Raw genomic sequence first — 57671 nt, forward strand, 5'->3', positions numbered from 1 at the left:
TCATACTTTAACCAGCACGCACGTTCCGCAAGTCCGGCAATCGCCACTCGTGAGAAGACATCAGGTGGAATCGACAATTCCCCGCCTTCCTCTTGAATCAAATATTGCTTGCTTAGGAGCGATTGTTTGGCTTTTTCCCATTCAACCGCGATTTCTTCGGTTAAGTATCCTACGAAAGGATCTTCTACACCAAGTAATCGGTCCGATCCGATAATTCCAGCCAAGAAGAAAAATTCCTTGTCGTTCAGTGTGATCGTTTCTTGTTTGGAAGCATGAATTGTCAACATTATGAGCCACCTCCCCTCAAACTACAACATGCCATCGGTCGCGAATTTCTGTGACCCATCTCTGGGCATTCCATTCGTCATCGAACGGAACTGCGCCTTTTATTCTGGAAAATTTTCGTTTTACGTAGTACCCTTGTCCCGGCGGAAGAATTTTTAGTCCTCCAGGACTATTCGAAGACTCGGAAAAAGGAATTCTGAAGAACGATAAATCGTTTGAATCCAAAGTCCCGAATAAAAATCCGTTCTGTGCAGCCTTAATATCCGTAAACCAGTCCACGCCATACGTCGGGAAGTCGGCCGGAACGCCAGCAACAACGACATGAACCCGGCGGTCTCTTCCCTGTCTTACGATGGCAGACAATTGGTCCTTCAAGGTGAAATCAGAGAGCTGCTTGCTCAGAACATCAGCATCATCAATCATAAGCAGGATAGCCGGGTCTTCCCCGTCCTTCGATCGGGTCGTGAACCCGTTCATGAAGGCCCGAAATGAGCGGTGCCAGATCCTCCTCATTCTCCGCATGTCCTCTGACATGCGGAAGATGGTTCATCCGGCTTAGCCCGCTGCTGCCATAGCGCGTGTCTACCGTATAGATTTCCAGCTCATCCGGTGACGTATAATACGCAAGCGATAGCATCCAGCTAAGAAGGAATGACGTCTTGCCGCCTTCCATTGGACTTGCAACGATAAAATGCGGCCCATCCTCAAGATTGATCGCAAAAGGCGTCAAATCATCCGTCGTCACGCCGACAGGAACCTGATATTTCTCCATGCCTGCACTTTCATAAGGATGTTGAACTTTAAGCAACTGGTGAAGCGGAATTCTGTCAGGCAGCGATTCAATATGCGGCGCATATTCCCCTTGCCACGATTCATGATGAGCACGAATGCTATCGCGAAGCGCTGCGGAACGGCGTCCTTCGTCCTGACCTGAAGCCGGCAGTGCCGTTTGGAATTCAAGCGGCGGCACTTGTCCTTTAACCAGGCCTCTCCCGGGAGGAAGCTGGCTTGGAGCTCGTGCAGGACGTCCTACCGCATAATAATAATCAGCCGGGTCGGCGAGTTCATACGATACCGCCTGCGAAATATTACTCCGGACTTTCTCAAACATATCCGATATCCGATTGGCGGTTATCACGAATGTGATTCCCAAACTTCCACCCTCACGCAGCAAATATTCCAGCATATCATTCTCATCGGGATATGAGTTCCGGAAGTTTAGATACCCATCAATAATCACGACTATTTGAGGAACTGCGATTGCATTCGACCGGCGATATGACGCAACGGTTTTCACTCCCGCATCAGCGATCATATCCTTCCGCAGGGCCGCGGTTTTCGCGAGAAAACGGAACAAACGCTTGATCCGATCCTCCTCTTCTGCGGTCATGACCGCTCCGATATGAGGCAGTCCTGCAAAGTCCCGCATCATCCGACCCATATCCACGATATAGCCGTGCCAAAAGTCCGGGTTGTACCGATGGGCAAGGGACATCAGCATCGTCTGGATGAAGGTGGTCTTTCCGAGGCCCGGCATTCCGTAGACTGCCCAGTGCCCTTGTTCCAAGTTTAAGACCAGCGGCTTTTGACACTGATTAGGCAGGTCATCAACTATCCCCACATAAGATGTAAGGGTCCATTCACAGAATGGATCCTTCTTTTCAAATTCCATACCGGACTCAATCGCATCCAAATCCAGACTTTCGGGAAGCGGAGGCAGCCATGGTCCCTGAAGTCGGGCTATCCCTTGTTGTCTTGCTACCTCAGCCACATGATCGATAAACACTTGCAGCTGTTTAGGCACTTCAAGATGGGCTCCTATCGAGGGATTCGAAGCAAGCAGGGGTTCTGTCCTGCCGTTGATCCTCACCTCGCGTATTACCACAGCGCCAGGTGTATCCTTCTCTTCAATATAAGGAGCACCGCTCCAGGCATACTGCATTTCCTCAAACACTTCGTCGCTGCCGACTTGGAAATAACCTCTTCCCGGCTTGTTGATCCAGGCTGCGTTCGGAATCTTCAACATGTCCCGGCTGTCTCCCTCGCTTTGCACTCGAAGACAGATCCGAAAGCGCGAATTACTCCAAATTTTATCATCTACAACCCCAGCCGGTTTTTGTGTTGCAAGAATAAGATGGACACCGAGCGTTCGCCCGATCGCCGCAATGCTGATTAATTCATCCATGAATTCCGGTTGATCTTTCTTCAGCTGAGCAAACTCATCAATAATAATAACGAGATGGGGCAGCGGTTCGCCGTGGCGGCTGCGCAGCAATTTGTAATACTCGTCAATATGCTGCAAATTGCCCGCATCATTCAGGATTTTCTGTCGGCGGACAAGCTCGGCCTTAAGCGAAACCTTTGCCCGTTCGATCAGATTGTTATCCAGATTGGTAATCGTACCTACAACATGCGGCAAGTTTACAAACGTATTGGACATGCCGCCGCCTTTATAGTCAATAAGCATAAATGCTAGGTCATGTGGATGGAATTCGGATGCCAGTGAAGCAACAATCGATTGAATGACCTCACTTTTGCCAGAACCCGTCGTCCCTGCAATGAGACCATGCGGTCCATGTCCTTGACGTTCTATTTTATCATGAAGATTCAAATTAATCTTCTTTCCGCCCGCGCGGACACCCATGGGAACGGGCAATGAGTCCGGATAACGGTTCTGCTGCCATCGTCTGTGCACATCCAGATCGTTGATTCTCTGAATATCCATCATTTCAAAGAGAGGCAGAACGCTAGGGATATCGGATGCAGAGGATCGTTTCAACCGGATCGGCGCCATATAACGGGCCAAGGCTTCAATCTGGTCTTTGCTGATCTGATGTGACTGGAACGATTGCCTGGAGACGGTGCCATCCTGTTTCTTAATGGTATAAGCTGCCTGCTCACGCTCTACCTCCACAATAAGCTGGCAGTGCATCGGCAGGCTTTCCTTCCGGTCAGACAAAACGATCGTGACCACATCAGCTGCATCACCGTCTTCCAGCAACAGAGGAAGCAGCGGTTCTTCCTCGATTAATTGGGCAGCGGATAAAATTACAACGTATGCAGGTGTCTCGATCGATTTCTTGCCATGCTCGGAGCGATTGTTCTTACGACGGTATAAATGCGTAAACAGCTCATCTGCAAGCTGATGCGCATTACTGCGCCGATCAGCAAGATAGCGGCTGGAGCGGTCATCATCCCATGTGTGCGGAAGCCATCGCAGCCAACTGCCACTCACTCGCCTACTTTCTCCTCATAGAACGCGGCAATCTTCACTTCGTCAGGCGAGTAGTCTTACAGCGGTTTGGGCCATCATGACACGAAGCATATTCAGTACCCGATCTCTTCCGCCAACAATCCCTATCACTTTGGATTCGAACAGGGGCAGAGCAATCGATGCCTCGTCAACCGTCTGAAACTCCGCAGACAGCAATTCAGCCGCCTCAATCAACGGGTCTTTGTCATATCCATCCGCACGGGGAGGCTTGACCTGAATGTAAAAAGACACCTCCCCCTTGCCGACGCAAATCTCCAGGAAGTCCGTATCCTCCGGTGAACGCTCCCACAAGCTGCTGCTGCGGTTCTTTGCTACGTTATAACACACGTCCGGATCGCCATGGATGTCAAACAGGATATGAACCTGGTCCTCCTGCTTCTCCTTAAGCTCGTCTCGGTGCAGATCAAGCTGTGCGCGATATTTCTGGTCTCGTTCCTTCAGCTTGATCTGGTAGGTCTTCTTGTTGCTTAAATACATGAAAAACGGCAGTGTATAGGATGTCAGCATCATAAAGATGGACAACATCTGAAACATCATGTAGTTGGGGTTGGACATTTTGCCGCTCATGCTCATATAGACATAGAAGCCTACCGTCACGGCAGTCATAATAATCGGGATAATGATGGCAATCATCGAGAATGACGGTTTGCTAGGCTCCGACGGAGGTCTCAGAATCTCCATTTCCTCATTCGGTAAGGCCGGTCTAATACGCGGCGAACGTTGATATAACACGTTCATATGTTCACTTCCTCCTAATCCAGAGAGCATCTGAAAAGTACATTATGTAGGTTGTTGTTTCAGTCAAAACCAATGGGTTACTTACCCAATTCTAACTTTCTTGAAACAACGATCTTCTGCCATAGACAGGAGCTTCCTCGGTTGTTGTGGAGAATGCCCGCTGTAAACGTATATAAGAGCCTTCTCTCAATCCAGCCTCAACAAGGCTTGAATGGCCCCCTACCGTAAACCACAAGCCTTCTGGAAATTTTGCTTCTAATATATATTGAATTCCTTCACTGGAGGGTTCATGAAAGAGACGCAGTCCCAGCAGCTCATTCAACCGTCCAATCGAGCATTCATCGGGTACGTCGATATCAAACCAATCATCTTCATTACGCCCGCTGATCACGGTGAGTATCATCTGGTTAACCTGCCTTCCCAAAAATGTTAATTCTATATGTTTATTCCATACTCCATGTCCAAACACCTATTTTAATAGGCACAAAAAATAGTTACATTATTGTAACTATATCATTACAGGATCTGTTCTGTCAATTTGTGTCATATTTCCTTTTTCCTATTTCGGCTGTGAAAACGTTGGTTCAGAAGAACTATTTATGTACTGATTATAGGCCAAATCGAGGCTTTTCGTTGTTAAAAAGCCACTGTTCACAAAAATGTCACGCTCACAAAAATGATTCTGATTAATTATACGAATTTAAGGTTATTTTAAGATTGGCAATTTATAATGCAATTATCATGAAAAAACTTTCGTGAGGTGATTGATATGAAAACACTTATTATGTTCCAAAACAAGCCGGTTCCCGTGTACTTTACAACGGACAGCAAGCAGCCGGTACAGAAGGTACTAAAACTGCTGACCAGCGCGCTTGACCATAAAATTCAAACCGGCAAAAAGGCGCTGCAAAAATGCCTCAACTCCCTCATCAGTATTGAAATCGAGGGATCCGAGGCAATTCTTCACAGCAAAAGTGAAAACGACTCTCTTGCGCTATCTCTCTTTTAAAAAGAGGGGTAGCCCTTTTTTTGTTTAGCTTCATTATAACCCGTAATGGCGCTCCTCGGCTATCTGTGCTCTCTGAATTCGAATCTGAAACAATTTCACGAGATTTCTCCGTGTCGTTAACTCCTGGCAATGGTTGAGCTTTTTTAATATAAACCGATCGATAGACATACAATTCATCCCTCCACTTCCTCACTTAGGAAAAACGACCCTATGTTCTGATAACTTCTATTAACCGTGCTTTTCCGAGATTAAACGAAACTCCCTTCCTTATACAAAGCTTCTAATGAATCGACTTTTTTTTTCGAAACAGTCAAACTGCAGCCCATTTATAGTCAGTACCTTGCATTAATCAGTACTAAGTGATATCTTGTTGTAGACACTACTGAATATTAATTACTACCTCATGATGACAACACGAACAAGGATTTATGAAAGGAGGTATCGGCATGGATGTCAGTATTCAATTTAAAAAAGGTGTTCTTGAAATTTGCGTGCTTGTGCTTATCCATCGCAGGGACCAATATGGCTATGAGCTGGCCCAAGCGGTATCTCGGCATATTGAGGTCGCGGAAGGAGCTTTATACCCCCTTCTTCGCCGGCTTGTGAATGAAGGCTACTGCACAACATACCTGCAGGAATCAAGCGAGGGGCCACCCCGTAAATATTATAAGCTGACCCCAAGCGGTGTGATCTATATGAGGGCGATGGTAAAGGAATGGAAGACTTTTGTTAGCAATGTGACCAATCTGATAGAGGAAGGAAATGGGTATGACTAAAAAACAGTTTATTTCGATTTTGGAATCGCGTCTGGCTGCGCTTCCTCCCCATGAGCGCCGGGAATTCATCGAGGACGTGGTGTCCCATTTTGACATCGGCATGCAGAACGGACGGTCCGAGCAGGAAATCGCCCGTGAGCTGGGAGATCCCTTTGAAATGGCAAAGGAAGCATTAGGCGACCGTTATGTAGACATGGAAATCCCGGTCCCTGCAAGTTCGGGAAAACCTTCTTCGTTCGGCAAAATCGCCATGGGAACGGGTTTATTCTTCTGCGCTATGGTCATGATTCCTTTCCTTGCGGCATTATGGTCCGGGGGAGTTGCCATTGCAGCTGGCTCGCTCGCCACCCTGCTCAGCCCGGTGCTTGTCCTGCTTGATTATATGGTGAACGGGACGTTTTATCCCGCCAAACTGTTCTTGTCCGTTTCATTCGTGGGAATCGGCATTCTTCTTGGTTATCTAACCCGCTCCATTATATCGGGATTGTTATCGATAACCCTCGGCTACTCCAGATGGAATACTCGCATGATGAAAGGTCGTGACGCAAAGTGAACAAGAAATGGTTGTTCAGTACAGCTATTGCACTTATATTGGTTGGCATCGTCGGTATGGCTGCGTATCAATTTAAATTTGGGGAGGAGCTTATCAGCTATCAGAACAAATGGGAGCTGCAGGATGCGGAAAATCTGAAAAAACTGAGGATTTCCAGCAACATCGAAATTGACTTTGCCTTCGAAGATAGCGGAGATTCGGGAGGATACATCGCTTTTGACGGTAAATTAAGACCCGAATATATCGACATCCTCCAATCTTTTCATCCATCTGGTTCGGAAATCGAACTGGATCTGACCCCATCCTACAAGATTCAGTTTATGAGTGTGGACTTCCATTCACCCAAAGGAAAACTGACCGTTGTTCTGCCATCAAGCACAAAACTCGATGATCTGGAATTGTCAACGTTCTCCGATAACATCCACGTCAAAGGTGCATCATCCAAAACGGTGGACATTTCCGTGAAATCAGGCAACATTAACATGAGTGAGATACGTGCCGAGCAACTAAACGTGGAAAATATTTCGGGGAATATTCGCGGCTTCGATATTCAGGCATCCACGCAGCTTGTCAATCATTCCGGCAATGTCGTGTTGAAAGATCTGGAAGGCCCCGTAGACATCGAAGTTTCTTCAGGAAATGTGAACCTGGGCCTGGTTGGTGTTTCGCCCGTCCAAATTTTATGCAGATCCGGTGATGTGAAAGTGCAGCCCGATCCGTCATTCCGCGGATTCTATGATCTCAAGTCGCTGTCGGGATCCGTGAAGGCACCGGAAGCAATGGAGGAAACAACCGATACTATCCAAATACAAACCTACTCCGGCAACATTGATATTGTTCACTAGGATGTCATTGACAAACCATACAAATGAAATATACTATAATTTATAAAGTAAACCATACAACAAGGAGAGTTTTCATACATGTCTAATGTTCTATTCATCAAAGCAAACAACAGAGCCATTGAGCAATCGGTAAGTGTAAAAATGTATCACGAGTTTCTGGAGTCTTTCAAAGCAAGCCACCCGGAAGATCAAATCACGGAGCTTGACCTCTTCGCAGAGAACCTACCTTATTATGACGGTGTTGCCATTAACGGAATGTTCAAAGCCTCCAAAGGCTTCGAAGCAACACCGGAAGAGCAAACTGCTGCAGCGAATGTCAGCAAATATATTGACCAGTTTCTTGCTGCCGACAAAATCGTTTTTGCCTTCCCATTGTGGAACATGACGGTACCTGCCGTACTGCACACCTATATCGACTACCTCAACCAAGCAGGAAAAACCTTTAAATATACGCCTCAAGGCGTTGTAGGTCTCGTGACCGGCAAGAAAGTTGTGATCTTGAATGCACGCGGCGGCAACTATTCCGAAGGACCTATGGCAGCAGCAGAGATGGCTGTAAACTTCGTGATGGGTAATCTCCGTCAATGGGGCGTACAAGACATCGAGACGTTGATCATCGAAGGTCATAATCAATTCCCGGATGAGGCTGAACTGATCGTCCAAAACGGTCTTGAGCTTGTTAAAAAGGCTGCTGCTGGATTCTAATAGAGAACTTATACTAACTTAAATTTGTATATTTAACACACGAAAACCACCGTTCCATTGAACTCCATCCCAATGGTTAGACACCATCTAACATTGGAGGTGCAGTTCAAATGAGGGTGGTTTTTTGTTTTGTGTATTGGCGGCTTGTTAAGATTTAGATCTTGTCCCATTGAATCCATAAATCACGCGGATTTCGTACATAGACCCCGTTATCCCGGCTCATATACTTATGAATGATAAATTCCCGCCGGATGGTTGCGTAATCCGCATGATATTGCTTAATAAACTCGTTGATCTCCTTCTCAGGGTATTCCCGCCCCATTTCAAGCTGTTCCACCAGGTGCTCCATAATCACCAGCTTCTTCTTGTACTGTGCCGGAATTTGCCGCAGGCTTCCATCCTCAGCCATAAAATTTCTTAGTACGGAGGCTTTATACGCCTCACTTGCTGTCAATTCCATCATGATCAACCCTCCAAAAAACAAATTTTATAAGCATCTAATTTAATAAATATCTAATTAGAAGATAATCTAATTTCTAATGATTGTCAATCCCTCCCCCCACTCATGTGAAAAACCGTACTGCGTCAACGGGAAATCTGGATTTATCGTTTTATTTGCTGTAGGATTATAATGCTGATCCATAGCGTAAGGTTAAATACATAAGGAGGTTCACCATGCTCGACGTCTTAATTATCGGCGCAGGCCCATGCGGTCTCGCAGCTGCCATTGAGTGCGGCCGCCAGGGCCTCAGCAGCGTGATCATCGATAAACACAATGTAGTCCATTCCATTTATCTTTATCCGACGCATATGCAGTTTTTCAGTACAGCTGAAATGCTCGAAATCGGCGATGTTCCATTTGCCATATCGAATGACAAACCGTTCCGGCACGAGGCGCTGGCCTATTACCGCAGAGTTGCCAAGCATTTTAATCTTAACATTTTCCCATATGAGGAAGCCCTCACGATAACGAAGCAGCCGGACGGCAGCTTTCAAGTGAAAACGCAGAAGCGCGGCGGTGAGAAATCCATTCGACAAGCCAAACACGTAGTCATCGCTACGGGTTATTTTGACCATCCGAATTATATCGGCATTCCTGGTGAAGACTTGGAGAAAGTAACGCACTATTTCCGTGAAGCTCATCCTTATGCCGGCATGAAAACCGTTGTCATCGGAGGCAGTAACTCCGCTGTCGATGCAGCCATGGAGCTCATCCGCGTTGGAGCAGAGGTCACGATGGTGTACAGGGGCGAAGAAGTGTCCCAGAATATCAAGCCATGGGTACGTCCTCTGTTCGACGGCATGGTTCAGAAGGGACATTTACAGCTTCACCTGAACTCCCGTGTCGTTCAAATCGCGGAATCCTGGGTAACCATTCTTTCGAATCAAGGTCAGGAAACGATCATTGAGAATGATTTTGTCTTGGCATTGACCGGCTTTCGCCCTGACCGCAAGCTGCTCGCCTCCTCTGGCGTCGAACTGAATGAGGACATGGAGAAACCGCTCTATAATCCGGATACGATGGAGACCAACGTTCCAGGACTTTATGTGGCTGGCGTCATCGCATCGGGCCGTAACGCTAATGAGGTCTTCATTGAAACGGGCAGATTTCACGGGCGCTTGATCGCACAGCACATGGTCTCGAATGTTTAACAAAAGGAGGGATCTCCCATGGACGTAACTTCACTCATCCTGCTGGCCATGGCCGGACTTGGCATTATCAGCAGCAACTCTGCTGTGACCATTGCGATGCTGACTTTGCTAATGCTCCGCGTAACCGGCTTTCAGCAGGCCTTCCCATGGCTGGAGAAATACGGACTGACCCTCGGTATCATCATCCTCACCATAGGGGTGATGTCGCCGCTGGCCAGCGGTAAGATGAGCCTGCAAACCATCGGCGAGTCCTTCCTCCATTGGAAATCACTGCTCGCCATTGCCGTCGGCATGCTTGTCGCTTATCTGGGAGGACGCGGAGCTACCCTGATGGGAAGCAACCCGACCGTGGTTGCCGGGCTCCTCGTTGGCACCGTCCTCGGTGTTGCTCTATTCCGCGGCGTTCCCGTGGGGCCGCTGATTGCCGCCGGTCTGCTCTCCCTGCTTATCGGCAAATCTTGAGGAAGGCTTGTTTGCCTTCACCTGCCATGCAAACAAGTAATAACACGTTGAATGATGGCCTCCCTGCTGGTTCAAGGACCCTTGGGGAGGTTTATTTTTTCTGTAGTGCGGCAACAGCTTGTTCACTCATCATTACCATATATAGTCTATTCTATGGTATGATAGCTATCGTATTTCAGCTCTTCTTCCCTACATCCCAGTGAAACATGATTGATCAGGAGGTTACATCAATTGTCATCCACAAATACGAATTCAGCGGCTGCCCCATTGAGGCAGCTTCCTGTGCTGCTCTTTAGGCAGCTTAGACCGAAGCAATGGACCAAAAATCTGCTTATTTTTGCCGCCCCCCTCGTTCTCGTTCGAAACGATAAATCCTGGATCGCTCCTCGATACGCTGATCGGTTTTCTTCTCTTGTCCTTCGTATCCGGCTGCGTCTATATCGTGAACGACTATGCGGATCGCGAAGCCGATCGCAACCATCCGGTGAAGAAGTACCGTCCGATGGCATCCGGTGCACTTCCGCCCAAGCTGGCGCTTGTGTTTGGTGCGTTGTTGTTAGCAGCTTCTCTAGCGGTATCTTATGTTCTTAATCCGTTGTTTACCGGCTTGCTGCTGCTCTACTTCGCAATGAATGTTGCTTACTCGTTCCGGCTGAAGCACGTTGTCATCATCGACATCATGATTATTGCGGCAGGGTTTGTACTGCGGGCCATTGCAGGCGGTCTGGTGATTCATGTGCCCTTCACGCCGTGGTTCCTGCTGTGCACCATGCTGTTGTCGCTCTTTCTTGCTATCGGCAAGAGACGGCATGAGCTTCATCTGCTGCAAAATGACAAGGGCTCTCACCGCAAGGTGCTGGATCAATATTCATTTGATCTGCTGGACCAGATGAGCAGCATTGTCACAACGGCAACCATCATCAGTTATTCGCTGTTTACCTTTACATCGGGCAGAACCGTTCACCTCATGTGGACCATTCCGCTTGTCATCTACGGCATGTTCCGCTATCTTTATCTGATACATATCGAGAAGAAAGGCGGTGCGCCTGACCGGGTGCTCCTGGAGGACACTCACATCCTGGTTACCGTCATTCTCTATGTAATAAGCGTTGTCGGAATTTTGGTGTACTTTGAATAATACAGAATTGGTAATAGAGGGATCCCATATGAACCAGAAATTCGCTATATTCGATATCGACAAAACGGTGATTCATACGGACTCCATGTTTCAATTTTTGCAGTATGGTATACGGAAAAAACCTTCCACGGCACCCGTCATTCTGAAGGTCGTGCTGCATTCCGTGCTGTACAAGCTGAAGCTCTTGGAAGCCGAAAAAGCAAAAAGCGCTTATTTCCATGCGATGCGCCATATGGAAGACTCCGATCTGGAGCATTTTTATCAAACAGAATTAAAGCCCGCCATCTTTCCCGATGCGCTGAAAGAGCTGCAGCTTAAAAAGAGCGCGGGTTATCATGTCCTGCTCGTAACGGCATCCCCGGATGCGTATATGAGATACTTTGCAGAGCTGCCATGCGTTGACACCGTGATAGCGACAAAATTGACCCGGCAGGACGAACGCTTTACCTCAATGATTGAAGGCAGCAATTGCAAGGGAGAGGAGAAAGTGAACCGCATTCAGCAATATCTGGACGAGCAACAGCTGACCATTGACTATGAGTCATCCTGTGCTTATTCCGATTCCTTATCCGATCTGCCGATGCTCCGGCTGGTCAAGCACAAATATCTAGTCAATCACAAATCCGCTCATGGATGCGAGGGATTAACATGGAGCAGGTAAAAGCACAGGACTCTCCGCGCCACCTCGGCAAGCTGCTGATGGTTGTATCGGCCTTTTTGACGGCTACCGGGCAGCTGTTCTGGAAGTGGGGTCATACCAACTTGCTGTATATGGGGATCGGGTTTGTCTGCTATGGCCTCGGGGCTGTACTCATGATCAAATCATTTTCCCTGGAGAAGCTATCCGTAGCCTACCCCCTGATGTGTATCAGCTATATTGTGGCCCTGTTTTATGGTGATTTTTTTCTGGACGAACCTCTTACCCTAAAAAAACTGGCCGCTGTAGCCCTGCTTGGAATCGGGGTGACTTTAACTTCCTATGAAAAATGACATCCTGCTCTACTCACTTCTGCTCTTGATGACACTTCTGGGCTCGCTTGGGAGCGTATTCTTCAAGGGGTACACCGCGGGCAAACAAATCAAGCTGCTTCTGATCGGTTTTTTCTGTTACGGTTTGGGGGCGCTGCTGAACATTTACCTGCTTGGCCAGCTTCCCTACACACTGGTTATGCCAGCCAATGCGCTGACATTTCTGTGGGCATTGCTGTTTGCCAAACTGGTATTCAAAGAAACCATAGGGATTCGAAAAATCGCGGGTGTCGCGTTTATTATTTCCGGATTGCTTATGCTCATCTGGTAAATGCATGCAGAACGGCTCACTTTGAATACATAAAATGATTAGATTGGTGGAAAGCGAACATGACTTTTTTCCGTTATTTGTTTCGACATAAAAAAGATAATTATACGGCCATCGGCTTAAGCATCTGTCTTGCGCTATGGTATGTTTTCATGAATCTTCCCTTCGTGACCTACATTAAGGATCATGCAGCCACCCTGATGCCCCATAGCCCTTTCTATGGTGCACCTTTTACCTTGAATCTGTTTAACTTCGACCCTTCGATGGAATATGGCCCGGAAAATATCTCGATCATACACCCGTTCATTAATTTCCTGACAAGTCCGTTAACATCGATCATCGGGAGTTCCAACCTCCCTTATCTTCTGATTCAGTCAGTCTTGAATGCCTTGAGTGCAGCTCTGGTATATTACATCATCCGCAGAGGCGGAGCAGGCTGGGTGCTTTCCCTCGTCACAGCCGCTTTCTTTGGTTTCAGCTCTTACTCACTGTACACGGCTTTTATACCGGATTCCTATGCTTATGCGCAGTTTATGATCATTTTATCTGCGGCTTACTTGCAGCATAACCGAATCGAGAATCGGTTTGGGGTAATGCCTAACGCCTCCCTGGCCCTTATCAATTTCGGAATTACATCTACGAATGTAGCAACCTTCTCGGGAGCACTGTTGATCAGTATGTTGGATAGACGAATGAAACACGCGTTTAAACGGTTTATCATCATAATGCTGGTCTTTCTGGGCATGGTTGTAATTGTTACACTGCTTCAGCACCTGCTGTTCTCAGGCAAATCGTGGATCGGGAACGTATTTACAAGCATGCAGAACGGCGCGCTCAGCTACGTTTCTCCCTTCTCCTTCACGCATCATTCACGCGTGTTTTACATGCTGTTTGTAAGTCCTATTCTGTCGCCCGAGCTTGCTATGATTGATCCGGGAATCGCTGCGTTTGTGACGGATTTGTCCAAGCCGTATCCGATCCATGTCCATATCGTCGGTCTCGGCATGCTCTTGCTCGCCGTGCTCTCCTTCATCAAAGGCATCAAATCCCGTGATACGTGGGCGTTCAGCATCTACATTCTGTTCGCGATCCTGCTCCACGTCATCGTTGGCTTCGGTCTGGCTACGTATAATTACGATATGTACTTGTACGCAGGGCATTATCTGTTTGCGGTATTCGTACTCGCCGCGATGTTCATTGCAAAATTGAACAGCTATCGTATTCAGCAAGCTCTGACCGGCATCATGATCCTATTCCTGTTTATCACCTTGGTGAACAATATCGTATTACACGGTCAGACGCTGGATTATATTCAGACCACTTATGACACGGTGTTCCATAATATCGAGAAATAAGCATTGCCTCAAAGGGGGTGTCCCGAAAGATCTTAGATCTGGCCGGACGCCTTCTTTTTCCTATTAATAGACACTTTCTCTACGAATCGTTCCTCGTATCACTACCGCTTATCTACTCACTTACCAAGAACAGAATGCTATCAAATGTAATAAATCACTTTCTTTCTTCTTCTCTTGACGAACCACTACATAATGTAGTAAATTGTAATCACTACGTAGTGTAGTAATTCATTTCGTTATGGACGCATAACGAACTCAAGAGGTGCTCACCGTGAAACAGGTACAAAAATTATCGGATACTGAAATGGAACTAATGGAAGTAATTTGGGAGTGTACGCCGCCTGTGACATCCACCGAACTTCTGCGTTTGTTTTCTCAAAAAGGAAGGGAATGGAAACCGCAGACTATATCCACCTTTTTATCGCGCTTGGTGGACAAAGAGGCGCTTGCAGTTACGAGGCATGGACGGACAAATCAATATATGCCTCTCATTTCTCCTAAAGATTATAAATTACTCGAAACGCAAAACGTGCTGGACGGGTTATATCAAGGCTCGGTGAAAAACCTAATATCGGCTCTATACGATGGCGACAAGCTATCAGATGAAGACATTTCAGAACTGAAGAAATGGTTTTCGGAAAAGTAGGTGCACCTTATGAATACGATACTTGAATTGCTGTCTATCCTTACCGTTGCCGGAAGTGTCGTCGTAGTCTGTATTCTTTTACTGCGGATCGTATCCATCCATGCTACTCCACCAAAATGGCGTTATAGAATTAGCAAAATGGCTTTAGGCTTTTATCTTCTACCTGTAGTGCTTGGTATACAGTGGGTTTCACGGTTCTTTACTTTCAAGTTTAAAGCAACCACCCCCATCTCAAACCAGTTGCCATTAAATGTACAACATACGCTACCTGGACATTCAGGGTTCAATCCGAAGCCATTTATGGCAGAGCAGACTATTTCAACCCATATAGCCCTTCTCCTCCTCAGTCTATGGGGACTCGGAGCTGTAGCCTTTGCCGCTTGGCAGACCGTTTCTTATCGCAGATTATTGAAAATACTGGAACAGACGCGTTCCTCCGTTTCGGAGAATAGTGAAGCAGCTAAACAACTCCTTTTTACCAAGCAAGCTCTTGGTGTTACTAGCAAGGTCCAGCTTGCGTACAGTTCTGCCGTTCGGAGTCCAGTGCTTGTCGGCCTTTGGAAGCCAACCATTTATCTCCCTATGGAGAATACCGTAGACATGGATATGGGTATGGTGATCCATCATGAGTTGATTCATCTGAAGCGAAAAGATTTATGGGTCAAGGCGTTCACCTTGGGAGCCAGTGCCTTACATTGGTTTAATCCCTTGGTACACATTCTTCAGAAGGACATTCACACATGGAGCGAGCTTTCTTGTGATGAAGAAGTCGTAAAAGGGATGTCCTACGCCGAACGAAAACGCTATGGAGAAACCATCTTGAACGTCATGGCAGGATCAAGAAATTTACCCGTACGATTTTGTGCCTCCTTATCCGGTGACGGAAAACAATTAAAAAGGAGATTAACGATTATGCTCAGCGTAAAGAAATTGAAAAAGAAAACAGTGTACCTCACGATAACAGCTGTATTTTTGGTGGCCGCAATTAGCACAACAGCAGCGGCATGGGCTTCCAGCAACACGCCCAAAGTAGTAGAAGATGAAAAAAGTCAATTTAAAGCTCAATCAAATGAAGTTACCTTAAAACCTATAGACGAAACTAAAACAAATGAGGTGGAAGTTTCTCGTTCTACACCTGCATCTGATAATGAAACAAATACAGGATCGCAAATCAAAGAAAATACGGATATACCCAAAGCTCCAGATGCAAGTGAAAAAAGCGCTCCTGACCCTCTAGCAGTTGAAGAACTGATTATGCCAGTAGACGAAGGTTATAGAAAGTCTCACCTAATTGAAATCCCTCCGGGCACTTCGATCACGGTAAGATCCATGACACCTGAAAAAAAGACTTCGATGAAGGAACTTGAAGAGGAATTACAAGCAACAATGAAACTCGAGGAGTCTATCGACTATGATGAACGTTCTCATAAATAACAATTTTGAAAAAAGCACTGCCTCAAAGGCAGTGCTTTTTTCAGATATTGTTGCCTTTATTTGTACACCTTTTCCATTTTTGATACCCTCCGCTTATTGCTGAACACCCCCTGCAGCTTTAAGTCTCCAAATGCTGCACGTTATACAATCTCGCATAACTTCCTTCGAGATTCATCAGCTCGCTGTGCGTGCCCTGCTCTGTAATCCGGCCATTCTCTAACACGACAATCTGATCGGCATGCGTAATCGTCGAAAGGCGATGAGCAACTATCAAGGTTGTACGGTTATTTGACAGGGAGGCAAGCGCCTGCTGTATCAGGTGCTCCGACTCCAGATCCAGCGCCGAGGTTGCCTCATCGAGGACCAGAATGTCCGGGTCTTTAAGAAAGACGCGGGCGATCGCCAGTCGTTGCTTCTGTCCTCCCGAAAGTTTAACGCCTCGTTCACCCACCTCGGTATCATAGCCCTGCGGCAGCTGAGTAATGAAATCATGCGCATTGGCCGCTTTGGCGGCTGCAACTATCGCTTCTTCCTCTGCTTCCGGATTACCGAACAGAATATTTTCCCGAACTGTGCCACTGAACAGGAAGTTATCCTGCAGCACCATACCTACGGCCCCCCGCAAACTGTCCAGCGTCAAATCCCTGACGTCGTGTCCGTTGATCCTAACAGCGCCTTGCTGCACGTCGTAGAATCGGGGAATCAGTCCGATGAGTGACGACTTGCCGCCGCCGCTCATGCCGACAAACGCAACGGTCTGGCCTTGCTTAATGGTCAGGCTGATATCTTTAAGCACCCAGCCTGCATCGTCATTGTACTTGAAGTAGACACGATCAAACTCGATCTGTCCGGCTCTCTTGAGCGTTTTGGCATCAGGACGGTCCAGGATGTCATAAGGCTCGTCCATGAGCTCCTTGACCCGCTCCAGCGACGCTGAGGCCTGTGTCAGAACCGTTGAAGAGTTGATCAGGCGGCGAAGTGGAGCATACAGCCTGTCAAGGTAGCCAAAAAAGGCTACAAACGTACCCAATGTCAGATCCCCCTGAATTACCCGGTACCCTCCGTAACCGATCACCAGGATCGGCGCAATATCCGTCAGCGTATTGATTATCGAGAAGGTGAGCGCGTTCCAGCGGGTCTGGGCCATCGCTTTATTCAGAAAATTTCCGTTGATTCCTTCAAATTTCTTCTGGTCATAACGCTCCAGGGTGAAACTTCGGATAACCGAGATGCCCTGAATCCGTTCATGCAAGTACGCCTGGATGCCTGCCAATGCCTGAGAGCGGTCTTTGGTCAGCCGCTTAAGCCGCTTGTACAGCAGATTCACCGCGAGTCCATACAAGGGCAGAATCGAGATGGCGACCAGGGTTAGCACCGGATTCATAAAGAACATAACAATCAAAACAAACAGCAATGTAAACATGTCCAGCCAAATGTTCATCATACCAACTTCGACCAGATTCTTGGACTGCTCCACATCGTTAATAAAACGCGATATCGCTTCGCCTACCTTGGTATTCTGATAGTAACGCAGAGATAAGCGCTGCAGATGTGCATAAAGCCGGTTACGCATATCAAACAAAATTCGGCTGGTAATAAACTGGGCAAAGTACTGCCTCAAGTATTCAACCGGACCACGCACAACAACAAACAGCACAAGTGTACCGGCCAGAATCCACATCAAATCCTGAATTTTCTGCTCGATGGTCATCTGCTGGTTAATCAATAGATCATCAACAACGTATTTCATGATCATCGGCAGTAATAACGGGATTGCAAATTTGATCATGCCGATAATAGAGAGTCAGAATGATCCACTTCATATAAGGCTTTACGAAGGGATAATAGATTTTCCATGATTTCAATAGTAATAACAGCCCTTTCCCAAGATTATAGAATTATAAGTTTTCCGCGAGGCTGAGCCTATTCGATAATCGCAAGAAAAAACACCCTCCAAAGCGGGTCTGTCTTCTGTGAAAGTACATGGATAGACGTTTATATAGCGTAACATCCACCCGGTTGTTAGGGGAAGAGCAGTTGACAATTGTGAACTTCAATGCTTTATTAGTTCTAAACTTATAAATAGTATCATGTCACGCAGGAGGATTTAGTCATGACCAGAATTTTCGTGACGGAGGCCGTTATGCTAGCCATTTACGGCCAGCTGTTAATACCATCTAAACCCGTCGAATACATCATTCCATACACTACGATTTTGGAATTATATGAACTTCATACCACCGATGAACATCTCATGAACAGCAGTGCTGATGATCAGCACGTCAAGATAAAGATCGGCGAATTGATTTCCTATTTTGAAGAGCCGTTGAATAAAAAGAAGATCGAACGGGCCCTTCAAGTTCCCTGGGCGAAAAGCCCATCCATTCCCGTTGGCGAAACCACCCGGGTATCCGTTATGAACACGATGGACACAGCACCGTACGGGGAGTCGTTTGATCCGATTGAAACCGAGCTGCTCCTGGCATCCCAAAGAGCGGAAGCTCCCATTCTAACAGATCAATACGAATTGATCCAGCGTATCGTTGATAGCGCTCTTCCTGTTCAGGTCTATGATATCGACGATTTTGATTTTGCACTGGAGGTCCCGTTTTCCGGTCTGACTTAATGGTTGATATCGGATTGTGCGGAACACAAGCTAATATAGCAAAGGAGTCCCTCCCCCGGTTTGAATGGGGCAGGGACTCCTCATTATGACCGAAAAAAATTCCCCAAGCGGGGAATTGAAGGCATGCACGCTGATGCCACCTAGGCTTTCAGATTTTCTCTTTTACCTTATCCAGCAAGTGCACCGTAATGGCATCCATGGCCGGCAATGCATGAAAGTCAAAATATTTAAGTGATACTTCCGTATTAGGAGACAGATGAATTGCACTGTGCAGACCGGTTGCTGCATACACGCCAATCACATAATACTCCTCATCTCCGCCAAGATGCTTCTTCCTATACTCTGGACCCGATACAAGGTCCAAGAGTCGCATATCATCCGCTGTCAGGCCACTCTCTTCCCACAGCTCTCTGGACGCTGTATCTTCAAGAGCTTCGCCAGGCTTCAGGCTTCCCATCGGGAGCCCCCACTCGTCCTTGTTCTGCCGCTTCAGGAGCAGAATCTCTCCATTCTCGTTCAGCACAAGCACCGCCGCTTTCACACGGACCACCGAACGTTTGCCGATGTATTGGCGAATATCACGGTGATATACGCTCATCTTGGGAACCTCCTCTCCCTAGATGGCGCTGCAGTCTCTCACTCAAGTTAATTTACTGCGCCCTCTTCTTCATAAATATACGAAATGTCATCCAACGATTCCTCATATTTCACGCGAAGCGTATAACCGTTCAAATACCATAAATCCTGCTCTTCCATAAAGAACGTTACCTCTTCCGAACGCTCTGTCAGTCCCGCTTCTCTTGGTTCTTCTACTGAAATGCCTAGCGAAAAGCCGGGATGCAGCCCCCCGCCTGAACTATATCGCGGAAAGAAGCGAACGAACGTGCCTGCTTGAAGATCAAGTTCCTTCTTGTACCAACGTGCCGCCTGATCGCTGACTTGAATTTGCATGTATCGTACACCCTCCTTAGACGTCATATAATGTTGACCCCATCGTTATTAAGGACGGAGACCTTAGGAACGGTTCATATTTGGTTGTAGTATTATCATAACGCAAACGTATGTTAGGATACAAATCATTTTGATAATAAAATAGTGACATAAGGTTGTCCACTGCCTGCTGTTTGAAATAACCTGCCCTGTTCTCGAAAAAATAAGTTTGACACATTCCAGTTCATGGTGATAAAATTCAGTCCATACAAGAGCGATTTGAATAAATTGTAAAAATGACGAAGAAAGGGTGAGTGACATGTTTAAACTTATTGCTATGGATAAAGATCATCTGCATCCATTCCTACAATTAAATATGGATCGACTCTCCCATGGTGCTGTCTCATAGTCATTAAGCTTCGTTCATTCGCAAGAATGACCAGAACGAAGCTGCTAACCGCTGCACGGAAGTCATGATCACCGTGCGTATGATAAATTCAAAATTAATGAAGCATATCGTCCGTCCTCGGATGATGTGCTTTTTTTGGTTTTTGCGGGTGATATGATGTCAGAACTGCATACGAAAGGAAGGGATAATGTGTTTGCCGTACTTAAAAATTTAGGCTGGTTTTTCAAGCGTGAGAAGAAACGTTATTTGATCGGCCTTGCACTTCTCATCTTTTGCGGACTGGTTGAACTTCTGCCGCCGCTCTTGCTCGGAAATGCCATTGACGATATCGTCAGCAGTTCGATAACCTGGGCCTCCCTGGTCCAGTATTTGCTCATGATTCTCGGCATCGTCGCTGTTGTGTACTGTGCCACGTACATATGGATGCATCGACTGTTCGGTGGAGCGAACCTTGTAGAGCGCCTGCTCCGCACCCGGTATATGAATCATTTGCTCCGGATGCTTCCGCCTTTCTTTGAACGAAACCGTACCGGAGATCTGATGGCAAAAGCAACGAATGATCTTCGCTCCGTGGCAGCCACCGCCGGTTTCGGCATGCTGGTCATGACGGATTCCACTATATATTTGATCGTGGTCCTGTTCGCCATGGGTTTCATTGTCAGCTGGAAGCTGACACTCGCTGCCATTTTGCCTATGCCGATCATCGCGATTGGTATGGTGATCTACGGAAGAGCCATTCATAAACGCTACACGCTGGCGCAGGATGCTTTCGGCGACATGAATGACCAGGTTCTGGAGTCGGTTGCAGGCGTGCGTGTCGTACGTGCTTATGTACAAGAGCGCGCCGATCAGAAACGCTTCCAGGACATCACGGATGATGTATATCGCAAAAATCTGGCCGTCGCCAAAGTAGACGCCCTGTTCGAACCGACCATTAACTTCTCCATCGGATTGAGTTATGTAATCGGTTTAACCTACGGGGTATACCTGGTGTTCCAGAACCAGATCACCCTCGGAGATCTCGTATCGTTCAACATGTACCTCGGGATGATGATTTGGCCGATGTTTGCAATCGGAGAATTGATCAACATTATGCAGCGGGGGAACGCGTCCCTGGATCGGGTTAACCAGACGCTGAATACTCCGCCGGATGTAACGAATGCTGAAACGACTGTAGACGTGAAGGTTCCGGATACCATTCAGTTTCGGGATGTGACCTTCCGGTATCCGAGCTCTACTATAGATAATTTGAATAACATCAACTTTATGCTGCAGAAGGGCCAGACGCTCGGCGTTGTAGGCCGTACGGGCAGCGGTAAATCTACGCTGCTCAAGCAGCTTCTTCATGAGTATCCTACCGGAACCGGCGGCATCCTTATATCCGGTGTGCCGATGGAGATGCTCTCCACCGACCAGCTCCACAGCTGGATCGGGTATGTACCGCAGGAGCAGATTCTATTCTCCAAAACGGTTCGGCAGAACATCCAGTTTGGCAAAAAGGATGCAAGTGATGAACTGATCATGGATGCCATCACAACGGCCGCTTTTGACCGGGACTTGGTTACCCTCTCCGATGGGCTAGATACGCTTGTGGGTGAGAAAGGCGTTGCCCTGTCCGGGGGACAAAAACAGCGGGTCTCGCTGGCTCGCGCTTTCATCGGCGACCCTGAAATCCTGATTCTGGACGACTCCTTGTCCGCGGTGGATGCCCGGACTGAAGCCAGAATCATTGACAACATCCGGAGCAAGCGCGCCGGCAAAACGACGCTTATCTCCACGCACCGTCTCTCGGCGGTTCAGCATGCCGATGTCATCGTGGTGCTGGAGGAAGGCCGAATCATCGAGCAGGGAACGCATGATGAACTGCTGGAGCTCGGCGGCTGGTATCGTGAACAATACGAACGCCAGCAAGTAGAAAACAATCTAACCTCTGAGGAGGTGTCTTAATTGACTCCAACGGATACAACCATATCGAATGAATCCGGAATCGCCAAACGGCTGTTCCGGTATGCCTTAACGGCAAAAGGCACCTTCATCACGGCTTTAATTCTGCTGGCGATTGGCGTTGCCGCAGAACTGGCAGGTCCCTTCATAGCAAAAACGATGATCGATGAGCACATACTTGGCATCGAGCGGCCTTATTACGAAACCACGCAGGCCGAGGGTGCTGCTGCGTATAACGGGACTTACTACAAGCGTGAAGATCGCTTTCAACTAGGCGAGACACGCGGGCAGGAAGTACGCCTTGTCCAATCCGGCCGCAGTTTCTATTTCATCAACGAGCCGGTCGCCCGGGTAGAAGGCAAACGTTCCTTCCAGGATGGTGTATTGACGATTTCTTACGCCTCGGAGAAACAGCAGTATCCGGCTGTCCCATTATCCAAGGAGCAGCTGTTTGAATTTTATAAACCGGAGCTTCCCAGCATTTATAAGCTGGTCGGCCTGTTCCTGATCTGTCTGCTTATTTCCATGATCACGGTATTCGGCAGAACCTACTGGCTGCAATCCGCTGCCAATCGGGTCATTCAGAAGCTGCGTACCGATGTTTACGCCCATATTCAGCGGCTGCCCGTGAACTTCTTTGATAACCTGCCGGCAGGTAAAGTCGTTTCCCGGATCACCAATGATACCGAGGCGGTAAAAGACCTGTTCGTTGCAGTATTATCCAACTTCAGCTCCGGAGCCGTGTATATAACCGGTGTCTACATTGCCCTGTTCCTTCTGGATGTAAGATTAGGCCTAATCAGTTTGTTTGTAATCCCGATGTTGATCGTGTGGACCATTCTGTATCGCAAATTCGCGACCAAGTACAACACCGTGATCCGCTCCCGTTTGAGCGAGATCAATGCCATCATCAATGAATCCATTCAAGGTATGGCCATCATCCGTGTATTCCGCCGCCAAAAGGCTACCCAGGAAGAGTTCGAAGCACTGAATGCGGACTACATGGCCCATCAGAACAAAATGCTGAACTTGAACTCCTTCACCACCCACAATCTGGTGAATGTGCTCCGTAACATTTCCTTTGTAGTCGTTCTCTGGTATTTCGGCTCTGCATCGCTGAACGGTGCCGGCATTGTATCGATCGGGGTGCTGTACGCCTTCGTTGATTTGCTCGGCCGTATGTTCCAGCCGATTACAGGTATGGTGAATCAGCTGGCAGCCCTCGATACCTCCATTGTCTCCGCTAAACGGGTATTTGAGCTCATGGACGAGACTGGAGAGAAAGTAACCGATGGCGGCATGCCGCGTTATATGGGGAATGTGGAATTTCAAGACGTGTCGTTTGCCTACAAGAAGGATTATGTTCTTAAGAACATTTCATTTGAAGCCAAGCAGGGGCAGACGGTTGCACTTGTAGGACATACCGGATCCGGAAAAAGCTCCATCATCAATCTGTTGTTCCGTTTCTACGATCCACAGAAAGGAACCATCACCATTGATGGTCAGCCTGTTACCGACATTCCGAAACAATGGCTCCGCAAGCATATGGGTATCGTACTGCAAGATCCCTATCTATTCACCGGCACCATTGCTTCCAATGTCAGCCTGGGTGATCCGAGCATTACCCGGGAACAGGTGGAGCAGGCACTCCGTGATGTGGGTGCAGACCGATTGCTGGCTCACCTGCCGCAAGGCTTTGATGAGCCAGTCCTTGAGAAGGGCAGTACGCTTTCTGCCGGTCAACGACAACTGATCTCATTTGCCCGGGCCTTGGCTTTCAATCCGGCCATTCTGATTCTCGATGAAGCCACGGCTAACATCGACACAGAGACGGAAGCGCTGATCCAGGATGCGCTGGAAGTATTGAAGCGAGGTCGTACCACGTTTATCATTGCCCACCGCTTATCCACAATCCGCAGCGCCGATCAGATTCTGGTCCTGCACCGCGGGGAAATCGTTGAGCAGGGCTCCCATGATGAATTGATGGAGCTCGGTGGAAGGTACTTCAAAATGTACCAGCTCCAGCAAGGAAGCACTGCCTCCCTGCCGGAAGGCAAGGAAACGGTTGGCGCCGCTGCCCATAGTAAGCTGGCTGGTGGCCATGTTTAGCTGATGAAAGAATATACGATGCAGATTAAATAGAAGAAGGCTTCCCCATGCACGAATGCAACATTCGCACGGGAAAGCCTTCTTTTTACATTATATATGGACTGGTTCTATAAGATCACTTCGTGAAATTAATGATACCGGCCGATTTGACCGTGATTTTGGAATACTTGGCTGGCACCAGCACGTCATCCGAAGACTTGGAGATGACTTGCGGGTAAATGTTATCCGGATCGGGCTCAAGAACTTTGTAATAGATAACCGCTTCGGAATCACTTACATAGTCGACCGAGGAAATTTTAATGCCATAACCCGGATTTGGCAGATCATCTTTGGTTACCGTTACTTTGTTCTGCGATTCATCCACCTTGACCACGCTGGTGCTTATACCCGATTCGGGCTGTTCGGGTTTCTCGGGTAACGTGATCTGCGGGTGCTCTTCAATGAACTGGATCGAATGATAAGCAAGCTCTGCCGCCTCAATCCGCGTTAAATGATTCGTTGGATGGAACTTGTCATTGCTATCCAGCTTAGCGATTTTGGTTAAGAGCAGGAACTGCACCGCTCCCCGGCTCTCCTCCTTCATCAGGTCCTCGTCAGCCACATGCAGATACATCGCAACGACAGGATAATTTCCCGTCTGCTGAATGGCTTCCGAGAGCAGAGTCGAGAACACTTCCCGCGTTATCGGTTCATTCCACTTCATGTCTGAGGATACGGATAATCCGTTCTGAACCGCGATATTCACGGCGTTGGCATACCAGGCATCCTTCGGCACGCTGTCAAACGAACGGCCGCTATAGTTCGGCTGCACTTTCAGATCAGCCACATTAACAATCATCTGGACCGCTTGGGCAGTTGTAATCGTCCTGGACGGAGCGAATTTGTCAGCACTTATGCCTTGGATAATCCCTTTCGCCTGCAGCTCCTTCACCATTTGCAGCGGCTTCTGCTCCTGGATATCCGTGAAAGCAGAGGCGGCGCCAGCACCGAGTAGTGACGAAGTAACAAGCATTGCAGTTAACAATTTGGTTGTTTTTTTCATATTTACACCTCCTATAATCTCTGACGCAGAGGTGCTGGAATATGTTTCATCTCCGCCCTATTTTCTTCTAAACACTTTTTTCGCTGTCCAAGCCCAGCTTCACGTACATTTCACGGGAATATCCTTGCAGTTTCTGCTCCAGCGCCTGGGCCTGGTCCTTGAATGCAGTCAACTCCCGAATCATTCGGGATCGACCGGCAGGGCTGAACGTCTCATGAATCCGCTCTTTGAAATAATCATGAACGATATAATTCCGCTGCTTCCACACTTCCTTTAGTTGAAGTGTTTCTTCTTCGGAGAATGGAAAGTAATGCTGGATCTCGTGCACCAGCTGACCGAGAGAACTGCTTAATTTCCGCTGATATAGCTGCGTGAAATCTTCTTCCGAAGGCACGTTCCCTTGGGAGAGCTTGATCAGCATCAACAAATTCGCAAGCTGCTGCTCAAGAGCCTGTGAATAATACACCGCTAATCCGAAATAGGCAAACAGCTCTTTGGAGTGGTCACTGTCCAACAGTCGAGATTGTTTCATGGTATCCTCCTCTAGTATTGGCTGTCTTTACCGTTTCTATTTGTGTATATCCTATATGGTAAAGGAAGACTGCACCTACTTCAACCTACTTTTCGGATCGCATTCGCCGCATCCTTGCGGCAGGCAATCCATAGATATATCACCAGTAAAATAAAGCTGTATATGAACAAATATGTAATTGTCAACGTCAACATCAGCATAGACATTCCTTCAGCATGCATAAACAGATTAATCATAACGGAGACGGGTGGCAGTATATAAGGGACAAATCCAAAAGAATCCGGCACGCCCCGTGAACGATGGATTGTCCTGCTAATGCAAGTACGATAACCATGAACAGCAAGCCGGCTGCTCTCCCCTGATTCTCCATGAAACTGATTTGAAAAAATAAGGACAGCGAAATGCCAAGCAAGGCTAGTCCAGCATGGCCCACGTAACCTAGAGCAAGCTCATCGAATGTAATCGGCTTATCAAACATCCCGAAAATGATGGGGTAAAGAACCGCAAACAAGCTGAAAATCAAAGACAGTAAAGCAACCGTGAAATATTGAGCGGTATAAAATCGTCTAGAGCTGCCGCTATGAACAATAAGGAGTATGGATTGACGACCTTGGTCATGATTAAGAAAATTCATGCCGAGCCAGGCTGAACCGATAAACAGCAGCACAGCGGTTACGGCATAACTGTCCAATATCGGATTTGGCCGGTAGGAGTATATAAATACCACCGAGATCAATATAAAGGCGACTGGGGCGAAATACCGGTACGATCTCGTGTAGCTCGCCAGCATGTACTTAATCAACGGAATTATCATGCCCTCATCCCCTCAACCTGTTGGCTTATAGGAGATTCCACCTGCTCCATCGTCTCCCCGCTCCACGGCTCAAGGCGGATTATGGATCCCCCCGATTGCAGAATCCGGAGCAAGATATCGTCTGCTGAATGCTTGCGTACAACCATCGATGCCGGATTCCCTCGGGATATCCAATATAGAAATCCAGGCTCCCCTTCCAGCTCCCGCAATCGGTCCGGTTGAACGTCAGCGAATTCCAGCTTCGTTCTTGCGTCAACATTATGGATAGCGAGCACACCGTCTCGTTCCATCCGCCCCCGCTTCAGTTGTGTCACCCGATCGGCTAGCGAGGCAATCAGCAAGGGTTCATGAACGGACATCGCAATCGCTGTTCCCTGCCTCTTCATTTCGCCTAGGATACCGATCATCTCCATCTGGGAAGACTCGTCCAATCCTGACAGAGGTTCATCCAGAACAAGTACATCGGGCTGCCGAAGCAAGGCCTGCATTAAATTGACCTTTTGGAGCATCCCCTTGGAGCATAATGTCATTTTGATGTCCTGCAGCTGAAAAACGTTCAGCATCGCATCGATCCGCTTCGTCGCTTCTTGTGTATCCAATCCTTGAATGCTGGCCATATGGTGCAAATATTCTGAAGGACGAAACCGAAGAGCAGGAAAGCGCTCCGGTACATATCCGAAACGCAAGGATGCTTCTAGTTCAACTCTGGATCCCTCAGAGGGAATCGCAAGTCCGGCTATGATATGGAGCAAGGTGCTCTTTCCCGCTCCATTGCCTCCAATTATGGCTACGCACTCGCCTCGGGATAAACTCCAGCTGATATTTTGCAATACAGCAGACTTTCCGAAACGTTTATGTACTCCGTTTAATTCGAGCAGCTCCTGCAAACACTTCAACTCCTGTTCCCCTTGTTCTGGTGCTGTATGTATTGTAGAACTTCTCTATGCGAAAGCACGGCAGCTCCATTTACTCTTGGACAAGGCTCGTATCTTACATGACAATAACATTTTATGGACGTCGTTTCAATGATGGCTACCTTTCGTGTAAGTTTTTTTAATTGACGGGCAAAGGGGGTGCCATTATTTTAATAAGGTATCGTAGACGAATGGGGAATAGGGGCTTATAATTACTTATTTATAGAAGCATTACACACCATCATCTTAGAAATGGGGAATCAATGTGATACAAAAAGCAACGTTTGCCGGAGGCTGCTTCTGGTGCATGGTTAGTCCGTTTGAGGAACAGCCGGGTATTCATGGCATTATATCGGGATATATGGGCGGGACGCTTGAGAATCCTACATATGAGCAAGTCTTAACAGGAGAAACTGGCCATTTGGAGGTTGTGCAGATTACATTTGACCCGGACATTTTCCCCTATGAGAAATTACTGGAGTTGTATTGGCCGCAGATCGATCCTACCGACGCTACAGGCCAAGGCAATGATCGCAAGAGCCAATACCGTGCAGCTATTCTATATCATAATGAAGAACAACGCGAGCTGGCCGTCAAATCGAAGGAAGAACTCGCCAAGAGCGGACGCTTTGATCAACCGATCGTGACCGAAATCCGGGAAGCATCCGTATTCTATCCTGCGGAAGAATACCATCAAAACTTCCATCGCAAAAATCCGAAACACTACAAGGAATCCAGAGTATACTCCGGCCGCGACGCCATTATCGAAAAGTACTGGAAATCATTCTAAAGTGAGAAAAGGCGGCCCCACGGGTTCGCCTTTTCTGTACACAGCAGTCAACCATCTGTCTGCTGTTTAATCATTCGCCCAAACCTCAGTCCATACTAGGCTTGGCGGATCAAACCATCTGCTATCAAAAAACCTGTTCCCTGATTGACAAAGGGGACAGGTTTATGTACTTCTATTTTAGGCGTGGCTCAGCATTTCCTGGCAGACCTCGGCACATCTACGGCAAGCCTCCGCACATTCTTTGCAGTGCTCATGATCGTGCTTTCCGCACTCTTCCGCACAAGCCAGACAAGCCTTGATACACAGTTCGCAAATCTCCTTGACGTAAGGGCTTTTACGTGACATTGCTTGAGCTGCAAACGCACAAATATCGGCACACTCTCTGTTGAGTGCAATACAATCGCGAAGCATAGCCAATTCGTATTCTTTCAGACAGGATACATAGCATACATTGCAAGCGTTCATACATTGGAGACATGCTTCGATGCATTCTTTATATTTGAGTTCATTTAACATTGTGGATATCCTCCTTGTAGTTACTACGCTATGCCTTAGTATTAAACGCTGGATGGCTGTCTGAATCAAATGCAGGTGGGAGAAGCCCAAGGTACAATTAGCCAAAAGAATCCACAGCAGTACAGCTTATGCCAAACGGTTCTTCCCCTCCAGCGCTTCAAGCTGCTGCTGGAGCAGCGATTTCTGGAAGTGCTCACCGATAAACACGACCACGTCCGGTACTTGACCCTGAGGCGTGATTTTCATAAAATCGGATTCGCAAACGCATACTGGAACAGAAAACGGCTGTTGGTATCGCTAAAGGTAAGAATGCCCTTGGCCCGGTATACATCTCTCGGAAGCTCCGCTATCAAACGTTCGAACTCCACACTGTTCACAGGCTGGCTGAAATAATACGTGTACGACATAACATGATCGTGAGAGTCGTGCGCGTGGTTATGGTCATGAGAATGAACATGAGTAGGGTCATGGCTAGAGTCATTATGTAGAGAATGCGCGGCATCTTCTTCACGAACATGAGCATTCATTGTTTGCTGATCATGACCTGCATCTTGAGTATCAAAATTGGCCGGGTTCACGCCCCCTCCAATGCCGGTTTCCATCGCCGCACGCTCTTCACCTTGCAGCAGTTCCTCCACATTCACCGCACAGCGCACCGCAGGCAGAATCGGCGCATACGGATTCCAGCGCTCCACCAACTGCCGGATCGTTTCTTCATCCTGTTCGCTGACCTGATCCATCTTGTTCATGATCAGTGCGGAAGCCGCGCGAATCTGCTCCTGCATCAGTCGGTAGGTCTTTCCTTTTTGCTCGGCATTCAGATGCAGCAGATGTGCGGCGTCAACGACCGTAATCATCTTTTTCACATCGATTCTCATATATAACGAAGCTTCCGCAGCGGCATCCAGAATCTCCATTGGATTCGCAATCCCCGTCGCTTCAATAACGATGACATCCGGCTGCTCCCGCTGAACCAGCGTCGCAATCTCCGACGACAGATCGGAGCGAATCGTACAGCAGATGCAGCCGCTCAGCATTTCAGCTGTCGGAACCTCTTCGCCGGCGATAAGTCCATCAATATTGACCTCGCCGATCTCGTTCATTACAATAGCCGGTCTCAAACCCTGCTCCTTCCAATGCGCGATAAGCCGGATAAGCAAGGTCGTTTTTCCACTGCCAAGAAAACCTGATAGAATATATATGGGTGTTACGTGTTCCACGTTCCATACTCCTTTGCGTGCATAATTTATTATGCTAGCGAGTGTACTACATTTCATCCACCTGCTGCAAGCGTCCTACCATTAACCTAAACAGGAGTCGTGATTCAGATGAACTCAGCACAAGAACATAAACGGCAATCCCCCGCTTCCGTGAACTGCATGGTCATCACCGTCTCGGACACACGGACCGTTGACACGGACAAGAGCGGTAAACTGATGATAGGCTTGCTGGAAGAAGCCGGGCATGCGGTTGCGGCCTACACCATTGTTCAGGACGAATATGAAACGATTCGGGAGCTGATATACACTGCAGTGAGCAACCCCGGAATTGATGTCGTGCTATTAACCGGCGGAACAGGCATATCCAGCAGAGACACCACTTATGAAGCAGTATCCTCCTTGCTGGACAAGGAACTCCCTGGATTCGGGGAGATTTTCCGCTACCTCAGCTTTACCGAAGACATTGGTTCTGCTGCGATCTTAAGCCGTGCTATTGGCGGTACGCTAAGCCACACGGCCGTCTTCTCCATGCCGGGGTCTGCCGGAGCCGTACGGCTTGCAATGAACCGTATTCTTCTGCCAGAGCTGCGACATATAAAATATGAGCTGGACAAACACAAGTCATGATCACCCTTCGAGAGATCCAGGAGAATATAAAGTAAGCCGGATGCTTGTAGTCATCCGGCTTTCTTTTATTTTCGCACTAACTGCTGACGCGCCCTTGATATTTGGCCAACAGCGCGGGCACTATTTTTTTGACCTGGCTGTAATAGTTATCCGTCTTATCTCCAGTCGATGTGTAGACGATCGACGTTTCCTTGTCGCTGATGATCAAATTGTGCCCGCCGGCCACGTTGGCGTCACCCTCCGTGACACCAAAAATCTCCTTGATTCCTTTTTCCCTGGCCGCTTGATCCTGATAGACGTAGACGGTAATAAACTGGCTGGCATCATAATTGATCCGGTACTGATACGTGATGTTGCCAATTTCATCCTCCGCATAGGTCTCATTGGTCAGCGGCATCTTCACTTTGCTAAAAGAAACTTGAAGCTCCTCAAGAAACTTTCCGTTCATACCACGTCCTGATATCCGGGCCTCTCTTGAGCCTTCCTCATAAGCCTTCATGTTGTATAGGCGCATTTCATCCTTGGCCACTTGTTTAGAGCAGCCTACCGATATGGCAAGAATGGAACACAGCAATACTGCTGCAGCGATCCCGCGATAATTCATGTTCACTCACCCTTCCCTTGGTGTCAAAGGTTACCTTGCCTTAGGATGCCTGCGGGTAATGAACATTATGCGAATTCAAGCTATTATTTAAGCGATATGACACTTCTTCCGACTGCTCCTCCCTGCAAGATGGTATTCAGCACGTCAGGGAGATCGGTCAACCCGTATTCCCTGATTCCTTCTTGAAGTACGGCTGTCGGCTTCCATTCATCAGCAAGCCTGGACCAGACGGATCGGCGATAGACCATTGGGCAGTATACCGAATCGATCCCCAGGAGATTAATCCCTCTCAAAATAAACGGAAACACCGTGGTATCAAACGCACCGCCGCCAGTCATGCCGGAAACGGCGATGCCCCCGCCGTATTGTACACTTTTTAGAAGGGAGCTCAGCTGGCTGCCCCCGACAGGATCCACCACCGCTGCCCACCTCTCAGCCGCTATCGCTCCTTTTGAGACAGACTCGGTTTCTTCCCGGGATATAACTTCATCAGCTCCAAGCTTCTTGAGCCAATTCGCCTGACTGGATTTGCCGGTCGATGCCGTCACACGGTAACCCAGCTGACTCAGGATCGATACGGCAAAACTTCCAACTCCACCCGTTGCACCCGTTACAAGAACCGGTCCCTGATTCTGCTGGAGTCCGTTTCGCAGTAATGCCTCAATCGACAGGGCAGCGGTAAAACCTGCAGTGCCAATGGCCATCGCCTCTCTTGGTGACAAGCCTTGCGGCAGAGGCACAAGCCAGTCTCCCTTGACCCTGGCATATTGGCTGAATCCACCTTCATGCGATACGCCCAGCTCATAACCGGTGCAGAGGACATCATCGCCTTCCTTGTAACCGGGATGCGAGGATTCCACTACGGTTCCCGCCAGATCAATGCCTGGAATGAACGGATACCTGCGCACTATTTTGCCTTCCGGAATGCTGGCAAGCCCGTCCTTGTAATTAACCCCGCTGTACAATACCCGGACAGTAACATCTCCTTCAGGAAGCTGATCGATGGAGATGTTCTCCACGCTTCCACGAACCTCTTGCTCCTCTTGACGAAGAACATAGGCTTGAAAATTGGTTTGGCTGCACACACTGCTCACTCCTTCAGTTTTATATTTTGATTGTATCCCCGTATAAAATCTGCGCCATGAATGTTGAAACTGTGCATATCCTCCGGAATAAGGCGATTTCTGCGCTTTCCCGAGAAATAATCCGCAGCAACAGATTCAAAAGTAGTTACAGGTTATGTTAGGATGAAAAAAGAATCCTCCTCTTGCTATAACTACTTCATATACGGGAGTTGAACTGAACATTATGAACAATTCTATACAGGAAAGTCAAGCGTCATCCTTCCGCTTTTCGTTCCTGCTTACCTTAGTGACATTACTTCTGTTACCCATCGCCAGCAAGCCCGTCAGTCAAGCTCTTAAAAGCATTGGAATACATACAGAATTGGGAGGCGTCGCCGGTTCATTTCTCGTTTTTTTTCTGAGCTTGGGACTTATCCTTTTATTTCTTCGCTTAGTCTACGGAGCTGTTCCCTTCATTACCCGGCCTGGCCTTAAAGTGTACTTACAGATGGGTCTCCTCTTTATCATCATTACAGGGACCTGCGAATACTTCAGCACTTACCGCTCGGTTGAAGCATCTGTATTGGATAAAAGCCATGCTTACCTTGAAGCCCCCTTCAGCGTGGAGAATGCCCGTATTATACATCCGAAAGCATCTTCAGATAAAGCCTATGCCTTTGTCATCACACCTGGACTGGGTCTGCAATTATCAGCCCATACCAGGGGATGGTTCGGATGGGATATGTCCGTTGTATCCACATTCTACCCTCCGGCTGAGAATTCCTCTTCGCCTTCCATATTTTCAGAGACAAATGTTCACTCATCGCTCGCCTTCGGGATATACAGAAGCGAAGAACCGCTTCGGATCTATGTGAACGGTCAGCCTGCACCATCTATACCTTATCGCCAATTAAGACCATATGTCAGTGAAGATTTGTACATGTGGTATTACGAACATCAGCCTGACCCTGTCATGAATAAGGATAAACTTCATCTGATCGCCCGCGATGCAAACGATAGCGTTATAGCTCAAGATCAGCTTGATTTGTAGCCATGCACAAAAAGACACTCCCTCGCATGCCAAGCAGCAGATAGGGAGCGTCTTATTTTATTTCCACAGGTTAATTCTATTTCTATTCTTCATGCTGTTCCATAAACTCAGCCATCATGCGATGCTTGACTTCCCAGACCTGCTCACTAAGGTTAACCCGGTAAATCTCCGGATTCAGCTTGCGTAAATATTCCGGCCAGAACTGATCAAGCTGCGTGTTATGATAACTCCGTATCTCTTCCAGCTTCGGCAGCTCATATACCAGCTCACCCTGCAAGAACACCGGTTCAAGCATGGATACAGCCTCAAAGTTCTGCACATTCTTACGCATATAAGGATGCAGCGGATTAAACAGCTTTAGCTTCCCGCTGTCCGGCGGCATCTCCTCTTCAGGGAAGCAGATGTAATCGGCAATGGCTTTACCGCTGCCTTTGGATATGATGCGGTAAACCTCTTTTTTGCCTGGCGTCGATACTTTTTCGGGATTGCCTGAAATCTTGATGGTCGGGACCATCTCACCGTCAACCTCACGCTCTACCAATTTATAGACGCCTCCGAGAGCCGGCTGGTCTGCGGCGGTGATTAATTGGGTTCCGACACCCCAAGTGTCAATTTTGGCTCCCTGTGCTTTAAGATCCAGAATGGTTCCTTCATCCAGATCATTCGAGGCTACGATGCCCACATAGTCAAGACCGGCCTCATCCAGCATTTTACGGGCTTGAATGGACAGATAAGCCAAATCCCCGCTGTCCAGACGGATGGCATTCATCCGTTTCCCCTGGGCTTCCAGCTTCTTCGCGGTTGCAATTGCATGCGGAATCCCGCTCTTTAACGTATCAAACGTATCCACCAGCAGGGTGACCTGATCCGGCATCACCTCAGCAAATATGTCAAAGGCCTCCTGCTCGCTCCGGAAGGTCTGTACCCAGGAATGCGCATGCGTGCCTTTGGTGGGAATACCGAATTTCTCCCCTGCCAGCATATTCGAAGTGGCGTGGAAGCCCGCCAGATAGGCTGCACGCGCCCCCCAGACGGCCGCATCGGCTTCCTGCGCTCGTCTTGTGCCAAACTCCAGCAGGATGTCCCCGCTGGCAACCTGACGGATTCGGGAGGCTTTGGTGGCGATCAGCGTCTGGAAGTTCATGAAGTTCAGAAGCGCGGTTTCCACCAGCTGCGTTTCGAATATGGTGCCTTCAACCCGGATGAGCGGCTCGTTCGGGAAGACCAGCGCCCCCTCCTTCATGGAATGAATATTCCCTTGGAAGCTGAACTGGCGAAGCTCCTCCAAAAACTCAGGTTTATACTTCTCTTCCTGTTTGGCCAGATAGGCAATGTCATCTTCCGAGAACCGCAACGATTCAATGTAATGTACAATCCTCTCCAAACCGGCAAAAACAGCGTACCCGTTGCCGAATGGCAGCTTACGAAAATAAGCCTCAAATACCGCACGCGTACGATGAGATCCGTTAATCCAATGAGCATACATCATGTTGATCTGGTATTTGTCCGTATGTAGTGCTAATCCTGCTGTCAGCATCACGATCATCCTCCAGTGTTACCCGTTTGCTCCTTTATGCTTCCGGGCAATTCACAAGCTGTCATCTTAATTCGTTCATCTTATTTCGTACCATCTTCACTGCGCACAACCGCTGCACCGAGACTGCCTTGAAAATGACCTAAAGCCCACTGATGGCCCTCTGGATTGAAGCTTGCAACAGCATCCTCATAAACCGTAATCTTATATCCGTAATTGTAGGCATCCACCGCCGTATGAAGGACACAGATATCCGTGCATACCCCGACCAGATCCACTTCGGTAATCCCGCGTTCACGCAGCTTTTGATTCAGATCGGTGCCGCAAAATGCACTGTACCTCGTTTTGTCCATCCAATAGATCGTTTCCTTGCGTTCCTCGTACACCTGTTGCAGATCGCCGTATAATTCACGCCCCCGCGTGTCCCGAATGTTATGAGGCGGAAACAGCTTCGTTTCCGGATGGTAAGCATCATGTTCCTCGTGAAGGTCTACAGCCATCACAACGAAATCCCCGCGGTCATTATACTGTCTGGTCAAGTCGACAATTCTATGCTGAATTTCAATGGCCGGCTTGCCTACAGGTAGACTGCCATCCACGAAGTCATTCGTGAAATCTATCACGATTAAAGCCTTCATCTGACACACTCCTCTGTACAATGATTAATGTGGCTGATAAAAAACAGTGGCTTGAGATTACATGTTACGTATAAATAGATAGCAGCGGTGCATGATCCGTAAATCGATACAATTGGGCCGGTCGTTGGGAGTACTGATTCGAGTTTAGAGGTTTGCCATCCTCATCACGGGCTTCCTCCAGAATTCCCTGCCTGCTTCGGGTAGAAGTAATCTTGCGGATAAAGTTGGGTTCATTGAACTCCGGCACGACGGTTTGGATAACCTGATACAGTTCGCTCAGTGTAAAATGCTCCGGCAAAAACTGTCTGGCAATCGTCGTTTGCAGCATTTGCTGCTGAATCTTGCGATACGCATCCATGATGATATCCCGGTGGTCAAAAGCAAGCTCCAGCTCCTCCAGAGCCTCCGCTACCGTGAATAGTCCAACCTCTTCTGCATCATCGGCAGCCTGGCGGTGCTCCAGCATCCATTCTTCCACCAACGCGTAGAACGCATGGCTGATGATCCAGCCGCGTGGATCGCGACCGGGCGCGCTATACACACCCAAATATTCCAAATGACCGCCATCCACCCCGGTCTCTTCTTTCAGTTCCCTCTTGGCTGCATCGTAAATAGACTCACTCTCACGGCAAAAACCGCCTGGAAGTGCCCACATACCGGCACAAGGCCATGATCTGCGCCTAATCAGCATCACCTTAAGCTCCCGTATAGGCAGTGTCTTGGTGAAGGTCTTCCGCTCCCGCTTCGTCAAGGTAAACATGACGATATCAGCGGGTACACCATCCGGTGTTCTATATTTCTTGGCATTGCGCTGTGGCGCCTGTTCATGATCCGTCATTTCCATCACCATAACTATTAATTTGATAATTTCATTATGACATATTTAAAGATGATGTCAAGGATTTCCTCATCCCATCTTCTGCATAAGATTACTATGCCCTATTCAGCCTCATTCTGTGCATGATGGATACGAATAGAAAAGGTGCGGAACCATTCCGCACCTTCGAATCGCCTAACCGCAGCTGCTTGGCGGCGTATCTTTTCCTGTTTCTACATTGACTTTTTCCGAAACGGTATCATGAATCACGGATACGACCAGTTGAAGAAGATAGTTGATATCGCTTTGACTCTGCTGGAATTCCATAACGAGCGGGATGCCGTCAATCTCCTCTTGCAGCTCTTCGATCTCGCGTTCGATTTTCGCAACCATGTCCTTATTCTGAAAGGATTCAAAAGCAACGATTTCTTTTTGCTTTTTCTTGATGGTCTTGATCAATCCTTGAACCCGTTCGTGGTTTTGGATTTTCTCTTCTGCTTGCTTAAACATTTGGACTTCTTCGCTTGTGGATATTAAATTCGCCAGCTCACCGGCTTTTGCCAAAATATCATCGCGTATAATCAATTCACGCGAATTGAATGTTGACATACCATATGTGTTCGTACGAACATGATCTTGTGCCAAGGTTCATCGCTCCAATTCTTCATCATCTATAAGCATATACGCAGCGCCGGGCCGAACTCACAAGGACGGCCTTTACGTACGTCGTGGTAAATTTCTGCCTGCCTCTCTATTATACAGCATCCGATGCAGGAATCGGATTGGAAATCATATCGCCTTTAATATACCAGGTCTTCGTATCGGTAATTTGAACATTCACGAACGTTCCGACCAAATCCCTGGAGCCTTCAAAATGCACCAGCTTGTTCGTGCGCGTGCGCCCTGACAGCATGGAATCATTGTTCTTGCTGACACCCTCTACAAGGACCTCTACCGTAGCACCCAGCAGCCTGTCATTGCTCTGGCGGCTGTACTCACTGATAGCTGCATTCAAACGTTGAAGTCGCTCGCTCTTGACCTCCATCGGCACATTATCCTCCATCACCGCTGCCGGTGTTCCTTCACGGGGAGAATAGATGAAGGTATATGCAGCGTCATAACCTACTTCGCGGACAAGAGACAGCGTCTCCTCAAACTGCTCATCGGTTTCTCCAGGGAATCCGACAATGATGTCCGTTGTAAACGCAACATTCGGAATCGCTTTTTTAATCTTATGAGCAAGCTCCAGGTACGTCTCACGCGTATATTTGCGGCTCATTTTTTTGAGCACCTGCGAGCTTCCCGATTGCACCGGCAGATGAATGTGTTCTACCAGATTTCCGCCCTTCGCCAGCACCTCGATCAGATGATCGTCGAAATCTCTCGGATGGGATGTCGTGAAACGTACACGCGGGATATCAATCTTATGGATCGCATCCATCAGATCGCCGAAGCGGTACTCGATATCCTCAAAATCCTTGCCGTATGCGTTCACATTTTGCCCGAGCAGCGTGATTTCCTTGTAACCCTGACGGGCTAGTTCACGTACCTCAGCTATAACATCCTCCGGACGCCGGCTGCGTTCCTTACCGCGGGTATACGGGACTATGCAGTATGTACAGAATTTATCGCAGCCGTACATAATGTTAACCCAGCCGCGAAGCCCTTCCCGCTTCTTCGGAAGGTTCTCAATGATGTCACCCTCCTTGGACCACACTTCAACAACCATTTCCTTGCTGAAGAGCGCCTCCTGTATAAGATGGGGCAGACGGTGCACGTTGTGCGTACCGAAGATGAGGTCAACGAACCCGTGTTTCTGGAGAATGCGATTAACTACGGACTCCTCCTGCGACATACAGCCGCAAACACCAAGCAGCATATCGGGCTTCTCGATCTTCAAGTGTTTCAGATGGCCAAGCTCGCCGAAGACCTTGTCCTCCGCATTTTCACGAATGGCGCATGTATTCAGCAAAATGATATCCGCCTGCTTGCGATCCTCGGTGGCTTGATAGCCCATTTGCTCCAGCAATCCCTTAATGGTCTCGGAATCATGCTCATTCATCTGGCACCCATACGTGTATACAATATAATGCTTGCCCGCTCCGATGCGCCGGAACTCCTCCGGCAGCTCTGTATCGTACAGCACTTCTACGCTCTGCTTGCCGCGCTGCTTTTCCTGTCTATGATTAGGCTCCGAAAGAATATTGATTTCCCGGCCGTTGATGCGAATTCTCTTCCCGTGTTCATCTTCCGAGAGAACTTTGGCTCCTGAAAAATCAAAATATTTGGAGTAGTCCTTACTTTCTTTGGACATGCTTGGTCACTCCTTAGATCCACAAAATCTCTGGTTTTACATGACAAAACCTCTTAAATAGGCACTGTTTTAAATTATATCATGATCTTAATGCCTAAGCTACCACTCTGACATGATCGATGCAAACTTCAAAAAAGAGCCTGAAATCGAAATTCATCGATCCAGGCTCTTCCGTACGTGCTTCCTATAAGCGCACATACGTGACATATACAGTTTGTTCCTTCAACCTGACTGAAGTTATAGATTAGTCAATAATTTCAGCAGTATCTCCGTTGTTGGCACCAGCCGCATTCGCTTCATCCGTATCGATGTGCATATCCAGCGCAAAGTTATCGGATACACGAGCAATCACATTTTCCAGTACAAGACCACGCTCACCGCCAAGACGCACTTTAAGCAGATCCTTGTCTTTAATACCCCACTGATCCGCATCGGACGTATGGAAATGAATATGACGAGCGGCTACAATAACACCCTCATCCACCGTTACCTCGCCTGCTGGGCCTTTGATGGTGATACCAGGTGTTCCAGCGATATTCCCCGACTCCCGCACAGGTGCTTTCACACCAATTGCAAAGGAATCCGTACGGGAAATCTCAAGCTGGGTTGCAGGACGCGCAGGTCCCAAAATTCTTACTTTATCGAATTGTCCCTTCGTTCCAATTACCGCTACCGTTTCATTGGCTGCGAATTGTCCTGGCTGGGACAAAGGCTTGAATTCTGTAAGCTGATATCCAGGGCCGAATAATGCCTCAATATGCTCCTGGGATAAATGAATATGGCGGGCGGATACACCCACAGGTACAGTTTTACTCATCTGTCTCTCACTCCTTGTTTTTCTCTATATGCTGTACGTGCCATCACCTATTATACTCTCTATTACCCAAAAATAAAAAGGCAGCCCGATGATTCTGGGTGCCTTCTTCTCATTTCTCATATGATCTGCAACAGGATTGTCAAAGTTATCTTTGAATCATGGGCGTTATGCGAATTTTATTTCTCTTTGGACGGAGCCCAAGGCAAATTCTGTTCAAGAAACCGGAGCGCATAATCAGACATCCAGCCCTTCACCATTGATTCAGGATAATGCTTGAGGAGCAGCTCCTGGAAGTCTGGGTATTTCCCCGGATGCTCAAGCCCCGCAATCCACTGATCAATCCCGTCAAAATCCGAACCGAACATCATGTGTTTCTCTCCGCCCAGCTCACAAATCTTCTCAATATGGGGCAGGATGTCCTCCGGCTTCACTCGGTCTGCATCACTCCGAATGAACCAAGGCACAAACGTAATGCCGATCATTCCGTCCAAAGCGATCAAAGCCCGAATCTGCTCATCGCTTAGATTCCGCGGATGCTTGCATACGGAGTACGCATTGGAATGCGAGGCCAGGATGGGACGCTGCGTAAGTTCGGTTAGCTCCCAGAAGCCGGCCTGGGACAGGTGGGAAACATCCAGAATAATGCCTGTGGAATTACACAGCTCCACCAGCTGCCGCCCTCGTTCCGTAAATCCACCATTCCGCTGCTCTAACGCCCCGTCCGCAGCCCAGTTGGCATAGTTCCACGTAATCCCCATAAAGCGTACACCCAGGTCATAACAGAGCTTAACGTAATGCAAATTGCCCTCCAGCCCGTCCACACCTTCCAGCGACAAAACACCAAAACGGCTATGATAGCTTTCTCTGATCTCCTGGACCTGTTCTTGCCAGAGCAGCGGTTTGAGATGACCTGGATTCACAATGCGGCTGCGATACGTATCGATTTGCGCCACGTACCCGCTACAAATGAAGGACGTCCGTATTTTTCCGATAAAAAAACAGCGAATACCTGAAGCGCAAGATCCCCTTCCTCCATACGCTGCAGCGTAACATCCAAATGCCGATCATCAACAAAGGAAGCTTTGGGATCTTCCCACATTTTACTCAGGGCATCACAGTGAAAATCAACTGTCCGCATCGCGGGCTCATCTCCTTCCAATGTGTCACAGCAAAAAGCCTGTTTACGCAAAAGAGAGTAAACAGGCTAATACCTCCGAAATTTATCTAGGTTCTACGATCAATTTAATCGCCGTCCGGTCTTCGCCATCAATCACAATATCCGTAAAAGCAGGGATGCAAATCAGATCCACCCCGCTCGGTGCTACAAATCCCCGGGCAATCGCTACCGCTTTAATGGCCTGGTTCAGTGCTCCCGCCCCAATCGCTTGCAGTTCCGCTCCGCCCCGCTCCCGAAGAACTCCAGCGAGCGCCCCTGCAACTGAATTAGGATTGGATTTTGCTGAAACTTTTAATACTTCCATGGTAAGTACCTCCCCTGGGAATGTTGAGTGATGGTTTGCTTCCGCTTACTAGATGTTATTCGTGAGAGGGGAAAAAATTCCTGCTTTTTTCCATTCGTACCTAATTTAATTAAACGAATTTTACGGTTTTTAATCCATCCGCCATTCGTCTTCGTACATACGTATTTTTTGTATCTTGTGGGCTTTCCCTGTTTCTTCATCCATATCAACGCATACAGCATGGAACTGCCACTTGCCTTCATCGACCTGGAAACGAGCAGGAAGCTGGGTTTTGAACTTGTACATCACCGCATCGCGCTGCATGCCGAGTACCCCTTCCTTGGAGCCTACCATGCCGGTATCCGTAATGTAGGCAGTTCCACCCGGCAGTATCGTATCGTCATTGCTTTGCACATGCGTGTGAGTTCCAACCACCATGGAAGCCCGCCCTTCCAAATGCCAACCCATGGTAATTTTCTCAGAGGTCGCCTCGGCATGGAAGTCCACAAGAATGCATTTGTTCTTCTGGCGCAACTCATCTACAATTTCATCGGCTGCACGGAATGGACAATCGATGGCTGGCAGGAATGTTCTTCCCTGCAGGTTCACAATGGCCAATTGTTTGCCGTTTGCTTTAATAACCGTATATCCCCGTCCAGGTGTTCCAGGCGGAAAATTCGCCGGGCGAATCAAACGCGGTTCATCGTCGATAAACTCAAAAATATCCTTGTTATCCCACGTGTGATTTCCCAAGGTGATGCCATGGATGCCCCAATTGAAAAACTCATTGGCAATGGCCGAGGTAATGCCGCGTCCCGAAGCCGCGTTCTCGCCATTGGCAATGATGATGTGAGGATTATATTTGGACTTCAGCTCTGGCAGCGATTCTTTCAGCGCTTTGCGCCCTGTACTGCCGACAATATCACCGATGAATAGTACTTTGATGTCAATCACTCCTTAACGAGGGAATCCTGTCCTGCTCCAGCAGGAGCGTTCCCGGTTTTATGGATATCAGCCACTTTCCGATCTGATATCTTCAAAGATAAAAAGTGGCCGAATTGCGGCCACTTTTTAAGGTCCAAACTCTATTTTGCGTAATCCACCGCACGGGTCTCCCGGATAACGGTGACTTTGATATGACCTGGATAATCCAGTTCATTCTCAATGGTTTTGGTAATGTCGCGTGCCAAGCGGAATGCTTCGGCATCATCGATCTTCTCAGGCTGTACCATAACGCGAACTTCACGTCCCGCTTGAATGGCGTACGATTTCTCAACGCCTTCAAAGGATTCGGAAATTTCTTCGAGCTTCTCAAGGCGTCGGATATACGTCTCAAGTGTCTCTCTGCGCGCTCCCGGTCTGGCTGCGGACAATGCGTCAGCTGCGCCAACCAGCATGGCAATAACCGAGGTTGCTTCACAATCACCGTGGTGAGAGGCAATGCTGTTGATAACCACCGGATGTTCCTTGTATTTCTTCGCCAGCTCCACGCCGATTTCAACGTGCGATCCTTCCACTTCATGATCCAGCGCTTTACCGATGTCATGCAACAGTCCTGCCCGTTTCGCAAGCACGATGTCTTCGCCCAATTCGCCGGCCATTAGGCCAGTCAAGTAGGCCACTTCCATGGAATGTTTCAACACATTTTGTCCATAGCTTGTACGGAACTTCAGTCGGCCCAGAATTTTGATCAAATCTGGATGCAAACCGTGCACGCCAACTTCGAATGTGGCTTGTTCTCCATACTCGCGAATGCGTTCGTCCACTTCCTTGCGGGATTTCTCCACCATTTCTTCGATACGAGCCGGATGAATCCGTCCGTCCGCCACGAGCTTTTCCAAAGCTGTACGGGCAATTTCACGGCGAATCGGATCAAACCCGGAGAGAATAACAGCTTCCGGAGTATCATCGATAATAAGGTCAATCCCTGTAAGGGTTTCAAGCGCACGGATATTCCGGCCTTCACGTCCGATGATCCGGCCCTTCATTTCTTCGTTCGGCAAGGTGACAACAGAAACCGTTGTCTCTGCCACATGATCAGCCGCACAGCGTTGGATAGCCAGCGTGATGATCTCCCGTGATTTTTTGTCAGCCTCTTCTTTCGCCTGCTGCTCAATTTCTTTAATCATTTGAGCGGTTTCATGACGAACCTCTTGCTCGACATTGCTGAGAATGATACTGCGGGCATCCTCCATCGTAAGGTTGGAGATACGCTCCAGTTCTGTAGTTTGTTTCTTGTAAATAGCGTCGATTTGCTGCTGGGTCTCTTCTATTCGTTTCTCTTTGTTCGCCACTTGTTCTTCTTTACGTTCCAAAGATTCTATTTTTTTATCCAGCGACTCTTCCTTTTGCAACAATCTGCGTTCCTGCCGTTGAATTTCATTACGGCGCTCACGAGTGTCTTTTTCAGCTTCGGCTCTGATTTTATGAACTTCATCTTTTGCTTCAAGAACCGTTTCTTTCTTCAATGCCTCTGCTTCCTTCTTCGCACTCTCAACGATCTGCAAAGCGGCATGCTCGGCACTGGAAATTTTAGCTTCTGCAAGGGATTTGCGAATAAAATAACCGAACCCAAAGAATATAGCGGCTACAGCGAGAACGATTATGATCCAGATCCATGTATCCAGCATCTGTTTCACCTCCTCGTTGTTTCCTCCAAGGCATTCCTTGGGAAATGTTCAATTGTCAGTTTACTCATTCATACATAAAATTTTCCGGCAGAACCTGCCGTCCATACTGCGCACGTCCCATTAACGTTCGCAAATTCCACCATGAACAGCGGAATACATTTCACTATGAATTGGCGTTATAAGAATCTTTCACAAAGTAGTCACTTTTTTGGAAGGAAAAAGGTTTCTAATTTATGATAAAAGATTCATATTTATTTTAGTATTTATAAAAAGATATTGTCAAGGGAAAGCAATGGGTAAACGTCAGTTTCATCCAGTGGAACCAAATTCTTTTGCGAAGTTCTGCATAATGGCTGCCTTTTATTCGAAGTCATCCAGCTCTTCGTCCCACTCGCCTTGTTGCTGATCCTCTTCAATCAGAAGTTTAAGTACCTGCCGTACCTGTTCTCCACCAAACCCACGCCGCATTAAATAGGCGCCCGTTTTACGTTTGCGATCCAGCAGCTCGCCATGGGTTTGCTGCCATTTTTTCCTCCCGACCGTCAGCGCACTCTCAAGTTCCGCATCCGCGCTAATCTCGCCCAACGCCTCTGATATAAGCTCAGTGCCTATTCCCTTTTGCCTCAGTTCCTGCTTAACCCACAATCTTCCCTTCTTATGGCTCGTCATTCGCTGTTCCGCCCACATCTTGGCATAGAGCGCATCATCTACGAGGTTATCCTTCTCCAAGCGCTCCAAGGTTGTTTCTACACTATTCTGCTCAAAGCCTTTTTGCTGCAGACGCTGTGAAATTTCCTTAGCCGTTCTGGGTTTTCGGGACAGATGATTCAGCGCCTCTACGTAAGCGCGCTGCCGTTCATCTGCAACAATAATTTCCTGCAGTTCCTCCTTGCGAAAAACATTGCCCTTCAACAAACGGTATTTCAGCATAACGTCCTCATGAACGGTCATCTGATAAGGCCCAAATGCGATCTGATAGCGGTGTTTGGGCTTTCTCAGCATCTCGACCGAAGTTACGATCAGATCCTCATTATCGGGAAAATGTCCAATACCTGAAGTTTCCTCCTCTTCAGACACTCCCATATTCTCTTCTTTCATAAACGCTCCTTTCACTTCAGCATCAATATCCCGGCAAAAATATCCGAGCGATTCCTCGATTAAGTTAAATGCAAAGAAGACCGTCAGGCGTTACAAACACCGGACAGTCCTCAACACTGTAAAAGCTCAAACCGTAATTACTACTCTACCTTAAACAATTCCTGCTCTTCTATTTCATCTTGTTCCTTATCCTCAGCGGAAGGCTCAGGAACAGCCGTGGTCAGGTTGCTTGCTTCACGGATTTTATTCTCGATTACACTCGCGATTTCCGGATGCTCCTTCAAGAATTGCTTCGCATTCTCACGTCCTTGACCCAGACGGTCGCCAGAATAAGAATACCACGCACCACTCTTGTCTACGATATCCAGTTCCGTTCCGATATCAATCAGGCTTCCCTCTCTAGAGATGCCCTCACCGTACATAATATCTAGCTCAGCCTGTTTGAAAGGCGGCGCTACCTTGTTCTTAACAACCTTAATCCGTGTGCGGTTACCCACCACATCGTTACCCATCTTGATGCTCTCAATCCGGCGCACGTCCAAACGAACCGTGGAATAGAACTTCAGAGCACGTCCGCCCGGAGTAGTCTCAGGGTTACCGAACATAACACCAACCTTCTCACGAAGCTGGTTGATAAAGATGGTAATCGTTTTCGACTTATTGATGGCACCCGACAATTTACGAAGAGCCTGAGACATCAGACGAGCTTGCAGACCCACGTGGGAATCACCCATATCGCCTTCAATTTCAGCTTTCGGCACAAGCGCAGCAACCGAGTCAATAACAATAATATCTACGGCACCACTGCGTACCAATGCTTCCGCAATTTCAAGCCCCTGTTCACCCGTATCCGGTTGGGAGAGCAGCAATTCATCAATATTAACACCCAGTTTGCTTGCATACGATGGATCCAAGGCATGCTCGGCATCGATAAATGCAGCTTGTCCGCCAGCCTTCTGAACTTCAGCAATAGCATGGAGGGCTACTGTTGTTTTACCGGAGGATTCCGGTCCATATACTTCAATAATCCGGCCTTTAGGCAAACCGCCGGTTCCTAAAGCTATATCCAACGCCAACGATCCACTTGGCACAATCTCTACCTGCATATGGGTGGACTCACCCAGTTTCATGATGGAACCTTTACCGAACTGTTTCTCTATCTGACGAAGCGCCATCTCCAGCGCAGCACGACGATCTGACAATTGTTCCACAACCCTTCACTGTTGATAGTCATATCATACCTTGTTTTGACACGTTTGCCAAGCTTTTTTTCGAACATACATTCGTTTTTTTTATTCGGCGCTCCTTCCCTCCCATGCTCTGAACCCTATGTAAAAAAGAAGAAGAACCGCAGCAATATCATTCGATATGCCACGGTTCTTCCGTACTTCACATTATACTCGGAACCATTCTTCAATTCAAGAACAGCTACCAAGACAGGTGTAAATAATTTACTTTTTATCAAAAGCGGCTTCCTTCGGCTTAGGGGGAAGCTAGGCCCGCTTGGAGGCAACGAGACGCTGCCAAAGCCGATACAGCAGCGCCTTGGTTGCACGGAGCCGGATCGTCTCACGGTTGCCCTGCAGGTGCAGCTCATGCACTTCCGTTTCTTTTCCCCGTTCGGACAATCCAATGTACACAAGGCCAACGGGCTTGCGTTCGGCGTAACCTGGACCTGCTACACCTGTTACCGACAAACCAAAATCACTGTCGGTCACCATCCGGACATGATCCGCAAGCGCCTCGGCAACCTCCGCACTGACAGCGCCCGGCGCATCATCACCTTCAAGCAGCGCATGCGGGATATGTACAAGCTTCTCTTTGATCTGATTGGTATAACAGATGATTCCGCCCAGAAACATCGAAGCACTGCCGGGAATGGATGTCAGCGCCTCTGCCACGAGCCCTCCGGTACAACTCTCGGCCGCGCTCAGCGTCCAGCTTCGATCTGCCATAAGGTCTACAATGACCTTCTCAATCGGCACGTCCTCGTTGGCATACATAAACTCAGGACCTCTCTCCTGAATTCTGGTCTCCAGCTCATTCAGCCGGACCATAGCCTCAGACTCACTCGCTGCCTTCGTGGAGATCCGGACCGTAACCTCCCCTTCCTTGGCATACAAGGCGATGGTCGGATCCGTCTGTGCGGTTATCAGGTCCTCCAGCCGCTGATCAAGTGCGGATTCCCCAATGCCTGCGAACTTGAGCATCTTCGAGTAGATGGGGAGCTCGCCGGTCAGGACGTGCTGAAGAAGCCAGGGCTTGGCCTCCTGCTCAAACATCGGGATCAGTTCTTTTGGCGGTCCGGGCAAAACAATATAATGAGTGCCTTCAAAAGAAATAGCATTTCCCACGGCAAGCCCCGTCTCGTTAGGAAGCGGTGTACCTCCCTCGATGGCCAGAGCCTGACGCCGATTATTCTCCGTCATCACAGATCCCCGGTCATGGAAGAAACGTTCGACCCGGTCCATGGCCATCCGGTCAATATGCAACGACCGGTTCATATAGGAAGCTAAGGCATCCTTCGTCAGATCATCCTGTGTAGGTCCGAGGCCGCCGGACAGAAGCACGATATCAGCTCTGCCGCTGGACAGCCTGAGGGCCTCCTTGAGCCTCTCCATGTTATCCCCGACAACCGTTTGATAGTACACATCGATTCCCATTGAAGCAAGCTCTCTGGACAAGTACTGGGCATTGGTATTGACGATCTGTCCCAGCAGAAGTTCTGTACCAACTGCAATGATTTCTGCTTTCATGATTAGTCGATCCTCCTGTATCTGCTGTCTCTACTGTATCTGCACATTCTATTCAACTTCATTATGTTCTTACGCTCACGGAAGAAAAAAGCAATAGGATTGCTCCTATTGCTATTATGCCCCGGTACCTTTGAGAAGGTGCCTGTTCTGGACAAAATATTCGATTCCCGAATATAGCGTAATAATCGCAGCTGCCCAGATGGCAATGACATCAAACGGAATCCCCATAAACACAAACGGGAAATTGTTGATAAGAAGCGCAACAATTGCCACAATCTGAATCACCGTTTTGATTTTTCCCGATTGGCCTGCTGCAACAACGGAACCCTCCAGAAGCGCAATCTGCCGCAAGCCGGTAACCGCGAATTCCCTGCTGATGATGACAACAGCAATCCACGATTCGCATTTTCCCATCTCTACGAGCGATATGAGTACGGCGGCCACCAGCAGTTTGTCAGCCAGCGGATCAAGAAGTTTTCCCAGGTTAGTCACCATATTATTTTTTCGGGCCAAATAGCCGTCAATCCCATCCGTGCTCGCAGCAAGTATAAAGATCAATGCCGCAATCAATTGGTTATATGGCAGGACAAAATCATTCCACACAATGGGGGCCGGGTAAAAATCAAAATCCACCAGCAGAAAAATCATCATGACAGGAATCAAGCAAATCCGGGCCAACGTAATACGATTGGGTAAATTCATGGGGCAACCTCCCTTGCAACGGGTTGTCTAGCTAACTTGGCAGACCCCGCAGCAGTTAAACTGCCGCAATTCAACAGGGTCGCTCTTCCCAAGAGCCTAAAGGGTTTGAAGCGTGAATCGCTGTCTGTCATATTCATCCCCCAGTAATCTATGTATACGTTAATCCTTATATATCGTGTTTTAGTATAATATTTCAGTTGACACCCTGTCAAAAGAAACAAACCTGCCATTCAATTCGCATTCAAGCCTTTACCCTATAAGGCGCGCGCTTATTTAAAATTGGTAAATTGGAGGTCCAGCGTAAGATCTGCTTTACGAAGCAGCTGCATGATCTGCTGAAGATCGTCCTTGTTTTTTCCGGTTACCCGAATTTGATCCCCTTGAATCTGACTCTTTACTTTCAGTTTGGAATCACGGATCAAAATGTTGATTTTTTTAGAGTTTTCCTGATCTATTCCCTGTTTCAAGGTCAAGCGCTGTCTAACGGTACCCATAGAGGCCGGCTCAATCTTCCCGTACTCCACATTTTTAAGCGACAATCCGCGTTTAACCATCTTGGTTTGCAAAATATCAATTACTGCGTTGAGTTTATACTCATCGTCAGATGCAATGACCAGTGCTTCCTTGTCAATCTTCAAGCTGCTCTTGCTGCCCTTGAAGTCAAACCGGTTCTCAATCTCCCGCTCCGTCTGATTAACCGCGTTTGTAAGTTCCTGCATATCCATCTTGGATACGATATCAAATGAATTTTCTGAAGCCATGGTGAATCCTTCCTTTCATCAATCATATTGCTTCTATTATAGGTAAAACTCCGAGCCAAGTCTAATCATGTACAATGCATGTCTTATGTATACAGGAACGAAAAAGACTTCGTTCATCACCAACCATCTGGTGACAACGAAGCCTGCTCCGTCAATTGCTAGCTTGCTCATCACGCACCGGACGGCGGAACATACTCAGGATGCCGAGTAATATATGAGCCAATCCAAAGCCTAATATGCCATATCCCCAGTCACTCGGAATTAGATAGTAACCCAAGAGGCTGACAATAACGCCTAATCCGAATACAATCCAGTTGACCGTCAAGATGGCCTCACCTCTTTCAGGAAGTGAAATAACAGCATGCAGCTGCATGCTGTTATGATCTCCTGGAGTAAAGGGAATTATTCCCCGCCTGTGGTGTCAGCGGAACCATCCGCGGACTCCAGCACGATGCGGGAAGTCGTTTTTCCATCCGTTACAGGCTGACCGCCAACCGTGATGGTGGTTGCAGCGGAATTGCCCGATTTCACGTACAATCCCTGGCTGTCCAGTTCGAAGCTGAGCGCAGCTCCGTTCTCAAGCATTTGGAAAGCCAATTTCTCGCCGGAGGCGTTGTTGCCGCGGTATACCTCTACCCAGCTCTTTCCGTCACTGGTGGCCGTAATGTCCACCTTAACCGCAGAACCTGTTACTTTGAATACGGTGTTCTTGCCTTCCGTCCGGTCCTGCGTCACCGTCGTTTCCCCAGGCGTTGTATTCCCCGGTACATCTGTATCCGTACCATCCGTACCCTCAGTGCCGTCCGTTTCCGTTCCTTCACCGTCCGTACCCTCGCCAGGCGTATCACCCGGGTTGTTCTCTCCGCCTTGTGCTCCATCACCTGGCGTCGTGGTATCCGGGTTTTGCGAATTCTGTCCTGGATCGGTCTGAGATTGGTCGTTGTTGCTTACCGGCGGGTTTTCATCTTTGGGCTCATTCGAATTGATCGCTACCAAATAAATGACAACGACGATCAGAATCGGAAACGTCCACATCAGCAGCGTCGGCAGCCATTTCATGTTCCGTTCGGCTGAAGGTCTGCTGGCACGCTTTTGAATAACCGGCTCCATTGTCGCTTCCGGTTCTGATTTGGGAACGTCCTGTTTATGTCCTTCAAGCAGTTCGTCCGGGTCAATCCCCACCGCTTCTGCATAGGTTTTGATGAATGCCCGCACGTAAAAACTGCCGGGAAGTACTTTGTAATCCCCTGCCTCGATGGCTTCCAAGTATCGCTTGCGTATTTTTGTCATTTCCTGCACGTCATCAAGGCTCATTCCTTTTTGTAGACGCGCCTCCCTTAATTGCTGTCCCAGTTCGGACATGCCATCACCTCCTACTTTAGAATTTCGTGGTCAAAAAAATATTATAAATCGTCACTATAAGAACCCGTGAACGTATCATAAACGATTTCCTCATCCGGATTGTTTCGCAATTCGATTATAATATCGAAATCCTCATAGGAATATTCGGATTCACGAACAAAAATGTCCGGATGCTCAATCACCTTCGTGCTATCCATCCCCATAATATCCTGTAAGAGCTGATAATGGCGCTCGTTCGAACGGATAGTGCTGACAATCCCGTCAATGATAAAAATATTGTTTGAATTCATCTCATCCTCGGACAGCTGACTGCGAATCGTTTGCCGAAGCAGCGTAGAGGAAACAAACGTCCAGCGTTTCATCGCACAGACACTGCCTGCAATAATGGACTCCGTTTTGCCGACGCGGGGCATCCCGCGAAGACCGATGACCTGATTTCCTTCCCTTTTGAACAATTCACCCAAAAAGTCAACAAGTAAACCGAGCTCATCGCGTGTAAAACGGAAAGTTTTACGATCATCCGAGTCCCGGTCAATATATCGTCCATGTCGGACAGCCAAAATATCGACCAGTTTAGGGGGTCTCAAGGCTGTTACCGTAATATTTTTCATCTTGTTCAGCATTTTGCCCATCAGAATGATTTTCTCTTCATCATCCGTCTCAAGGAGCATACCTCGGGTTTGGCCTTCGACGCCGTTAATTGTCAGGATGTTCACTTCAAGCATACCGAGCACAGATGCAATATCACCGAGCAAACCTGGCCGGTTCTTATGTATCTTGTATTCCATGTACCATTGATTCGATTCCACAAAGACACCTCTTTGCACTTCTTTTCCATCAATATTCGACAAATTCCAGCTAAAAATGCACGCAAAAACAGGTCAAATTAAAAATGGATCACGTTAATGATATATAAAATAAAAATGAAAGGCAAGTATTAACGGTAACATGAAAATTACATTCTTTTTTCTTGACAAAAAGCCCCCGTTATCGGGGGGCTTTTTGGATGTGGGTTATGCGTTGTTCTTGGCCAATCTCACCATCAGACGGGCGATAACGTGGCGTTCTTCCTCGTTACCTACGTCCCACAATTCTTTCAGTGCCCGGTTGGATGAGTTTTGCGGGTCTACCTTCTCATCCAGGAAGTCGCCGATCTCAAAAGCCAGCTGAGAAATCGTGTCTTCGCTCATACCTGCTTTTTCGGCTTGAACGACGCGCTCTCCCAGAAATTTCTTCCAGGAATCAAAGTTTTTGATTACGGATGACATGAATTAAATCCTCCTTTTGCATGGTGGCAATCAGATTTAAAGTAACAATAGTAATATGTCCCCGTAACCAGAACCTTATGAGTGGTGAATTGCACCACGAACGAATATCAAGTCACCCAGCCGCCGTTCGGACTGATCACTTGGCCGGTGATGTATCCCGACTCAGGCAGCGCCAAAAAATATACCAGCGAGGAAATCTCATCAGGCTGTGCCAGCCTGCCGATTGGAATCTCCTCTTCCAGCATGCGGATTTCATCCGAATCCAGATGTCCCAGCATCGATGTATCCACCGCACCGGGCGCAACGGCATTCACCGTAACGCCGGAAGGAGCAAGCTCCTTCGCCAGCGCCTTCGTGAAGGCATTTACGCCGCCTTTGCTTGTGGAATACAACACCTCGCAAGATGCACCCGACAGCCCCCAGATCGAGGATACATTAATGATCCTGCCGAACCGCTGGGAAATCATGCGTCCCATGAACGCCTGAGAGCACAGAAACATCCCCTTCAGGTTAATCGACATCAAGGTGTCCCACTGTTCTTCCGTGGCGTCAGACAGCAGCCCGTAATGGGATACACCAGCATTATTGACCAGGATATCCGGCTCCATGTTATGACTCTGAAGTTTCTCCTTCATCCGGAGTATTTGCTCTTTGTCCCGAAGATCGGCCGATACGGTCAACACCTTCGCTCCGTAAGACATACAGCGGCGGGCCACTTCATTCGCCGCCTCATGCGAATTCATGTAGTGAATAACCACGTTCATGCGAACCGAGGCAAAGCGCTCCGCAACGGCTGCCCCAATGCCTCTGCTCGCCCCCGTAATCAGTACCGTCATTTCCCCGATCGGCTTCAATTCTCTTCCCATGTCTTGCTTCATTACGGACTCACGACAATGGATACAGCCAGTTGATCCCAGTCGACATGCTCTTGCAGCCGACGGTTAACATCGTCTACCGTAATGGACTCATAAACCGGCAGAACCTTGAAGAGATCCGCTCCACGGAACTGATAGCGTGTAAATTCATGGGCGATGTTCTCCGGAGAATTGAGCATCCGTAAATAACCGCCCATTTTCTTTTTGCGGGCCCGTTCAAAATCCGATTTCTGGAATCCGCTTGCTTTCAGTTTATCCACCTCTGTGCGAATGCGCGCGAGCAGCTGATCCGGATCCTTGGTATCACCGCCAACTGCAGAGAATGCATATTGCGGCGCACTGTTGTATTCATGGCCAAAACTGTCCGAAATCAAATCCTCATCATACAGCTTCTGATACAACTCGGTGCTGGAGCCAAACAAGAGATCCATCATCAGCTTCGTGGTCAAATCGCGGTGCAGCTGCTCTTCAGCTGGTAATCCGACCTGCTTCTCCTTAAAGCCAAACAGGCATTTCGGCAGTGATACGGCCAGGCGGCTCTCTCTGCGCTTCTCTTCGACACCCTGCGGCTCCGGATCAAAAATACGCTCAATGGAGCCTTGCTTGTCATACGATTTTCCCGCCTGATTCGATCGGACAAGGTTCATCGTTTCCTCAGGATCCACGCCCCCAACCACAAACAACAGCATGTTGCTCGGGTGATAGAAAGCATTGTAGCACGTATACAGGTCTTCCTTCGTAATCGTTCCGATGGATTCCACCGTACCGGCGATATCAATGTGCACCGGATGCACCTTGTACATCGCTTCAATTAAGCCGAAATACACACGCCAATCGGGATTGTCCTGGTACATGTTGATTTCCTGCCCGATGATGCCTTTTTCCTTCTCCACGTTCTGATCCGTAAAATAAGGATTCTGAACGAAATCGATCAAGGTCTCCAAATTTTCATGGATGTTCTCCGTTGCAGAGAAGAGATATACCGTCTGGTCAAAACTTGTGAAAGCGTTCGCGGAAGCGCCGTTGGACGCAAACTTGGCAAAAATATCACCCTCCGGCTCCTCGAACATTTTGTGCTCAAGGAAATGCGCTATGCCGTCCGGCACCTGCGTCTCAGACTCGCCTTCGACCTTGAAATGGTTATCCACGGAACCGTATTTGGTTGCAAAAGTCGCATAGGTCTTCTGAAAGCCGGGTTTAGGCAGCACATACACATGCAGACCATTATCCATCACTTCGTAATACAGCGTCTCCTGCAGGTTGTCATAATGAATGCTCTCCACCGGCTACTCCTCCTTTTGGCCTTTCAGGAAATAGATCGTATCCAGGGAAAATGCCGAAGCTGCCTGCTTCACATCTTCCACTGAAATGCCCTCCACCTGATTCAGCAGCTCATCCGGCGTACGTTCACGGCCCGACAGCGTGCGGTTGAAATCATAGGCAATCATCTCAAAGGCCGAATCCTGCATTTCTTTAATGACATTCCGAATCATCGCCTTGGTCTGCGACATCTCGATATCGGTGATGGCACCCTTGGCCATGTCATCGAGCTGCTGGCGAATAATCTCTACAGCCTTCTCGAAATTCTGAACCTCGATCCCGGACTGAATGGTAGCAATCCCTTTATGACCGTCATAGCGGGAAGAGGCATAATAGGCCAGGCTCTCCTTCTCCCTCACGTTGACAAACAGCTTCGAATGCGGGTATCCGCCCAAGATTCCGTTATACAACAGCGCGGCTGCGTACTCGTCATCTCCGTAAGTAATGGTGCTTCTAAGCCCCATATTGAGTTTGCCCTGATTTATCTCAAGCTTCTCTACAACCGTCTGCGTCCCGCTCGCGGCGGTCCGCGTGGAAGAAGGAACATAGTCCTTGCTTCCCGTGCGGTTGAGTTTAAAATGCTCTTCTACGAGCTTTTTGACCTCATCAAGACTCGTATCTCCGACCACATACAGATCCAGAACGGATTCATTGAGCCAATTCTGATAGGACTCATACAGTCCTTCCGGGGTTATTCCGTCCAGATCCTTCCGTTCGCCCAGCGGATGCAGCCGATACGGCTCATTCTTGCACATCACCTCAATACAGCGCTCCGCAGCATAACGAATTTTATCATTAACGATAGATTCCAGCTTTTTGCGAACCGTGTCACGCTCGGTTTGTACATAGGATTTGCGAAATACGCCGTTCTCCAGCACGGGCTCGGTAAAGGCTTCTCCCAGGAAGGCAAATGAGGAGCGCAGCAGACTCTCGGGACTTTTTACAAAAGAATCATTAATCGTATCCATACGGAAGTGCACGATTTGATAATCGCCCCGCTTATATACATCAAAACCAAATCCGGCGCCGTACAGCTGCTCCAGCTGCTCGCGGAAAGCCCTTGTTTCCGGGTAGGAAACCGTTCCTCTTCGCAGTACAAAAGGAGTGAGCGCCGTGGATGTCACCGTATCTTCTGCTAACGGACTTCCGGCGTAAAGCGATATCGCAAATGTCTTGAATCGGTTCGTCGGGAGAACGTGAATCCGTATCCCTCCGGCTGTTCCGTGTTCAAATTCCGTTTTCGTCAAGGTCCATATCCCCTTACATCATGGATTGTCGTTGCCATAATTTACTTCATAATTAACTTTCATTCTAACCCATCGCAAAGTGAAGAAGCAACCGAAGACAGGCCCCGGTTGCTCTAATTAACGGCTTACATACAGAAGATATGCTGGCCAATGGTTTTGACTTGAGGACGCGTCCAGATCCATTCCGAGGTAGCTGTTTTCGGGTTGAAGTAGTAGAGACAGCCCCCTGTCGGATCCCAGCCGTTCAGTGCCTGCTCTACAGCTTTTCGAGCTTGCTCGTTCGGCTCAAGCCATATTTGACCGTCAGCCACCGCGGTAAATGCTCTCGGTTCAAATATAACCCCATGAGGGGAGTTTGGAAAACTTGGCGATTTCACCCGGTTGATAATGACAGCCGCTACCGCAACCTGACCTTCAAACGGCTCTCCGCGAGCTTCGCCATATACGGCATTCGCCATAATTCTCAAATCATTCTCGGAAAGCCCCATTGTATTCGAAGAGGCTAGGTTGTTATTGGTGCCCCCGTTGTTCGCTGAACCGCCGTTGCCGCCTGCACCAGCAGCTGCTCCGCCTTCGTGAAGCTTGGGAGCGGTTGGACGGAAATCCTTGGTTGCATTGTACAGTTTAAGCTTGACCTTCGGACCGACAACGCCATCCACCTTCATACCGAACTCCGATTGGAACCATTTGACGGCCCCTTGAGTCTTGGAACCAAATACACTGTCAATCTTCCCGTGATAAAAGCCCAGGTACTTAAGACGCCCTTGCAGCTCATACACATCTTCGCCAGTCGAGCCGAATTTAATGGTCTGCTGACTGAAGGTTGGTAAAGCTTCCTGAAGATTCGTGTTGTCATCAGCTTTTAGCCTTCCCTGTGCGAAGACTGCCGCAGATAACAGAATCGCAATGCTTATCAGAATCCAGATTCTTGAGTTTTTCATGCTGTGCTCTACCTTTCTCTTGTGGTTTAACAAGCCTCGCTAACGTTATTATGACAAGCCTGCCAGTTTCCTATGCACCTATTCCCCAATGCCAACCGAAGGCAGCGTCTCATTTCAACACAAATAGAGCCATTCCTAAGTCGGAACGGCTCTTGGCGCTAGAATATGATTCAGCGATAACTACCCCTGGCTTCTGCTAAGTTCTACACACGCCATGACAAGCGCACCCACGCCGTGAAGATCATTCTCGCATTGCTGCCTCTCCACATAATGCCGGTAATCTCCAACCCCGGTGCCTATGCAGATCCTGGGCATAACCAGATGCCCCAGCTCATTGTAATATACGGAATGAACGAGGCCGTTATAACCTTGGCGTGCATGCGACAGCATGGAGGGGTCGAGATAACCGAGACGTACTCCCTTGGCTAATGTATAAATGAACAAACTGGAGCAGGAAGTTTCCAGCCAATTATCCGGCTCATTCCCTTTATCCAGCACTTGATGCCATAATCCCGTTACCGGATCCTGATAGCGCACAAGCGCTGCACACAAATCGCGAAGTACTGGTGCCAGGTCCTCACGCCCTGAGTGGTCCTCAGGCAATAAATCGAGGAACTCCACAAGGGATAGCGCATACCATCCCAGAGCGCGTCCCCAAATTTCCGGTGACTGTCCGCTAACCGGATCTGCCCATGGCATCGTTCGGCTCTCATCCCAAGCATGATAGTATAATCCCGTTGTCTCATCCTTTGTATGGGAACGCATCAACCGCTCCTGAAACAGCACATCGTCAAATAATGGCGGCACTTTATACTGCTCCGCGTATTTCATGGTGAATACCCCGCCCATATACAACCCGTCCAACCACATCTGATAGGCATAACGATCCTTATGCCAATATCCGCCCTCCGTGGTCCGATTCAGTGTAGACAGCAGACGCAGCAGCTTATCGGCTGCTGCCCTATAGCGAGTCTCTGGGAATACCGAGTCAAGCTCCATCAGAAGCAATCCCGCTTGAACGGAATCGAGCTCCCCCCGCTCCAGCAGCAGATTGCCGCTCACATCAACCAGATGATCCACATATCCTTTGATATATTTCAGATACTTCTGCTCGCGGCTAAGCTTCCATAATTGCGACATTCCAACCAGAAACACACCTTGATGATAATGCCACCGCCCTGCAGGCGGAAGCATCTCCGGCGAATACGTTTCCATGATGGATTGGCAAGCCCTGATGCCGAGTTCCAGCGGAGACAAGCTGGACTGAGCCTGATGCTGTACGGGATTTGACATACGTGCTCCTCCTTTTTTTGCTATACATAATCAAACGCTAGGGTTACAAAATAACGCCATCCTTAAAAATTGAAATCTCCCGAAAGCCGTTGCGTTCGTTTCGCGTCTGTTCAGCGCCCGATGCCAATTGAATCAACTCGTTCATTAATTCGCCATGAAGCTCATCCATGCTTTTCCCTTCCAGCAAAGCTCCTGCGTTAAAATCGATCCAATGCTTTTTACGGGCAGCTAGCTCGGAATTGGTGGCGATTTTTACCGTTGGGACAGGACCGCCAAACGGTGTGCCCCTGCCCGTCGTAAACAGCACAAGATGAGCACCGGCCGCTGCAAGCGCCGTAACCGAAACGAGGTCATTGCCGGGTGCTTCAATCAGGTTCAAACCCGGCTTGCTTGACCTGACACCATAGTGAAGCACATCGGATACTATAGCCGTTCCGCCTTTTTGCGTACAACCGAGAGATTTCTCTTCCAGGGTC

Annotated in this window: 55 protein-coding genes and 5 pseudogenes (2 of these 60 only partly in view); 20 read left to right on the forward strand and 40 right to left on the reverse strand. The window is 48.3% G+C overall.

Annotated elements, in window-relative coordinates:
* From PVOR_RS19655 to PVOR_RS19665, 3 genes and pseudogenes are all read right to left on the reverse strand, one after another.
* Positions 1-287: the start of a hypothetical protein gene (locus tag PVOR_RS19655; RefSeq protein ID WP_006211204.1), read on the reverse strand. 520 nt of this gene lie to the left of the window's left edge; the window shows 287 of its 807 coding nt (coding positions 1-287); its start codon is at positions 285-287; its stop codon lies off the left edge, out of view.
* Positions 288-303: 16 nt separating this feature from the next.
* Positions 304-4297 (reverse strand): annotated as a pseudogene (gene essC / locus PVOR_RS19660) (type VII secretion protein EssC).
* 91 nt (positions 4298-4388) lie between these two features.
* Positions 4389-4700 (reverse strand): hypothetical protein, encoded by a 312-nt coding sequence (locus tag PVOR_RS19665; protein WP_006211205.1) that lies wholly within the window; start codon positions 4698-4700, stop codon positions 4389-4391.
* Between the two features lie 366 nt (positions 4701-5066).
* Between PVOR_RS19665 and PVOR_RS19670 the strand changes: the two genes are divergently transcribed.
* From PVOR_RS19670 to PVOR_RS19690, 5 genes are all read left to right on the forward strand, one after another.
* Entirely contained in the window at positions 5067-5306 is a 240-nt protein-coding gene (locus tag PVOR_RS19670; protein ID WP_006211206.1) for a hypothetical protein, read from the forward strand.
* Between the two features lie 446 nt (positions 5307-5752).
* A complete protein-coding gene (locus PVOR_RS19675) occupies positions 5753-6082 on the forward strand; it encodes a PadR family transcriptional regulator (protein ID WP_006211208.1) in 330 nt (109 codons plus the stop codon).
* Positions 6075-6635, forward strand: a complete 561-nt coding sequence (locus PVOR_RS19680; protein ID WP_006211209.1) for a DUF1700 domain-containing protein — start codon at positions 6075-6077, stop codon at positions 6633-6635. Before PVOR_RS19675 ends, PVOR_RS19680 begins: the two co-directional genes overlap by 8 nt.
* Positions 6632-7480 (forward strand): DUF4097 family beta strand repeat-containing protein, encoded by an 849-nt coding sequence (locus tag PVOR_RS19685; protein WP_006211210.1) that lies wholly within the window; start codon positions 6632-6634, stop codon positions 7478-7480. The genes PVOR_RS19680 and PVOR_RS19685 overlap by 4 nt, the downstream gene beginning before the upstream one ends.
* A 78-nt stretch (positions 7481-7558) precedes the next feature.
* Positions 7559-8185: an FMN-dependent NADH-azoreductase gene (locus tag PVOR_RS19690; RefSeq protein WP_006211211.1), complete on the forward strand. Its 627-nt coding sequence runs from the start codon at positions 7559-7561 to the stop codon at positions 8183-8185.
* Positions 8186-8339: 154 nt separating this feature from the next.
* Here PVOR_RS19690 and PVOR_RS19695 read toward each other — a convergent pair whose 3' ends face one another.
* On the reverse strand, positions 8340-8648 hold the full coding sequence (locus PVOR_RS19695) for a DUF2087 domain-containing protein (RefSeq protein ID WP_231888192.1): 309 nt from the start codon (positions 8646-8648) through the stop codon (positions 8340-8342).
* Between the two features lie 212 nt (positions 8649-8860).
* Here PVOR_RS19695 and PVOR_RS19700 point away from each other — a divergent pair, with 212 nt between their 5' ends.
* The 9 genes and pseudogenes from PVOR_RS19700 (at position 8861) to PVOR_RS19740 (ending at position 16170) form a co-directional block, all read left to right on the forward strand.
* On the forward strand, positions 8861-9838 hold the full coding sequence (locus tag PVOR_RS19700; RefSeq protein ID WP_006211213.1) for a YpdA family putative bacillithiol disulfide reductase: 978 nt from the start codon (positions 8861-8863) through the stop codon (positions 9836-9838).
* Positions 9839-9856: 18 nt separating this feature from the next.
* Positions 9857-10300 carry a DUF441 domain-containing protein gene (locus PVOR_RS19705; protein WP_006211214.1) on the forward strand — a complete coding sequence of 148 codons (444 nt, stop codon included), beginning with the start codon at positions 9857-9859 and terminating at the stop codon, positions 10298-10300.
* Positions 10301-10531: 231 nt separating this feature from the next.
* Positions 10532-11438: pseudogene (locus PVOR_RS19710) on the forward strand (decaprenyl-phosphate phosphoribosyltransferase).
* A 28-nt stretch (positions 11439-11466) separates the two neighbouring features.
* A complete protein-coding gene (locus tag PVOR_RS19715; protein ID WP_006211216.1) occupies positions 11467-12099 on the forward strand; it encodes an HAD-IB family hydrolase in 633 nt (210 codons plus the stop codon).
* Positions 12087-12428, forward strand: coding sequence for a DMT family transporter (locus tag PVOR_RS19720; protein ID WP_006211217.1), 342 nt, complete (start codon positions 12087-12089; stop codon positions 12426-12428). Before PVOR_RS19715 ends, PVOR_RS19720 begins: the two co-directional genes overlap by 13 nt.
* On the forward strand, positions 12418-12738 hold the full coding sequence (locus PVOR_RS19725; RefSeq protein ID WP_006211218.1) for an EamA family transporter: 321 nt from the start codon (positions 12418-12420) through the stop codon (positions 12736-12738). Before PVOR_RS19720 ends, PVOR_RS19725 begins: the two co-directional genes overlap by 11 nt.
* A gap of 59 nt (positions 12739-12797) precedes the next feature.
* Positions 12798-14090 (forward strand): DUF6080 domain-containing protein, encoded by a 1293-nt coding sequence (locus PVOR_RS19730; protein WP_006211219.1) that lies wholly within the window; start codon positions 12798-12800, stop codon positions 14088-14090.
* 271 nt (positions 14091-14361) lie between these two features.
* A complete protein-coding gene (locus PVOR_RS19735; RefSeq protein WP_006211220.1) occupies positions 14362-14736 on the forward strand; it encodes a BlaI/MecI/CopY family transcriptional regulator in 375 nt (124 codons plus the stop codon).
* 9 nt (positions 14737-14745) lie between these two features.
* A complete protein-coding gene (locus PVOR_RS19740; protein ID WP_006211221.1) occupies positions 14746-16170 on the forward strand; it encodes a M56 family metallopeptidase in 1425 nt (474 codons plus the stop codon).
* Positions 16171-16288: 118 nt separating this feature from the next.
* On the opposite strand, the pseudogene PVOR_RS19745 reads toward PVOR_RS19740, so the two are convergent.
* Positions 16289-18035, reverse strand: a pseudogene (locus PVOR_RS19745) (ABC transporter ATP-binding protein).
* Positions 18036-18283: 248 nt separating this feature from the next.
* Between PVOR_RS19745 and PVOR_RS19750 the strand changes: the two are divergent.
* Positions 18284-18796 (forward strand): hypothetical protein, encoded by a 513-nt coding sequence (locus tag PVOR_RS19750; protein WP_006211223.1) that lies wholly within the window; start codon positions 18284-18286, stop codon positions 18794-18796.
* A 148-nt stretch (positions 18797-18944) separates the two neighbouring features.
* Here PVOR_RS19750 and PVOR_RS19755 read toward each other — a convergent pair whose 3' ends face one another.
* Both PVOR_RS19755 and PVOR_RS19760 read right to left on the reverse strand, forming a co-directional pair.
* Positions 18945-19394, reverse strand: coding sequence for an NUDIX domain-containing protein (locus tag PVOR_RS19755; protein WP_006211224.1), 450 nt, complete (start codon positions 19392-19394; stop codon positions 18945-18947).
* Positions 19395-19441: 47 nt separating this feature from the next.
* On the reverse strand, positions 19442-19747 hold the full coding sequence (locus PVOR_RS19760; protein WP_006211225.1) for a HesB/YadR/YfhF family protein: 306 nt from the start codon (positions 19745-19747) through the stop codon (positions 19442-19444).
* A gap of 577 nt (positions 19748-20324) precedes the next feature.
* On the opposite strand from PVOR_RS19760, the gene PVOR_RS19765 reads away from it, so the two are divergent.
* On the forward strand, positions 20325-22082 hold the full coding sequence (locus PVOR_RS19765) for an ABC transporter ATP-binding protein (protein ID WP_036642464.1): 1758 nt from the start codon (positions 20325-20327) through the stop codon (positions 22080-22082).
* Positions 22083-24188, forward strand: a complete 2106-nt coding sequence (locus tag PVOR_RS19770) for an ABC transporter ATP-binding protein (protein WP_006211227.1) — start codon at positions 22083-22085, stop codon at positions 24186-24188. It begins immediately after the preceding gene.
* 115 nt (positions 24189-24303) lie between these two features.
* On the opposite strand, the gene PVOR_RS19775 is transcribed toward PVOR_RS19770, so the two are convergent.
* The 4 genes from PVOR_RS19775 to PVOR_RS19790 form a co-directional block, all read right to left on the reverse strand.
* On the reverse strand, positions 24304-25230 hold the full coding sequence (locus tag PVOR_RS19775; RefSeq protein ID WP_006211228.1) for an S-layer homology domain-containing protein: 927 nt from the start codon (positions 25228-25230) through the stop codon (positions 24304-24306).
* 67 nt (positions 25231-25297) lie between these two features.
* The gene (locus tag PVOR_RS19780) at positions 25298-25762 is read right to left on the reverse strand and encodes a hypothetical protein (RefSeq protein ID WP_006211229.1); all 465 of its coding nucleotides are present in this window, start codon (positions 25760-25762) and stop codon (positions 25298-25300) included.
* 232 nt (positions 25763-25994) lie between these two features.
* On the reverse strand, positions 25995-26576 hold the full coding sequence (locus PVOR_RS19785) for a hypothetical protein (RefSeq protein WP_006211231.1): 582 nt from the start codon (positions 26574-26576) through the stop codon (positions 25995-25997).
* A complete protein-coding gene (locus PVOR_RS19790; protein WP_234973025.1) occupies positions 26573-27472 on the reverse strand; it encodes an ABC transporter ATP-binding protein in 900 nt (299 codons plus the stop codon). Before PVOR_RS19790 ends, PVOR_RS19785 begins: the two co-directional genes overlap by 4 nt.
* A 286-nt stretch (positions 27473-27758) precedes the next feature.
* Between PVOR_RS19790 and msrA the strand changes: the two genes are divergently transcribed.
* Positions 27759-28280, forward strand: coding sequence for a peptide-methionine (S)-S-oxide reductase MsrA (msrA, locus tag PVOR_RS19795; protein WP_036642461.1), 522 nt, complete (start codon positions 27759-27761; stop codon positions 28278-28280).
* Between the two features lie 177 nt (positions 28281-28457).
* Here the strand turns inward: msrA and PVOR_RS19800 are convergent, their stop codons facing one another.
* Together PVOR_RS19800 and PVOR_RS19805 are read right to left on the reverse strand one after the other, a co-directional pair.
* A complete protein-coding gene (locus PVOR_RS19800) occupies positions 28458-28796 on the reverse strand; it encodes a four-helix bundle copper-binding protein (RefSeq protein WP_006211234.1) in 339 nt (112 codons plus the stop codon).
* A 126-nt stretch (positions 28797-28922) separates the two neighbouring features.
* Positions 28923-30016: pseudogene (locus PVOR_RS19805) on the reverse strand (CobW family GTP-binding protein).
* 108 nt (positions 30017-30124) lie between these two features.
* Between PVOR_RS19805 and PVOR_RS19810 the strand changes: the two are divergent.
* Positions 30125-30643, forward strand: a complete 519-nt coding sequence (locus tag PVOR_RS19810; RefSeq protein WP_006211237.1) for a MogA/MoaB family molybdenum cofactor biosynthesis protein — start codon at positions 30125-30127, stop codon at positions 30641-30643.
* Between the two features lie 76 nt (positions 30644-30719).
* On the opposite strand, the gene PVOR_RS19815 is transcribed toward PVOR_RS19810, so the two are convergent.
* Together PVOR_RS19815 and PVOR_RS19820 are read right to left on the reverse strand one after the other, a co-directional pair.
* The gene (locus PVOR_RS19815; RefSeq protein ID WP_006211238.1) at positions 30720-31247 is read right to left on the reverse strand and encodes a hypothetical protein; all 528 of its coding nucleotides are present in this window, start codon (positions 31245-31247) and stop codon (positions 30720-30722) included.
* Positions 31248-31330: 83 nt separating this feature from the next.
* Positions 31331-32332 carry an NADPH:quinone oxidoreductase family protein gene (locus PVOR_RS19820; protein ID WP_006211239.1) on the reverse strand — a complete coding sequence of 334 codons (1002 nt, stop codon included), beginning with the start codon at positions 32330-32332 and terminating at the stop codon, positions 31331-31333.
* 475 nt (positions 32333-32807) lie between these two features.
* On the opposite strand from PVOR_RS19820, the gene PVOR_RS19825 reads away from it, so the two are divergent.
* The gene (locus PVOR_RS19825; RefSeq protein ID WP_234973026.1) at positions 32808-33362 is read left to right on the forward strand and encodes a hypothetical protein; all 555 of its coding nucleotides are present in this window, start codon (positions 32808-32810) and stop codon (positions 33360-33362) included.
* 82 nt (positions 33363-33444) lie between these two features.
* Here PVOR_RS19825 and PVOR_RS19830 read toward each other — a convergent pair whose 3' ends face one another.
* From PVOR_RS19830 to PVOR_RS19950, 25 genes and pseudogenes are all read right to left on the reverse strand, one after another.
* The gene (locus PVOR_RS19830) at positions 33445-34899 is read right to left on the reverse strand and encodes a nicotinate phosphoribosyltransferase (protein WP_006211241.1); all 1455 of its coding nucleotides are present in this window, start codon (positions 34897-34899) and stop codon (positions 33445-33447) included.
* Positions 34900-34979: 80 nt separating this feature from the next.
* Positions 34980-35534 (reverse strand): cysteine hydrolase family protein, encoded by a 555-nt coding sequence (locus tag PVOR_RS19835; protein ID WP_006211242.1) that lies wholly within the window; start codon positions 35532-35534, stop codon positions 34980-34982.
* Between the two features lie 64 nt (positions 35535-35598).
* A complete protein-coding gene (locus PVOR_RS19840; protein WP_040680747.1) occupies positions 35599-36384 on the reverse strand; it encodes an NUDIX hydrolase in 786 nt (261 codons plus the stop codon).
* Between the two features lie 162 nt (positions 36385-36546).
* Positions 36547-36996 carry a RicAFT regulatory complex protein RicA family protein gene (locus PVOR_RS19845; protein WP_006211244.1) on the reverse strand — a complete coding sequence of 150 codons (450 nt, stop codon included), beginning with the start codon at positions 36994-36996 and terminating at the stop codon, positions 36547-36549.
* A 109-nt stretch (positions 36997-37105) separates the two neighbouring features.
* A complete protein-coding gene (gene miaB / locus PVOR_RS19850; RefSeq protein ID WP_006211245.1) occupies positions 37106-38665 on the reverse strand; it encodes a tRNA (N6-isopentenyl adenosine(37)-C2)-methylthiotransferase MiaB in 1560 nt (519 codons plus the stop codon).
* 244 nt (positions 38666-38909) lie between these two features.
* Positions 38910-39482, reverse strand: a complete 573-nt coding sequence (gene pduL, locus PVOR_RS19855; RefSeq protein ID WP_006211246.1) for a phosphate propanoyltransferase — start codon at positions 39480-39482, stop codon at positions 38910-38912.
* Between the two features lie 176 nt (positions 39483-39658).
* A pseudogene (locus PVOR_RS19860) lies at positions 39659-40620 on the reverse strand (dipeptidase).
* An 82-nt stretch (positions 40621-40702) separates the two neighbouring features.
* On the reverse strand, positions 40703-40963 hold the full coding sequence (locus PVOR_RS19865; RefSeq protein WP_006211249.1) for a stage V sporulation protein S: 261 nt from the start codon (positions 40961-40963) through the stop codon (positions 40703-40705).
* A gap of 129 nt (positions 40964-41092) precedes the next feature.
* Complete coding sequence (locus PVOR_RS19870; protein WP_006211250.1) at positions 41093-41896, reverse strand: TIGR00282 family metallophosphoesterase; 804 nt, start codon at positions 41894-41896, stop codon at positions 41093-41095.
* A gap of 131 nt (positions 41897-42027) precedes the next feature.
* Positions 42028-43569, reverse strand: a complete 1542-nt coding sequence (gene rny / locus PVOR_RS19875) for a ribonuclease Y (RefSeq protein WP_036642458.1) — start codon at positions 43567-43569, stop codon at positions 42028-42030.
* A 363-nt stretch (positions 43570-43932) separates the two neighbouring features.
* Complete coding sequence (locus tag PVOR_RS19880) at positions 43933-44670, reverse strand: regulatory protein RecX (RefSeq protein WP_006211252.1); 738 nt, start codon at positions 44668-44670, stop codon at positions 43933-43935.
* 140 nt (positions 44671-44810) lie between these two features.
* On the reverse strand, positions 44811-45872 hold the full coding sequence (recA, locus tag PVOR_RS19885) for a recombinase RecA (protein WP_006211253.1): 1062 nt from the start codon (positions 45870-45872) through the stop codon (positions 44811-44813).
* Between the two features lie 291 nt (positions 45873-46163).
* Positions 46164-47426: a competence/damage-inducible protein A gene (locus PVOR_RS19890; protein ID WP_006211254.1), complete on the reverse strand. Its 1263-nt coding sequence runs from the start codon at positions 47424-47426 to the stop codon at positions 46164-46166.
* A gap of 114 nt (positions 47427-47540) precedes the next feature.
* Complete coding sequence (pgsA, locus tag PVOR_RS19895; protein WP_006211255.1) at positions 47541-48128, reverse strand: CDP-diacylglycerol--glycerol-3-phosphate 3-phosphatidyltransferase; 588 nt, start codon at positions 48126-48128, stop codon at positions 47541-47543.
* Between the two features lie 269 nt (positions 48129-48397).
* Entirely contained in the window at positions 48398-48889 is a 492-nt protein-coding gene (locus PVOR_RS19900) for a YajQ family cyclic di-GMP-binding protein (RefSeq protein ID WP_006211256.1), read from the reverse strand.
* Between the two features lie 151 nt (positions 48890-49040).
* Positions 49041-49214: a DUF4175 domain-containing protein gene (locus tag PVOR_RS19905; RefSeq protein ID WP_138917807.1), complete on the reverse strand. Its 174-nt coding sequence runs from the start codon at positions 49212-49214 to the stop codon at positions 49041-49043.
* 77 nt (positions 49215-49291) lie between these two features.
* The gene (locus PVOR_RS19910) at positions 49292-50251 is read right to left on the reverse strand and encodes a helix-turn-helix domain-containing protein (RefSeq protein WP_006211258.1); all 960 of its coding nucleotides are present in this window, start codon (positions 50249-50251) and stop codon (positions 49292-49294) included.
* A gap of 41 nt (positions 50252-50292) precedes the next feature.
* Positions 50293-51060: a DUF3388 domain-containing protein gene (locus PVOR_RS19915; protein ID WP_006211259.1), complete on the reverse strand. Its 768-nt coding sequence runs from the start codon at positions 51058-51060 to the stop codon at positions 50293-50295.
* A gap of 204 nt (positions 51061-51264) precedes the next feature.
* The gene (locus PVOR_RS19920) at positions 51265-51519 is read right to left on the reverse strand and encodes a DUF3243 domain-containing protein (protein WP_006211260.1); all 255 of its coding nucleotides are present in this window, start codon (positions 51517-51519) and stop codon (positions 51265-51267) included.
* A 107-nt stretch (positions 51520-51626) separates the two neighbouring features.
* Complete coding sequence (gene ymfI, locus PVOR_RS19925) at positions 51627-52397, reverse strand: elongation factor P 5-aminopentanone reductase (RefSeq protein WP_006211261.1); 771 nt, start codon at positions 52395-52397, stop codon at positions 51627-51629.
* Positions 52397-53677 carry an EF-P 5-aminopentanol modification-associated protein YfmH gene (yfmH, locus tag PVOR_RS19930; protein ID WP_006211262.1) on the reverse strand — a complete coding sequence of 427 codons (1281 nt, stop codon included), beginning with the start codon at positions 53675-53677 and terminating at the stop codon, positions 52397-52399. Before yfmH ends, ymfI begins: the two co-directional genes overlap by 1 nt.
* Before the next feature lie 3 nt (positions 53678-53680).
* Positions 53681-54961 carry an EF-P 5-aminopentanol modification-associated protein YfmF gene (gene yfmF / locus PVOR_RS19935; RefSeq protein WP_006211263.1) on the reverse strand — a complete coding sequence of 427 codons (1281 nt, stop codon included), beginning with the start codon at positions 54959-54961 and terminating at the stop codon, positions 53681-53683.
* Between the two features lie 125 nt (positions 54962-55086).
* On the reverse strand, positions 55087-55902 hold the full coding sequence (gene sleB, locus PVOR_RS19940; protein ID WP_006211264.1) for a spore cortex-lytic enzyme: 816 nt from the start codon (positions 55900-55902) through the stop codon (positions 55087-55089).
* Positions 55903-56082: 180 nt separating this feature from the next.
* Positions 56083-57195, reverse strand: coding sequence for a glycoside hydrolase family 88/105 protein (locus PVOR_RS19945; RefSeq protein WP_006211265.1), 1113 nt, complete (start codon positions 57193-57195; stop codon positions 56083-56085).
* Positions 57196-57238: 43 nt separating this feature from the next.
* A protein-coding gene (locus tag PVOR_RS19950) for a UxaA family hydrolase (protein ID WP_006211266.1) crosses the window boundary here: on the reverse strand, positions 57239-57671 show its end. Its footprint extends 1082 nt past the window's final position; 433 of the gene's 1515 nt are visible here — the last part of the coding sequence; its start codon lies beyond the right edge, outside the window — the gene reads right to left on this strand; its stop codon occupies positions 57239-57241.

The organism is Paenibacillus vortex V453 (assembly GCF_000193415.1).
In the GTDB taxonomy this organism is placed as follows: domain Bacteria; phylum Bacillota; class Bacilli; order Paenibacillales; family Paenibacillaceae; genus Paenibacillus_AQ; species Paenibacillus_AQ glucanolyticus.

Excerpts from the sequence above, each read along its gene's own strand:
- PVOR_RS19665 (WP_006211205.1), bottom strand. The coding sequence starts at position 4,700 with ATGATACTCACCGTGATCAGCGGGCGTAATGAAGATGATTGGTTTGAT.
- PVOR_RS19670 (WP_006211206.1), top strand. The coding sequence starts at position 5,067 with ATGAAAACACTTATTATGTTCCAAAACAAGCCGGTTCCCGTGTACTTT.
- PVOR_RS19675 (WP_006211208.1), top strand. The coding sequence starts at position 5,753 with ATGGATGTCAGTATTCAATTTAAAAAAGGTGTTCTTGAAATTTGCGTG.
- PVOR_RS19680 (WP_006211209.1), top strand. The coding sequence starts at position 6,075 with ATGACTAAAAAACAGTTTATTTCGATTTTGGAATCGCGTCTGGCTGCG.
- PVOR_RS19690 (WP_006211211.1), top strand. The coding sequence starts at position 7,559 with ATGTCTAATGTTCTATTCATCAAAGCAAACAACAGAGCCATTGAGCAA.
- PVOR_RS19695 (WP_231888192.1), bottom strand. The coding sequence starts at position 8,648 with ATGATGGAATTGACAGCAAGTGAGGCGTATAAAGCCTCCGTACTAAGA.
- PVOR_RS19700 (WP_006211213.1), top strand. The coding sequence starts at position 8,861 with ATGCTCGACGTCTTAATTATCGGCGCAGGCCCATGCGGTCTCGCAGCT.
- PVOR_RS19705 (WP_006211214.1), top strand. The coding sequence starts at position 9,857 with ATGGACGTAACTTCACTCATCCTGCTGGCCATGGCCGGACTTGGCATT.
- PVOR_RS19715 (WP_006211216.1), top strand. The coding sequence starts at position 11,467 with ATGAACCAGAAATTCGCTATATTCGATATCGACAAAACGGTGATTCAT.
- PVOR_RS19720 (WP_006211217.1), top strand. The coding sequence starts at position 12,087 with ATGGAGCAGGTAAAAGCACAGGACTCTCCGCGCCACCTCGGCAAGCTG.
- PVOR_RS19725 (WP_006211218.1), top strand. The coding sequence starts at position 12,418 with ATGAAAAATGACATCCTGCTCTACTCACTTCTGCTCTTGATGACACTT.
- PVOR_RS19730 (WP_006211219.1), top strand. The coding sequence starts at position 12,798 with ATGACTTTTTTCCGTTATTTGTTTCGACATAAAAAAGATAATTATACG.
- PVOR_RS19740 (WP_006211221.1), top strand. The coding sequence starts at position 14,746 with ATGAATACGATACTTGAATTGCTGTCTATCCTTACCGTTGCCGGAAGT.
- PVOR_RS19750 (WP_006211223.1), top strand. The coding sequence starts at position 18,284 with ATGACCAGAATTTTCGTGACGGAGGCCGTTATGCTAGCCATTTACGGC.
- PVOR_RS19755 (WP_006211224.1), bottom strand. The coding sequence starts at position 19,394 with ATGAGCGTATATCACCGTGATATTCGCCAATACATCGGCAAACGTTCG.
- PVOR_RS19760 (WP_006211225.1), bottom strand. The coding sequence starts at position 19,747 with ATGCAAATTCAAGTCAGCGATCAGGCGGCACGTTGGTACAAGAAGGAA.
- PVOR_RS19775 (WP_006211228.1), bottom strand. The coding sequence starts at position 25,230 with ATGAAAAAAACAACCAAATTGTTAACTGCAATGCTTGTTACTTCGTCA.
- PVOR_RS19780 (WP_006211229.1), bottom strand. The coding sequence starts at position 25,762 with ATGAAACAATCTCGACTGTTGGACAGTGACCACTCCAAAGAGCTGTTT.
- PVOR_RS19785 (WP_006211231.1), bottom strand. The coding sequence starts at position 26,576 with ATGATAATTCCGTTGATTAAGTACATGCTGGCGAGCTACACGAGATCG.
- PVOR_RS19800 (WP_006211234.1), bottom strand. The coding sequence starts at position 28,796 with ATGTTAAATGAACTCAAATATAAAGAATGCATCGAAGCATGTCTCCAA.
- PVOR_RS19810 (WP_006211237.1), top strand. The coding sequence starts at position 30,125 with ATGAACTCAGCACAAGAACATAAACGGCAATCCCCCGCTTCCGTGAAC.
- PVOR_RS19815 (WP_006211238.1), bottom strand. The coding sequence starts at position 31,247 with ATGAATTATCGCGGGATCGCTGCAGCAGTATTGCTGTGTTCCATTCTT.
- PVOR_RS19830 (WP_006211241.1), bottom strand. The coding sequence starts at position 34,899 with ATGCTGACAGCAGGATTAGCACTACATACGGACAAATACCAGATCAAC.
- PVOR_RS19835 (WP_006211242.1), bottom strand. The coding sequence starts at position 35,534 with ATGAAGGCTTTAATCGTGATAGATTTCACGAATGACTTCGTGGATGGC.
- PVOR_RS19840 (WP_040680747.1), bottom strand. The coding sequence starts at position 36,384 with ATGGTGATGGAAATGACGGATCATGAACAGGCGCCACAGCGCAATGCC.
- miaB (WP_006211245.1), bottom strand. The coding sequence starts at position 38,665 with ATGTCCAAAGAAAGTAAGGACTACTCCAAATATTTTGATTTTTCAGGA.
- pduL (WP_006211246.1), bottom strand. The coding sequence starts at position 39,482 with ATGAGTAAAACTGTACCTGTGGGTGTATCCGCCCGCCATATTCATTTA.
- PVOR_RS19865 (WP_006211249.1), bottom strand. The coding sequence starts at position 40,963 with ATGGAAGTATTAAAAGTTTCAGCAAAATCCAATCCTAATTCAGTTGCA.
- PVOR_RS19880 (WP_006211252.1), bottom strand. The coding sequence starts at position 44,670 with ATGAAAGAAGAGAATATGGGAGTGTCTGAAGAGGAGGAAACTTCAGGT.
- PVOR_RS19890 (WP_006211254.1), bottom strand. The coding sequence starts at position 47,426 with ATGAAAGCAGAAATCATTGCAGTTGGTACAGAACTTCTGCTGGGACAG.
- pgsA (WP_006211255.1), bottom strand. The coding sequence starts at position 48,128 with ATGAATTTACCCAATCGTATTACGTTGGCCCGGATTTGCTTGATTCCT.
- PVOR_RS19900 (WP_006211256.1), bottom strand. The coding sequence starts at position 48,889 with ATGGCTTCAGAAAATTCATTTGATATCGTATCCAAGATGGATATGCAG.
- PVOR_RS19910 (WP_006211258.1), bottom strand. The coding sequence starts at position 50,251 with ATGTCCGAACTGGGACAGCAATTAAGGGAGGCGCGTCTACAAAAAGGA.
- PVOR_RS19920 (WP_006211260.1), bottom strand. The coding sequence starts at position 51,519 with ATGTCATCCGTAATCAAAAACTTTGATTCCTGGAAGAAATTTCTGGGA.
- ymfI (WP_006211261.1), bottom strand. The coding sequence starts at position 52,397 with ATGAAGCAAGACATGGGAAGAGAATTGAAGCCGATCGGGGAAATGACG.
- sleB (WP_006211264.1), bottom strand. The coding sequence starts at position 55,902 with ATGAAAAACTCAAGAATCTGGATTCTGATAAGCATTGCGATTCTGTTA.
- PVOR_RS19945 (WP_006211265.1), bottom strand. The coding sequence starts at position 57,195 with ATGTCAAATCCCGTACAGCATCAGGCTCAGTCCAGCTTGTCTCCGCTG.